Annotated in this window: 48 protein-coding genes and 1 riboswitch (2 of these 49 cut by a window edge); of the genes, 10 read left to right on the top strand and 38 right to left on the bottom strand. The window is 54.9% G+C overall.

Translation table 11 applies throughout. The features are described 5' to 3' along the window. Positions 1-576, bottom strand: the 5' portion of a protein-coding gene (locus K8I04_09670; protein ID MBZ0071978.1) for an FAD-dependent oxidoreductase. The gene continues 567 nt to the left of window position 1, outside the view; 576 of the gene's 1,143 nt are visible here — the first part of the coding sequence; the start codon lies at positions 574-576; the stop codon falls past the left edge of the window. Positions 577-793: 217 nt separating this feature from the next. Continuing rightward, a complete protein-coding gene (locus tag K8I04_09665) occupies positions 794-940 on the bottom strand; it encodes a hypothetical protein (protein MBZ0071977.1) in 147 nt (48 codons plus the stop codon). Positions 941-1,142: 202 nt separating this feature from the next. Here K8I04_09665 and K8I04_09660 point away from each other — a divergent pair, with 202 nt between their 5' ends. Beyond that, positions 1,143-1,916, top strand: a complete 774-nt coding sequence (locus K8I04_09660; GenBank protein ID MBZ0071976.1) for a DUF2189 domain-containing protein — start codon at positions 1,143-1,145, stop codon at positions 1,914-1,916. Between the two features lie 22 nt (positions 1,917-1,938). Here K8I04_09660 and K8I04_09655 read toward each other — a convergent pair whose 3' ends face one another. Continuing rightward, a complete protein-coding gene (locus tag K8I04_09655; GenBank protein ID MBZ0071975.1) occupies positions 1,939-2,661 on the bottom strand; it encodes a pirin family protein in 723 nt (240 codons plus the stop codon). Positions 2,662-2,807: 146 nt separating this feature from the next. Between K8I04_09655 and K8I04_09650 the strand changes: the two genes are divergently transcribed. Then, complete coding sequence (locus K8I04_09650; GenBank protein MBZ0071974.1) at positions 2,808-3,767, top strand: DUF5996 family protein; 960 nt, start codon at positions 2,808-2,810, stop codon at positions 3,765-3,767. A gap of 142 nt (positions 3,768-3,909) precedes the next feature. On the opposite strand, the gene K8I04_09645 is transcribed toward K8I04_09650, so the two are convergent. From K8I04_09645 to K8I04_09615, 7 genes are all read right to left on the bottom strand, one after another. Beyond that, complete coding sequence (locus tag K8I04_09645; GenBank protein ID MBZ0071973.1) at positions 3,910-5,505, bottom strand: MFS transporter; 1,596 nt, start codon at positions 5,503-5,505, stop codon at positions 3,910-3,912. Between the two features lie 271 nt (positions 5,506-5,776). Continuing rightward, a complete protein-coding gene (locus K8I04_09640; GenBank protein ID MBZ0071972.1) occupies positions 5,777-6,328 on the bottom strand; it encodes an NAD(P)H-dependent oxidoreductase in 552 nt (183 codons plus the stop codon). Between the two features lie 37 nt (positions 6,329-6,365). Then, a complete protein-coding gene (locus K8I04_09635) occupies positions 6,366-7,145 on the bottom strand; it encodes an acetoin reductase (GenBank protein ID MBZ0071971.1) in 780 nt (259 codons plus the stop codon). A 164-nt stretch (positions 7,146-7,309) separates the two neighbouring features. After that, positions 7,310-8,569 carry a cytosine deaminase gene (gene codA / locus K8I04_09630; GenBank protein ID MBZ0071970.1) on the bottom strand — a complete coding sequence of 420 codons (1,260 nt, stop codon included), beginning with the start codon at positions 8,567-8,569 and terminating at the stop codon, positions 7,310-7,312. Between the two features lie 11 nt (positions 8,570-8,580). Beyond that, positions 8,581-9,726 carry an MFS transporter gene (locus tag K8I04_09625; protein MBZ0071969.1) on the bottom strand — a complete coding sequence of 382 codons (1,146 nt, stop codon included), beginning with the start codon at positions 9,724-9,726 and terminating at the stop codon, positions 8,581-8,583. A gap of 410 nt (positions 9,727-10,136) precedes the next feature. Beyond that, entirely contained in the window at positions 10,137-10,439 is a 303-nt protein-coding gene (locus K8I04_09620; GenBank protein ID MBZ0071968.1) for a monooxygenase, read from the bottom strand. An 84-nt stretch (positions 10,440-10,523) separates the two neighbouring features. Next, positions 10,524-11,249, bottom strand: coding sequence for a DsbA family protein (locus K8I04_09615; GenBank protein ID MBZ0071967.1), 726 nt, complete (start codon positions 11,247-11,249; stop codon positions 10,524-10,526). 789 nt (positions 11,250-12,038) lie between these two features. Here K8I04_09615 and K8I04_09610 point away from each other — a divergent pair. After that, positions 12,039-13,184, top strand: a complete 1,146-nt coding sequence (locus K8I04_09610) for a cation diffusion facilitator family transporter (GenBank protein ID MBZ0071966.1) — start codon at positions 12,039-12,041, stop codon at positions 13,182-13,184. Positions 13,185-13,237: 53 nt separating this feature from the next. On the opposite strand, the gene K8I04_09605 is transcribed toward K8I04_09610, so the two are convergent. The 6 genes from K8I04_09605 to K8I04_09580 form a co-directional block, all read right to left on the bottom strand. Then, positions 13,238-14,326: an NAD(P)-dependent alcohol dehydrogenase gene (locus K8I04_09605; protein ID MBZ0071965.1), complete on the bottom strand. Its 1,089-nt coding sequence runs from the start codon at positions 14,324-14,326 to the stop codon at positions 13,238-13,240. Positions 14,327-14,400: 74 nt separating this feature from the next. Continuing rightward, positions 14,401-15,867: an aldehyde dehydrogenase family protein gene (locus K8I04_09600; protein ID MBZ0071964.1), complete on the bottom strand. Its 1,467-nt coding sequence runs from the start codon at positions 15,865-15,867 to the stop codon at positions 14,401-14,403. Positions 15,868-15,980: 113 nt separating this feature from the next. Beyond that, positions 15,981-17,552: an FAD-binding oxidoreductase gene (locus K8I04_09595; protein MBZ0071963.1), complete on the bottom strand. Its 1,572-nt coding sequence runs from the start codon at positions 17,550-17,552 to the stop codon at positions 15,981-15,983. Positions 17,553-17,565: 13 nt separating this feature from the next. Further along, positions 17,566-18,258, bottom strand: coding sequence for a hypothetical protein (locus K8I04_09590; GenBank protein MBZ0071962.1), 693 nt, complete (start codon positions 18,256-18,258; stop codon positions 17,566-17,568). Between the two features lie 10 nt (positions 18,259-18,268). Further along, entirely contained in the window at positions 18,269-18,607 is a 339-nt protein-coding gene (locus tag K8I04_09585) for a cytochrome c (protein MBZ0071961.1), read from the bottom strand. A 177-nt stretch (positions 18,608-18,784) separates the two neighbouring features. Further along, positions 18,785-20,536 (bottom strand): hypothetical protein, encoded by a 1,752-nt coding sequence (locus K8I04_09580; protein ID MBZ0071960.1) that lies wholly within the window; start codon positions 20,534-20,536, stop codon positions 18,785-18,787. Positions 20,537-21,035: 499 nt separating this feature from the next. Here K8I04_09580 and K8I04_09575 point away from each other — a divergent pair, with 499 nt between their 5' ends. Further along, the gene (locus K8I04_09575; GenBank protein MBZ0071959.1) at positions 21,036-21,824 is read left to right on the top strand and encodes a VPLPA-CTERM sorting domain-containing protein; all 789 of its coding nucleotides are present in this window, start codon (positions 21,036-21,038) and stop codon (positions 21,822-21,824) included. Between the two features lie 153 nt (positions 21,825-21,977). On the opposite strand, the gene K8I04_09570 is transcribed toward K8I04_09575, so the two are convergent. The 16 genes from K8I04_09570 to K8I04_09495 form a co-directional block, all read right to left on the bottom strand. Next, positions 21,978-22,739, bottom strand: coding sequence for a DUF3108 domain-containing protein (locus tag K8I04_09570; protein MBZ0071958.1), 762 nt, complete (start codon positions 22,737-22,739; stop codon positions 21,978-21,980). Positions 22,740-22,835: 96 nt separating this feature from the next. Beyond that, the gene (locus K8I04_09565) at positions 22,836-23,084 is read right to left on the bottom strand and encodes a MoaD/ThiS family protein (GenBank protein MBZ0071957.1); all 249 of its coding nucleotides are present in this window, start codon (positions 23,082-23,084) and stop codon (positions 22,836-22,838) included. A gap of 276 nt (positions 23,085-23,360) precedes the next feature. Next, the gene (locus tag K8I04_09560; protein ID MBZ0071956.1) at positions 23,361-23,933 is read right to left on the bottom strand and encodes a TetR/AcrR family transcriptional regulator; all 573 of its coding nucleotides are present in this window, start codon (positions 23,931-23,933) and stop codon (positions 23,361-23,363) included. 304 nt (positions 23,934-24,237) lie between these two features. Next, positions 24,238-25,251 (bottom strand): NAD(P)-dependent oxidoreductase, encoded by a 1,014-nt coding sequence (locus K8I04_09555; GenBank protein MBZ0071955.1) that lies wholly within the window; start codon positions 25,249-25,251, stop codon positions 24,238-24,240. Positions 25,252-25,366: 115 nt separating this feature from the next. Then, positions 25,367-25,543: a hypothetical protein gene (locus tag K8I04_09550; protein MBZ0071954.1), complete on the bottom strand. Its 177-nt coding sequence runs from the start codon at positions 25,541-25,543 to the stop codon at positions 25,367-25,369. 118 nt (positions 25,544-25,661) lie between these two features. After that, positions 25,662-25,891: riboswitch (cobalamin riboswitch) on the top strand. A 594-nt stretch (positions 25,892-26,485) separates the two neighbouring features. Beyond that, complete coding sequence (sbcB, locus tag K8I04_09545) at positions 26,486-27,925, bottom strand: exodeoxyribonuclease I (protein MBZ0071953.1); 1,440 nt, start codon at positions 27,923-27,925, stop codon at positions 26,486-26,488. Positions 27,926-27,941: 16 nt separating this feature from the next. Next, complete coding sequence (locus K8I04_09540; protein MBZ0071952.1) at positions 27,942-31,376, bottom strand: UvrD-helicase domain-containing protein; 3,435 nt, start codon at positions 31,374-31,376, stop codon at positions 27,942-27,944. Next, positions 31,373-34,090: a PD-(D/E)XK nuclease family protein gene (locus tag K8I04_09535; protein ID MBZ0071951.1), complete on the bottom strand. Its 2,718-nt coding sequence runs from the start codon at positions 34,088-34,090 to the stop codon at positions 31,373-31,375. Before K8I04_09535 ends, K8I04_09540 begins: the two co-directional genes overlap by 4 nt. A 176-nt stretch (positions 34,091-34,266) precedes the next feature. Further along, positions 34,267-36,231 (bottom strand): ATP-binding protein, encoded by a 1,965-nt coding sequence (locus tag K8I04_09530; protein ID MBZ0071950.1) that lies wholly within the window; start codon positions 36,229-36,231, stop codon positions 34,267-34,269. Positions 36,232-36,351: 120 nt separating this feature from the next. Continuing rightward, entirely contained in the window at positions 36,352-39,036 is a 2,685-nt protein-coding gene (locus K8I04_09525; protein ID MBZ0071949.1) for a DEAD/DEAH box helicase family protein, read from the bottom strand. Further along, complete coding sequence (locus tag K8I04_09520; protein ID MBZ0071948.1) at positions 39,033-40,727, bottom strand: site-specific DNA-methyltransferase; 1,695 nt, start codon at positions 40,725-40,727, stop codon at positions 39,033-39,035. Before K8I04_09520 ends, K8I04_09525 begins: the two co-directional genes overlap by 4 nt. 16 nt (positions 40,728-40,743) lie before the next feature. Beyond that, positions 40,744-43,098 carry an AAA family ATPase gene (locus K8I04_09515; GenBank protein MBZ0071947.1) on the bottom strand — a complete coding sequence of 785 codons (2,355 nt, stop codon included), beginning with the start codon at positions 43,096-43,098 and terminating at the stop codon, positions 40,744-40,746. Further along, positions 43,085-43,300 carry a hypothetical protein gene (locus K8I04_09510; protein MBZ0071946.1) on the bottom strand — a complete coding sequence of 72 codons (216 nt, stop codon included), beginning with the start codon at positions 43,298-43,300 and terminating at the stop codon, positions 43,085-43,087. Before K8I04_09510 ends, K8I04_09515 begins: the two co-directional genes overlap by 14 nt. Before the next feature lie 18 nt (positions 43,301-43,318). Next, a complete protein-coding gene (locus K8I04_09505; GenBank protein ID MBZ0071945.1) occupies positions 43,319-45,151 on the bottom strand; it encodes an AIPR family protein in 1,833 nt (610 codons plus the stop codon). Then, entirely contained in the window at positions 45,148-48,003 is a 2,856-nt protein-coding gene (locus K8I04_09500) for a DEAD/DEAH box helicase (protein MBZ0071944.1), read from the bottom strand. Before K8I04_09500 ends, K8I04_09505 begins: the two co-directional genes overlap by 4 nt. A gap of 6 nt (positions 48,004-48,009) precedes the next feature. Beyond that, positions 48,010-48,942: a WYL domain-containing protein gene (locus K8I04_09495; GenBank protein ID MBZ0071943.1), complete on the bottom strand. Its 933-nt coding sequence runs from the start codon at positions 48,940-48,942 to the stop codon at positions 48,010-48,012. A 186-nt stretch (positions 48,943-49,128) separates the two neighbouring features. Between K8I04_09495 and K8I04_09490 the strand changes: the two genes are divergently transcribed. From K8I04_09490 to K8I04_09475, 4 genes are all read left to right on the top strand, one after another. Continuing rightward, positions 49,129-49,302, top strand: a complete 174-nt coding sequence (locus K8I04_09490; GenBank protein ID MBZ0071942.1) for a hypothetical protein — start codon at positions 49,129-49,131, stop codon at positions 49,300-49,302. Positions 49,303-49,360: 58 nt separating this feature from the next. After that, a complete protein-coding gene (locus K8I04_09485; protein ID MBZ0071941.1) occupies positions 49,361-49,624 on the top strand; it encodes a hypothetical protein in 264 nt (87 codons plus the stop codon). A 273-nt stretch (positions 49,625-49,897) separates the two neighbouring features. Further along, positions 49,898-50,266, top strand: coding sequence for a metal-dependent hydrolase (locus K8I04_09480; GenBank protein MBZ0071940.1), 369 nt, complete (start codon positions 49,898-49,900; stop codon positions 50,264-50,266). A gap of 138 nt (positions 50,267-50,404) precedes the next feature. Further along, entirely contained in the window at positions 50,405-50,614 is a 210-nt protein-coding gene (locus K8I04_09475; protein MBZ0071939.1) for a hypothetical protein, read from the top strand. A 7-nt stretch (positions 50,615-50,621) separates the two neighbouring features. On the opposite strand, the gene K8I04_09470 is transcribed toward K8I04_09475, so the two are convergent. The 6 genes from K8I04_09470 to K8I04_09445 form a co-directional block, all read right to left on the bottom strand. Beyond that, entirely contained in the window at positions 50,622-52,187 is a 1,566-nt protein-coding gene (locus K8I04_09470) for a conjugal transfer protein TraG N-terminal domain-containing protein (protein ID MBZ0071938.1), read from the bottom strand. Beyond that, on the bottom strand, positions 52,184-52,519 hold the full coding sequence (locus K8I04_09465) for a hypothetical protein (protein MBZ0071937.1): 336 nt from the start codon (positions 52,517-52,519) through the stop codon (positions 52,184-52,186). Before K8I04_09465 ends, K8I04_09470 begins: the two co-directional genes overlap by 4 nt. Before the next feature lie 31 nt (positions 52,520-52,550). Beyond that, positions 52,551-53,912, bottom strand: coding sequence for an integrating conjugative element protein (locus K8I04_09460; protein ID MBZ0071936.1), 1,362 nt, complete (start codon positions 53,910-53,912; stop codon positions 52,551-52,553). Between the two features lie 20 nt (positions 53,913-53,932). After that, the gene (locus tag K8I04_09455; GenBank protein ID MBZ0071935.1) at positions 53,933-54,961 is read right to left on the bottom strand and encodes a TIGR03756 family integrating conjugative element protein; all 1,029 of its coding nucleotides are present in this window, start codon (positions 54,959-54,961) and stop codon (positions 53,933-53,935) included. Beyond that, positions 54,958-55,392: a TIGR03757 family integrating conjugative element protein gene (locus K8I04_09450; protein MBZ0071934.1), complete on the bottom strand. Its 435-nt coding sequence runs from the start codon at positions 55,390-55,392 to the stop codon at positions 54,958-54,960. The genes K8I04_09455 and K8I04_09450 overlap by 4 nt, the downstream gene beginning before the upstream one ends. Positions 55,393-56,523: 1,131 nt before the next feature. Then, positions 56,524-56,703: a YjzC family protein gene (locus K8I04_09445; protein ID MBZ0071933.1), complete on the bottom strand. Its 180-nt coding sequence runs from the start codon at positions 56,701-56,703 to the stop codon at positions 56,524-56,526. A 152-nt stretch (positions 56,704-56,855) separates the two neighbouring features. Between K8I04_09445 and K8I04_09440 the strand changes: the two genes are divergently transcribed. Together K8I04_09440 and K8I04_09435 are read left to right on the top strand one after the other, a co-directional pair. Next, on the top strand, positions 56,856-57,224 hold the full coding sequence (locus K8I04_09440; GenBank protein MBZ0071932.1) for a helix-turn-helix domain-containing protein: 369 nt from the start codon (positions 56,856-56,858) through the stop codon (positions 57,222-57,224). 13 nt (positions 57,225-57,237) lie between these two features. Continuing rightward, positions 57,238-57,671, top strand: partial view of an ImmA/IrrE family metallo-endopeptidase gene (locus K8I04_09435; GenBank protein ID MBZ0071931.1) — the 5' portion only. The gene runs 430 nt beyond the window's last position; the window shows 434 of its 864 coding nt (coding positions 1-434); it begins with the start codon at positions 57,238-57,240; its stop codon lies off the right edge, out of view.

Genomic DNA, 57,671 nt, shown 5'->3' with positions numbered 1-57,671 from the left:
GGCCAGCAGACGTGGCGGCAGTGTGCAGACGACCCTCGTCGCACGCAGCTGCACGCTTGGTCCCTCGTCGCCAGTGGCGACGTCCAGCTCAAGGACATCATCGACCAGGTGCAGGCCGACCACCCGATGGCCAAGCCGAATGCGGCTGGGGTCGATGTGTGACGCAAGCGCAGTGATGAGGCGCGCCATGCCGCCGTGCAGGCGCATCGAACCGGCCATTGCCGGGCTATAGGCCACACGCTCAGTCTGGTCGGGCGAGGACTCGAACAGCACAGCGCCGTCGGCCGGCTGCTCGAACACATGCAGACCCAGCTGATGAATCAGTTGTGGGAGGCGGGTCTGCAGCGCGGGCCAGTACCAGGTGGGCCCGAGGTCATAGGCGGTACTGACGGGAGGGGCCAGCCCAGGCAGAGGCTCCGACAAGATCCGGCCACCGAGCCGCGGCTGTGCCTCCACCAGCACAACGTTGACCCCGACCTGCGTCAGCCGCCAGGCGGCGTACAGTCCGGCAAGCCCGCCACCAATCACGACCACCGGGTCGCCGGCGCCGGTATCAATCTGCGTGGACGTCGACATGAGGCTTACGCTGTAGGCAGGCCGGCGGATCGGTCGATGGATGCACGTTCACAATGAATTGGTCTACTGATAGGTGGGAATGCCAGCATCAATCCATCATCATGCTGCCCTCCGCAACCCACGATGTGGATCCCTGAGTACGGGGAGCATAAACGTCCTGTTTGCTCAGGTCCAGCAGCAGTTTACCGTCAACGGCCCGTTACTCCGGCCCGCCACTTCACCGCCCGATACGTTGAAGTTCGGCGCCACCGAAACGTTGCATCCATGTCACCGTACCCGTATGGGTCATCTTTTTCCCAACGCCCGCTTTTTCGTTGAGATCCCAGGCAATGAGGCGATAGCCGATGCCCAGCACCTGAATCATGGTCCGTTGGTGGGTGCAAGAGCTCGCTGGGCGGCTGCCTGAAAATAACCGGGAAGCAATCAACCACAGTATCGTCACCTTTCTGGATTGCCTCGTCGGCTGAAGCGCGACGCATGGTTTGAACACTTTGCGTCAATTCTGGTCTATAAGTAATACTACGTACGCCAGATATGCCAATCATCAACGGACGGAGGGTGGGACGATGACATTGCTGGTCAGTAAAACGGGAATAGAAGTTGAAATTCCGAAAATTCAGCGGGTAGCGGGCGATGCGCCGTATCGCTGGTTGCGACAGGGGTGGGCGGACGTCAAGATAAACCGCCTGCTCAGCATAGGCATCGGCGTGCTTTACGTTGCCGTGGGTTACCTGGTGAGCTACGTGGGCTGGCAGGCACCCTGGGCCCTGATGACAATTGGTACCGGCTTCGTACTGGTTGCGCCGGTACTGGCGATCGGGTTTTACGGCATCAGTCGCGCCCACGAACAGAATAAGGTACCCACGTTCGCGCAAGCATGGCGTTATTGGCGCGGCAACGGCCTATCGGTGTTCTTATACGGCATGATGCTGTTGCTGGTGCTGTTCTTCTGGTCCTGGTTCAACTGGCTGACGACAGTACTGGTCATAGGCGTGGCGGATGGTATGTTCGTGCCAAGCCTTGAAGTATTGTTGTTCTCGTCGGAAGGCTGGGCACTCATCGCAATGTATGCTGGAATGGGCCTGCTGGTCGCTATAGCGGTATTCTCCGGTAGTGTTGTCACCCTGCAGATGATGATGGATCGTAACATTGATCCGGTTACCGCAGTGGTGGCAAGTGTGAGTGTAGTCAGGCAGAACAAACGCGTCATGGCGAAATGGGCCGTCATCATTTTCGGGTTGACTGCATTCGGCATCGCGACCGCTTACCTGGGGCTGATATTGATTTTCCCCTTGCTGGGGCATGCGAGCTGGCACGCCTACCGCGAGTTGGTTACCTAGCGGGAGCCCCGCCTACGAAACCTCATGGCATTTGCGGCACTTCCTGCGGACGCAGGTCGAACACCAGTACCTCGGCATCCTTGCCGGCGGTCAGCTGCAGCGTCTGCGGGTTGCGCAGGCGCACACCGTCACCGGCCTCCAGCTTCACGCCGTCGAGTTCGATGCTGCCACGGGCGACATGCACATAGGCGTGGCGGTTCCTGTCCAGCGTCAGTGTGGCACTTTCATCGCCATCAAACAGACCAGCGTAGACGTTGGTATCCTGCTGGATACGCAGCGAGCCGTCGCGACCATCGGGCGAGATGATCAGGTGCAGACGCCCACGCTTGTCCACGTCGCTGAAGTGCTGTTGCTGATAGACCGGCGCGCCACCGGTGTGCTCCGGCACGATCCAGATCTGCAGAAAATGTACCGGCTCATCCTCGGAGCCGTTGAACTCGCTGTGGGTGACGCCGCTGCCGGCGCTCATCAGCTGCACGTCGCCGGGCTTGATCTGCGAGCCGGTACCCATACTGTCGCTGTGCGCCAGGGTACCTTCCAGCACGTACGAAAAGATCTCCATGTCGCGGTGCGGATGTGTGCCAAAGCCCTGACCCGGTGCCACGCGATCTTCGTTGATCACGCGCAGATCGGAGAAGCCGATCTGATCGGGGTCCCGGTAGTCGGCGAACGAAAAGGTGTGGCGCGAGCTCAGCCAGCCGTGCTCGGCCACGCCGCGGTCAGCAGCCTTGCGTACTTGCATCATGGTGTTTCTCCTCGTTGCTGAGTTGTCGGGGAGCCATGCTCCCCGTGGGGTTTCAAACGTGAGGCAGAACGAAGCTGTGGGAAACGTGCGATGATTCAGTTTTCTACCGCCGGAGACAGCCGACAACGTTACAGAGGAGCATTGCCATGACCGACATCGTGAGCTCAAACCTCTGGCCTGAACTGCCCGTTCTGGCCGCTTGGCAGGAGACCGCCGATACCGTGCATATGTGGGCGCAGGTCGTGGGTAAGATACGTCTGGAACTCGGCCCCTGGATCAATCATTCCTGGGGTAATGCCCTGTATGTGACGCCCCGCGGGCTGACGACGTCATCCATTCCTTACCAGCGTCGAAGCTTCGCAATCGACTTTGACTTCGTGAATCACGCACTCGCAGTGTACACCTCGGATGGCGGCGAACGCACGTTCGCGCTACGCCCTATGACGGTGGCCGCGTTTTATCATCAGCTTATGGACGCCTTGGGTGAACTGAGCATCCACGTCAATATTTTTACGCGCCCGGTCGAGGTCGAAGTCGCCACGCCGTTTGAAAGCAATACGTCGGATGCGAGCTACGATGCCGACGCCATGCACCGCTTCTGGCAGGCACTGGTGCAGGCCGATCGCGTATTGAACGCGTTTCGTGCCGGCTATCTCGGCAAGGTCAGTCCGGTTCATTTTTTCTGGGGGGCGTTCGATCTGGCCGTGACGCGTTTTTCCGGCCGTCCCGCGCCAACCCATCCCGGCGGTGTGCCCAACTGCGCCGACTGGGTTATGCAGGAAGCCTATTCGCACGAGCTCTCCAGCGCCGGATTCTGGCCGGGGGCCGGCCTCGGCGAGGCGGCCTTTTACGCGTATGCCTACCCGACGCCTGATGGCTTCGCCGGGTATCCGGTCCAGCCGGCGGCGGCCTATTATCACGAGGGCCTGGGCGAGTTCATTTTGCCTTATGCGGCCGTGCGCACGGCCGCTGCACCGGACGACACGCTGCTGGCTTTTCTGCAGAGCACCTACGACGCCGCGGTCGAGACTGGCGGCTGGGATCATGCTGTACTGGACTATCCGGACTATCCTGGCGGCCGGACCAGCAACCCGCGCGTGGTCTGAGCGAGCCGAGCAGTATTGCCGGGTGAGCCGCTGGTATCGTGAAAAATACCAGCGCATGACCTTCCGCAGCGTATCCGCATCGTCTCGTACCCAATGGCGCTTCAGCTCGCAGCCGAACGCGATAGCGTGAATGGAATCACGGTCATGTGGGCGTGACCAGATGCGTGATCTTCGGTGCGGTGATCAGGAAGCCGTGAACGCACTCCTCCACCGCATGATCGGCCCGGGTCACACGCTCGTGCAGGCGCAGGTGCTCGAGCCAGGATTCGACCAAATAGGTTTCAATGAATCTGCCGCGCTCTGCGGCGTCTTCGAATACACCCCAAGCGTAAGCCCCATCACGCCGCCGCTGAGCCGACAGACGGTAGAGCGCAGCGAGAAACGGTTCGCGCTGGTTCGGATGCACGGTGTATTCGATGGTAACCAACACAGGGCCGGCATCGTCATCGATCTGACCCGCGACTACCGGCACCGGCCAATGCATCGAAGGTGCAAGGTCCATTGCGCGGGACCCCTGCAGCTTCCAGCGCCGTGTCAGCGGTATTGCGAGCAGCGTGCATGCCGCTGCAACAAAATGTGTCATCGACAGACCGATGATGCTGGCCAACCCTCCCCAAAGCGCGCTGCCGATCGCCAGTGCACCGGAAAAGATGGTGACATAGATTGCGAGCCCGCGCCCACGCACCCAATCGGGCAGTGTAAACTGTGCCGAAACATTCAGACTCGAGACCGCGGTGATCCAACAGCTGCCGGCCAGCAGACTCGCGATAAGCGCGGTCCACGGCTCGCGTGCAACGCCGAATATCACGAGCGCAAAGGCGGTACCCACTGCCGCACCTGCGACCAGTGCATTCGAACTGAACATCGCCCGGAGCCTGGGCAAAATCATGGCACCGACGATGGCGCCGCCGCCAATCGCGCTCAGCAAGAGCCCATAAAGCGTAGGGCCGCCACCGATCTGCGTGCGGGCAACGAGCGGCAACAAGGCCCAATAGGCGCTTGCAAACAGAAAGAATCCGATCGAGCGAAACAGTGTTGCGCGCAAGGGTAGATGATTGCGTGCATAACGGACACCTGTCCGGATCGCGGCAACAAAGCGTTCCGCCGGCAGCCGACTGCTTGGCTTCTTCGGGGGACGCCACCACAGCAACCCGCCGATGCTCCCAATGTTGGCAATCGCATTGACCCAGAACGGTGCGGCGATGCCGACACCGACGGTCAGCACACCCACTAACGCCGGGCCAATGGCCCGACTGATGTTCATGCCAACGCTATTGAGTGCTACAGCCGCAGGAAGTTCGTCTTTACTCCGGATCAGCAGCGGGACGATTGACTGCAACGGGGGTGTGACGATCGCAGCGCCTGCGCCGAGCAGAAAGGTGAAGATCAATAGTGTGACCGGTGTGATGCGGTCATGCCACACAAGCACCGCCAAGGTCGCCGCAATAATGGAAATACCGCACTCGGCCCAAATCAGCAGGCGCCGCTTGTCGACGATATCCGCCAGAGCGCCGGCCGGTAGCGCCAGCAGAAACATCGGCAGGCTCGACAAGGCCTGCACCAGCGAGACCATCAAGGGATTGATGCTGAGGTCCGTCATCAGCCAGGCTGCGGCAGCGGTATACATCCACCAACCGATGTTGGTGACGACCGTTGCCGTCCACAGTACCGCGTAGGGCGGATGGCGTAACGGGCTCAAGGCCTCGGCCAACACCGAGACGTCTTTTAAAGGCTTCATACGGCGCATCCTGGGACGGCGAAGAAATGACTGCTGATCCACTAACTATGAGTGCTGGCGGACATCGCGGCTAACGTGCTCGTCAAAGGAATCACTCTACAAGACAGTGGCGAAGTGCTTCGCTGCCCCGTTCGAAATCAACAGATGCGCCGTTACGATACGCAGGACGGCCAGCACCTGCGGGCGCCACGTCTATAATAATGTACCGTCAATCTCCATAGCATGCTCCTTTTTCGTAACGTGCGTTTTCTAAAGTGGTTGTACTCCGTCATCAGCCGGCATGCTTTTTTACCCACACGACGTAGCGGTCCATCCAGTCCTGCAGGAACTTTCTGCTATCCGCACCAATGTTGCCTGACGGGTCGAACAATCCCTCCCTGACGTGGATGAACGCTTCGGGCTGCCCCAGCGTCGGCACGTCCAGATACGCGAGGCTGTTGCGCAGATGCTGCTGCGCCACCGCCGTGCCGATGGCGCCAATCGAGGCACCCAGCACGCCGGCCGGTTTGCCCGCCCAGACGCTTTCACCGTACGGGCGCGAGGCATGGTCGATCGCGTTCTTGAGCACGCCTGGAATGGAACGGTTGTATTCGGCTGTGACAAATAGCAGCCCACGAGCGGCCGTGATTTCACCTTTCAAGCGCTTGACGGCCTCGGCCTGGTTTTCATCATCGTCCTGGTTGTAGAGTGGCAGATCGCCGATCTCGACTTGCTTGAACGAGAACTCTGGTGGGGCAAGTTTCGCGATCGCAGTCGCGAGTTTGCGGTTGAACGAATCACGGCGAAGGCTGCCGATCAGTACAGCGATGGGATATTGGCTCATGTTGATCTCCTGAAGTAATTGACTTATTGCAATCGGACTATCGGTACACCAGTCCGCCGTCTATGAGAGGGGCCTGCCCTGTCATGTAATCCGAATCGGGGCCCGCCAGGAACGACACGAACGCGGCAACGTCCTCCGGCGTCTGCGCCCGGCCCAGCGCGATGCCCTCGACATACTTCTTGTAGGTCGCGCCCACCGCCGCGCCTGTAAGCTCGGCAAACCGCTGGTCGATCTCTACCCACATATCGGTGCCGACGATGCCGGGGCAGTAGGCGTTGACCGTGATCCCGGCACTCGCATACTCCTGCGCCGCCACCTGTGTCAGCGCCCGCACCGCAAACTTGGTCGCGGAGTAGACGCCAAGCATGGCAAAGCCGTCATGCCCGGCGATGGATGAAGCGCTGATGATCTTGCCCTTCTGCTTGCGCTGCTGGAACTTCTTGGCTGCAGCCTGGATGCCCCATAACACGCCCTGCACATTGACCTTCAGTATCTTGTCCACTTCCTCGGGCGTGACGTCGGCGAGCGGCTGAACCTGCGCGATACCGGCGTTGTTGATCATGACGTCAAAACCACCGAGCGCCTTCTCGGTATGCTCGATCGCGGCATAGACATCGTCACGGTTGGTAACATCGGCCTTGAAGGTCGTCGCCTTGCGGCCCAATTTGCTTACCTCCTCCGCGACCGCACTCGTGTTTGCATCATTGATATCCACGACCGCGATGTGCGCGCCGTCCTTTGCCAGCCTGAGCGCGATAGCGCGGCCGATGCCCTGGCCCGCGCCGGTTATGAGAACTACTTTTCCGTCGATACTCATGCTTATTCTCCTTTCAATGCGTCGGCGATGCGGCGATCTTATTCCGCTTCGCTACGCCCCTTCAGTAAATGAAGCGCTATCACATCATTCCTGATCTCATCCACAGATCTGAGTATTTGCTTTGTCCCCCAACCGATGAGTCCGAAGCCCACTTCGTATCCCTGTCACTTTGTTTTCCTGAAAACATCGGGCATGATCTCGTAGCCCGGGTCGGGGCGTTTGAACAGGTATTCGCCATGGCGGATCGATGCCAGCACATCAGCACGCTGGCGCACAGCTTCGAAGGGCGAACTGGCGTCCAGCACCAGGAAATTGGCCGGTTTGCCTGCTTCGATGCCGTACTGATCTTCCACGTTCAACGTCTTGGCGCCGTTGTAAGTGATCAGGTCAAGGCACTTATCCAGTTCCTCGAACGACATGGTCTGCGCCAGGTGAATGCCGTTGTCCAGAATATTCATCAGGTTGCCGTTGCCGACCGGGTACCACGGATCGTTGATGGAGTCCTGGCCGAAACACACATTGATGCCGCTTTCCCACAGCTCCTTCACCCGGGTCAGACCGCGCCGCTTGGGATAGGTGTCCTGCCGGCCCTGCAGATAGGCATTCTCGGTTGGCAGTGAGATGAAGTTCAGCCCCGACTGCCGAAACAGACTCATCATGCGGAACGCGTAGGCATTGTCCGCCGAGCCGAAAGAGCAGGTGTGGCTCGCAGCCGTGCGAGTACCCATACCCTCGGCCATCACCAGGGCATTGAGCAGCTCGACGAAGCGGCTCATCACGTCGTCGGTCTCGTCGCAATGCACGTCGATCAGTTTGTCGTACTTGACGGCCAGCTCAACGGTGCGGTGGATGGATTTCTCGCCGATCTCGCGGGCCCACTCGAAGTGCGGGATGGAGCCGACACAGTCCGCGCCCATCTTCAGCGCCTCCTCGATCATCTCGTCGCCACCCTTGTAAGCGTACATACCCTCCTGCGGGAATGCGACGATCTGAATGGTAACGTTGTCCTTGAGCTGCTCCCGGATCTCCAGCATCGCCTTCAGCCCGGTCAGTCTGGGATCATCCACGTCGATGTGGGTACGGATGAACTGGACACCTCTGGAAACCTCTTCCTGGATGCCCTTGAGCGCACGTTCCCTGGCATCCTCAAGCGTCTGGGTTTTCTTGACATCGTGCCAGCGGGCGATGCCTTCGAACAGCGTGCCGCTGGTATTCGTGGCGCCTTCGTTGCCGGCGGTGTACACGTAGTCCAGGTGCAGGTGGGCATCCACATAGGGCGGAACCACCAGACGACCCTGCAGGTCGATTTCCTCGTCTGCCTTGGGCAGATTCTTGCCGATCTGTTTGATGACGCCTTTATCGACCAGGATCTCGCTGGCTTCATCGTGTTGTCGGTAGATCAGTGCGTTGGTGAATTTCTTCATGTCTTTCTCCTTCACGGATTGACCACTGCCGCTGGTGAAGACCGCAGGGTGCGTTTGGACAGGAATGCGATGATGATGGCCAGAACGAAACAGACCAGTGACATGACCACGATGTGCCTGACGCCAGATGTCGGAAAATCATTCAGGAACATACCACCGACCCAGGTGGCGATCATGATCGACAAGTTGAAGACGCTGGATTGCAATGAAGTCGCGACATCCTTGCCGTTCTCGACCTGTTTGCTGACGGCGGTCTGATACATTGTCACCAGCGGGCCGAAGGCCAGGCCCCAGAGAAAAAACGCGGCATGCGAAATGACGATCGTTCCCCTGAAGGCCAGAAACATGGCCATGGAAATCGCACCAATGGCGAGCATGCTGACGACCAGAGGACGCAGATATGCGTCGATATATCTTGCGGAAACAATGACCGAGATGACCGAGCCGATTCCAAAGATCAGCAGTGCCAGGCCGATGCCGCCTGTGAAGCCGATCATCTCCACCAGCAGGGTAATGTAGGTGTAGATGCCGTAGTGGGCCGCGACTGACAGGAAGGTCAGCAGCAGCACGATCAGGATCGAGGGCATTTTCAGTACCGTCAGGGGCGAATTGCTCCTGCTGAGCTTCTCACCTTTCACCGCAGGCAAATAGAAATACGACAACACGGCAATGACTGCGACAATCACACCCAGGACCAGGAAGACGCTGCGCCAGCCGAATGTGAGGCCGATCGTCGTCATCACCGGCAGGCCGATACTGATACCCAGAGTGTTGCCCGACATAATGACCGTGATGGCCTTGCCATGCATGTGTTCGGGGACCAGCCGCGTGCCGTAAGCTGCGATCATCGGCCACATCACGCCCGCGCAAATGCCGCCGACGATGCGGAAGACGATGATGACCGTATAGGATGACGACAGACCGACGACGATATTGGAGGCCGCGAAGCCGATCAGCAGCGCCATCAGCAGCGTCTTGCGGTTGACCGCCAAAGTGGCACTGATCAGGGGAATGGCGGCAATGGCGGAAGCCAAGGCATAAACCCCGACCAGAAAGCCGACGTCGCTTTCCTCGACGCCCAGCCCCGCGGTCATCTGCGGCAAAATACCCGACGGCACCAGCTCGGACAGGATGCCTACAAAAGTGACACTGGCCATCAGGCCGAAGACAAACAATGGCAGGGTCTGCTTTCCATCCGTTGCGGAAGCTGTAGACATCTCGCTCTCCGTAGCTGTGATTCGTTCTGGTTTCATCCCTGTCGGAGCAAGGGTGCACTACTTCAACGCCTGTAGGGACACTCGGCCTACCCGGGCCCGGGCGACGTGCGCCACGTTATATCAGCCCTTCGCCGATAGACCGCCGCCCTTACACATACTGTAGTCGACTGAGCCGCCAACGTTGCACCTCTCGGCAATTCGACCCCCCAGATACTGGTCGACCTTGCGCTGTTGATCTTCGGAATCGGCTCGATAATTTCGATGATTGTTTCTGCAAAACACATCGATGCCTATTTATACCCGCTGGTCGTGCTTATGCCGGCCCTGGCGCCGTTGGACTTTGCATTTTTTCAAACGGGCCCACGATCCATCTGCGACAGCACTTCGTTCACAACAAAGATCTTTCCATTCACATGAGGGATCCCGAAGCCTTTGAGGCGCGCCGTGTGCATTGCCAGGTAGGCTTCGGCACTGGCAATATCCGTGAACAGATAGATGCCACCCGCCTCGCCAGCAGCCTCGTTTTCCGTCCATATCTTCCAGAGAAGTCCCGGCTCTTCGGCAATCGACCGTGCGAGATCCTCCATGGCTTTGGTCATGGCCTGTTCCCAAGGGCCAGCATAGGGAAAATCAACCTGAAGCAGGTAGCTCATGAGGCAACTCCTTCCCTATTCGAAAATGACGTGTACGCGGCAGCGATCACGCACCTGCGGTACTCGGGCGTGGTGAGATTCGACTCAAGTGGCGATTTTTTGCCGCAGTCGGGAGAATATTTGTTCTGCCGTGACATACCCCACGGCCAGCGGCTCTGTCTGGCCATGGTGCTCCAGCAACAGCGTCGGAAAGGAGCGCACGCCCCATTGCCGACAGCGAACGAATTCCTGTTGAACCGCCTGCAGGGCTTCTGGCGAATCGAACACAGCGCCGAATTCGTTAAAATCCAGTCCCAGGCCGGCACAAATGCTGGCATAGAAGTCCGTCACTTTGGGGTCTTGTCCGTCCACATAGAATTTGTGCTGCACTGCCGAGAAGAATTTCAATGTGGTCGAGTTCGGGAGGCGGTTCCGGGCCTGCAGCAGCTTGACGGTCGCGACGGCGCGGCAGGCGGGCTCGGTGTCATAGTCGAAATGCGGTGACTCCAGCAGTGTGAAGCCGAATGGCTGCCCGGTGGCCTGGGCGATGCGGCGCCATTCGTCGCGGAGAAAATCCTTGAATGCCGCGTTCCACGGGTCGCCGCCACCCGCTCGCAGGCCGCCCATGGTGAGCGAGAATTCAATGCCTTCCGCTGCGCAAAAGGCCTCTATTGCGTCGATGGTAGGCGCGATGCCCCAGCACCAGGAACACATCGGATCGCCAATATAGTGGAGGGCCCAACCGTGGTTCCTGGCAGGCGCGATGGAGTCGCCGGGCCTGTCCGGGTCGGGCAGCAGGCAGGCGCCTGTAATGGGATCACAGTCCATCATGGTGGGGGCTCCTTTGTTTCTTCCTCGGCACCATCAACTCATTTCCCGCACGGGCTCGATGGTAACGCCGCTTGCGGAGTCCTCACAAGCGAGGCGCCTGCCGGAAATTCTGATCAAAACACCATTAACCCGCAGAGAGCTCATTAGTGCCACCACACCAAGTGACATAGTCCAGGTCATACCCGTAAAGCCCCCGACACTGCATTGACCGGCCAGGTAGTCTTTGCACAGCGTTGTCAATAACATACTGTAGACGATCGGGCAGCTGTGGGAGCACCCCCATCGTGTTCATGTGAGGTTGATACAGTAACATGCAATCAACATAGGATAGGCCGGAGAATCGATGGCATGGTGACCAGCAAATAGTCTCTTTTTATGTGTCGGATTTAACCTCGCGTAAAGACACCGACCAAGGTCCTGCGCCAGCATCGGTGTAGTGGTCAGCTCTTTCTGGCCACTGCCATCTTCCAGCGCATGTTGGCCTTGATTCGTGACCCATACATGCTGATGCGTCTACCCGTTAAGCGTATGCAAGGTCTGTGGCAACCACATGACGAGCAGACGGTCAATAACTTTTTAAGTATGGCAATGATTGTCAGCACAAAACCATTGAGCAAAACGTACGCATATGGTTGCAACATACCCAAGCGGATGAGCTGAATTTTACCTGTGATCTGTATGAGTACAGAGATCGTTTGCATTTATTTGATATTGTTACCGGGTTGAAGGGTTACATCACTGCAATCAGACAAGAACAACAGGTTAATTGAAACATTTGGAGAGTTTTCAATGGATGATCTGCAGTCTGCTCAAGCGCGTGACAAGGCGATGCGCGATACGAGTGTAGTAGGCGCTATCGTTAATCTGGCCTTGACCATCCTTAAAGTGATTTTTGGAATAATCGGTCAGTCACATGCCTTGATCGCCGACGGGGTGCATTCTTTAGCGGACTTAAGCACTGATCTGATGGTGTGGTTCGCGGCCAAATACAGTAATCGGCCCGCTGACAAAGAGCACCCTTACGGGCATGCCCGGGTTGAGACTGCCTTCACTGTTGGGCTGGGTGTGGTGTTAATCATTACGGCGATCGGTATCGTGGTTGATTCGGCGCAGCGTTTGCTCAACCCGGAAACCTTGCTGCAACCAACCCAAATTGTATTATGGATTGCCGCCCTCTCGATTTTCGCCAATGAAGGCCTCTATCATTACACCATACGTGTCGCGCGCGCATGTAATTCAAGTTTACTGAAGGCCAATGCGTGGCATCACCGTTCCGATGCAATCTCTTCGATTATCGTGCTGGTTGGTGTGGCCGGAAGCTTACTTGGGCTGCCTTACCTGGATGCCTTCGCTGCCGTAGGGGTGGCCTTGATGATCGGTAAGATTGGTTGGGACCAGGCCTGGTCGTCTATCCAGGAATTGATCGATACGGGTATGGAACCAAAAACCACTGCGGCACTGAAGCGTATCATCGAGACGATTGACGGTGTGCGGGGTGTTCACATGCTACGCAGCCGACGCATGGGCGGTGTGTATTTGATTGATGTACATATCGTCGTGAACGAGCGTTTAAGTGTATCCGAGGGTCACAAAATTGCAGAGTATGTGCGCTTGAAGTTGATTGACGCACATAAGGATGTCAGCGATGCCCTGGTGCATATCGATCCTGAAGATGATTCAATCGCGATATCGTGTGCTGACTTGCCGTTACGACGTGAAGTGCTGGGGGACTTACGTAAAGTTTGGACTGAGGACATTGATTCATTCGAGTTGGATGAGGTGACATTGCACTATCTGAATGGCAAAGTGCATGTAGATCTTGTGCGTAGTAGCCACGCTGCCATTGTAAATGCTGAGCAATTAAGCCGGCGTTTACACGAGCAGGCCAGAGTGCTGGATTATATTGGTGATGTGCAGGTGTATAGCCGGTGTTGAGCACTCACTGTCGCCTGTAAGGCGGCAAGCTCCTTCCTTCTCCCCGGATATCGTCAACTTATTTTCAGTACCGGCTTGATGGTGATGCCGTTTGCTGAGTCCTCAAACGCCTGGTTGATCTGTCCAAATTCATAGAATTTGATCAGTTTGTCGAATGGGAACTGGCCCGCTTTGTAGTACGCGATCAACTGTGGAATGAATACGCGGGGGATAGAGTCTCCTTCAATAACACCGATCATGCTTTTTCCTTCGGCCATCAGATCATTGTGAATATCAAGATTCACCTCGGGTGTGATACCAACAATCGCAACGGTGCCCAACGGCCTCAAGGCATTCAATGACTGCTTGACAACCTGAGGCACCCCTGTGGTTTCAACGGCATAATGACTGCCGCCCGCGGTGAATTTCTTGACTTCCGCCACCACATCCACGTCTTTACCGTTGAAGACGTGGGTTGCGCCAAGCTCTTTTGCCAGAGTCAGACGACTCTCATGCACATCAACGGCAATGATGTACTGACAACCTATAATTCTGGCAGCCATAACCGCACTGAGACCTACAGCGCCGGCACCGTAGACCACCACACTGGAACCAAATTCCGGTTTGAGACGATTCAGAATGGTGCCTGCCCCGGTCTGGATACCACACCCCAGCGGTCCCAACAGCGCCAGATCAACGTCCGGATCGACCTTTACCGCATTCCTGGACTTGGCAATGGCGTAGGTGGAAAATGACGATTGGCCGAAAAAAGTCGCCAGCGACTTTTCGCCCTGAGCTAGCCGACGGCTCCCATCGTCCATAGCACCGCCGAAGTTAAGATCGTTGAATGTATCGCAAACGGTTGGGTGGCCGGTCAGGCAATGCCCGCAATTACCACAGTGCGCAAATGACAGCACCACATGATCACCGGCTTGCAGATCAGACACACCTGCACCAACGGCGTCCACAACGCCGGACCCCTCATGACCCAGTACGATCGGGAATGGTGCTATGCCGAGATCCCGCGCAACGACATCCGTATGGCAGACTCCGGCTGCGACAATCCTGACCCGTATCTCGTCAAACTCAGGGTCTGCGAGCTGCACGGGCTCCAGTTCGAACGCCTTGCCCTGGCTATGGGTTACCGCTGCTGTAATGTCCATCAAGTCGACCTCTTCAATCAAGTAACCCGGATGTTTCCTGTCAAAACCCGGACTCTTTCAATTCACGAGCGCGATCAGAACGGATACTGTCTCGGAACCCGCTGCACGCTCACCCACTGCACGGTGGAAAACTCTTCGATGGTCCAGTCGCCGTTGAAACGGCCCAGCCCGGAATTTTTCTCACCGCCAAACGGCAGGTGTGCCTCATCATTCACCGGCATATCGTTAACATGCGTCATGCCGGCCCTGATCTTGCGGGCAAATCTCAGGCCTCTGTCCAGATCACCGGAGAATACGGCGCTGGAGAGACCAAACTCCGTACCATTGGCCAGCTCCAGGGCGTGTTGTTCGTCCCGGGCTTTCTGAATACCCACCAGCGGGCCGAAGATTTCCTCGCGGCTGATTTCCATATCGGGCGTTACGTCGCCAAAGACGTGTGGCGGTACCATCTGCCCGTGAATCTCGCCATCCAGGAGTACTTTTGCGCCCTGCTCTCTGGCTTTGGCAATTTTCTGCTGCAGACCTTCGAGCTGGGCTTTATTGATGATCGGGCCGATGACAGTTTCCACCGCCGAGGGGTCGCCGACCTTCAGCTTGCTGGCGTGAGTGATAAACCCTGCAACAAAACGGTCATACAGGCCTTGATCGACAATAATCCGGTTGATGGCCATACAGATCTGCCCCTGATGCAAAAACGCGCCAAACACCGCCGCTTTCACAGCCTGTTCGACATCCGCATCATCAAGCACCACAAACGCGCTGTTGCCACCCAGTTCCAGCGCGACTTTTTTGAGGTGACGACCACTTGTGGCGATCTTGCCGATGTTCTTGCCGACCGGCGTTGAGCCGGTAAAAGAAATCATGGAGGGTATGGAATGCGCTACGAAATCATCACCGATGGCCGATCCCGGACCGATCACCACACTCAGCACACCCGCTGGCAGGCCCGCTTCCTCAAACATGCGGCCCAGCAACAAGCCACCGGTGATCGGCGTATCGCTTGCCGGCTTGATCACCACCGCATTACCCAGGGCAAGCGCCGGCGCCACGGAACGTTGCGAGAGATGCAGTGGGAAGTTCCAGGGGCTGATCACACCCACAACGCCTAATGGCCGGCGATAGACCGCGTTTTCTTTCCCTGGAATGTCACTGCTCATGGTAGCGCCTTGGACTCTGGAAGGCATACTTGCCGCTTCCAGGGTGATCGTGCGGGCGAGATCCCATTCGATGGTGGCTTTTAGCCGCGTGCTGCCGGCCTCGCGGACCAGCCAAGCAATGATTTCTTCTTTACGCACGTCGAAGATCGACACCACACGCAGCATCAGTGCAGCCCGCTCCGCCGCCGGCGTATCTGCCCAGGCCACCTGCGCCACTGCGGCCTTTTGGTACGTCGCATCCAGGTCGTCGGAGGTAGCTGCGCGGATTGAAGTCAACGTCTCGCCGGAATATGGGTTTACCACAGGATGGGATTCTTCGCCGCTGCCTTCGCGCCACTCTCCCGCCAGCAGTTGCAGATGAAAATTCCGGTAGTTCTCACTCATGGGTCCGACCTCGCTTTACATCTATTGTGTACGTTTGTTGCCAGTGTATTCGTTGATGGGAAACGTACTATGGAGCTGGCCTGGGAACTTCACTATGTATATAGACGGAACGATCAGGCCTTTTTATAGGTGTCCAGATCGATGCCCGAGCGGCCCGGCGCCAGAATGTTGTTCGGGTCCAGTGCACGCTTGATGGCGTGTTCCACATCCCGCTTGACCGGGCCGTAGCTCTGCGCCACACGCTCCTGAAAACGTGTATTCACACGGTACACCGCATAGCCCTGCTTCTCGAACTCATCCAGCAGCTCGTTGAAGCAGGCATCGGCACGACTGGTTTCCTCGTCATTGGTGCGGTCGTAGAGGACATCGATGACGTGGTGCATATCGCGTGGAGCGACGATGAACTCGCCTACATAATCCAGGCCGTACTGGTGCAGGATGCGCTTGGCCAATGCCGCCTGCTTCCGGCACTCACTGCCACGAGCCTCGCTGACCGGTGCGAACCACATGGAGCCACCGCCCCCGCGCCAGTTGTACAGACCAAACTCCTGCAGGTTTGGCACGCCGGACATCAGTTCGGCACGGTATTTGAAAGGCTGGGTATCGCCAGCCTCTTCCTGGGTGACAATGCGCCCCTTGCCGTGCTTTTTGAACACATCGGAGACGATCTTCCAGTTCACGTCGACCTGCTCCTGAGTGCCGTACAGTGCAGCGTACAGATTCCAGGCACCCATGCCGGTATCCTCCTGTATTTTTTCCAGGATACGGTCGGGGGTGTGTCCGGGCTCGCTGGTATAGGCTGAGCGGCGCACATTGCCACTACTTGCTTCCCACAGAATGTTGGCGATGACCACTGAGTTGGGAATGGTCCCGGACATCCGCAGTGGACGTAACAGATCGACGATCTCGACGATATCCTCTTCGTTTTCGAAGATGACCTCGAACGGCTTGTATACCGGTGGCTTGGGCATCAGCCAGAAACCCATTTTGGTAGTGATACCGTAGTTGGCCTGGGTAAACATACCATCCAGCGTCGGACCATAGCCCCACTTGAAGATCTGCCAGGTATTGCTGCCCTCAACACCACCCATGCCGGTGCGATAGACAGCACCGTTGGCCATGACCACTTCCATGCCGCACTGCATCATGAAGTGCTCGCCATAGGGCGTGTAGCCGACGCCGCGGTCCATGGTGTTGCCCACCGGCCCGGCAATGGCCGATGGTGCGGAGAACGACAGCATCAACGGCAGTTGATGCTCCTGGATATAGTCATACAGCTGCCCGTAGGTGACGCCGGGTTCGACCAGTGCGGTACACATGACCGGATCGATATTGATAATTTTGTTCATCTTTTTCAGATCAAGGATGACCTGGCCACGCGCCACCGGCGCGGCCGTGCCGTAACCGAAGTTACGCCCGGTGGAGATGGTCCAGATCGGGATACGATGCTCATTACAGATCTTTACCACGCCCTGAATCTGCTCGACGGTGGTCGCGGTCAGGGCGGCTGAGGGCGCATGCGCCGCATTCTTCACGGGCATCATGATCTTGTTGTAAGGTACCAGCTGGTCGGCTTTGACCAATACGTTTTCTTCGCCCAGCAAGGCGCGGAACTTCTCGATCGCCTGGTCAAATTCCTTCTGGACCACCCCTTTGGGTAGCACCGTAGTATTTTGTTCAGACATTGATCCGACTCCTTCAGACCTCGATCGAAAAAGAAACAAAGCTGCCGGTGACCGGCTTGCCCGCAGTGGGCGCCCATGGGGTGGTCAAGGCCGGGTGCGCACCCAGCGAAGCCAGCAGATAACCAATACTGGCGGCCCACTGTGCGGACTGATTGCCTCTGCGCGCTGACCCAGTCAGCTGGCGCGGCACCAGCGGACCGCCGTGATGCTCTTCGTCCAGACTGAAACCAGCGCCACAGGCATGCAGCTGGCGGCTGAACTGCCGGGAGCAGCCCACGGCAATGTCGGTAGTGAGCAGATGATGGCGGGTGAACCCGGCTTCGGCGGTGTGCTGCCCGAGCCATTGCACGCGCGCGCCGGCGCTGCGCGCCATATCCACCATCAGGGCGGCCGAGGCATCATCCAGCAAACCAATGACCCGCAGCGGCGGGCCACTGCGCAACTGGCGCTCGAAATTCAGCATGAAGCCCAGATCGCGGCCAGGCCTCTGTACCTGCAGCCGTGAACTGCTGGCCGCCATGGCGCCGTCCAGGAAAACCGACTCGGCCGCACCCTCGTTGATCAGCGCCAATATTGGCCGGCCTGCCGCATTGGCGATCGGCCTGGCGGTGGTGCCGGACAAAGCACCCACCCAACTACCCATGGTCAGACCAGCCATGCTGCCCAGGGCCATTCCCTTGAGCACGAAACGACGATTTACACTCATGACAGGCTCCTCAAGGCTGGGCTGTCGGGGCCGGTAGGGTCGACAGGTATTCGGTCACCTGAGCAATGGATTCATCGTCGATAAAGGAAGCCGGAAAGGCCGGCATGGCATTGAAACCGTTGCGTACGGTGAGTTTGACATAGACTTCAGGCAGACCGCGCCCTGCGATCACCGGACCCACACCGACCTCGGGGGCGTGGCAATGGGCGCAGACTTTGTCATACAGATTCTTGCCGCCGCCCCATTGGCTGTCATCCTGCGCCTGGGCCGATGCTGCCAGCAAAGCAAAAGGCAAGACGCTCGCCACCAGTACCCATTTCGCAGCCTTGCCGCTCACGGGATATGACATCTCTGATTCTCCACAGTAAGTAAATCGGAGTATAGGAAGTATAGGAGGAAAACGAACATGGCTGCGTGCAGGGAACATACTGCACAAGTCGCGACGGTCATCGACTGGCCGTGCTATACCTGCCATGAAGGCAGTAAGGCGCGTTTGGGTCTACGACGAGGGTGGACGGATTTCGGCTTAATCCCTGCGCCCAACTTTATTTCCCGTCACTTCATCGACTGATCCAAGCTCCACATCCGCCGTTTCCCAGGCCCGCTCGAAGTCGGCTTGCACAACGGCCGCTTCCTCCTCGCGGCCCTGCTCCCGGAGCGCCACGGCGAGGCCATGCAATGACCAGCCGTTTAGGGGGAAGTGTTGCAGATCCTCGTGGAATGCCTGCTCGGCCTGCTCATAACGACCCGCTGCCAGAAACACGGCACCGAGATCCTGACGGACGGGAACGGTCCAATCCGGTGGCTCGCCATACCGAAGCCGGTCTTCGGCGGCGACAGCCTCGCGCAGGTCGCGCTCGGCCGCATCGAATCGCCCGGCCGCCGCGTGTATCCGGCCGGCCAGTACTTTTTCGGCGATGGCCAACAGATCGGCCGATTCGTTGAACTCCATCTTCACACCCGCCAGCACGTTGCTCGCCAGGATCTTCCGCAGCTGTTCCAGTTCGACGGTCGCCGCTGCGACATCACCGGTGGCCGCAAAGGCACGCCCGCGCGCGTAGTGCGACATGGCGCTCATGTGGGGAAAAGCCGCATCGGGCTCCGGAGTGGCGAGTATCGCATCCCAGCGGGCAAAGCGGATCTGCAGCAGCAATGGCCGGCTGTACCAATGCTGCAGAAAATCCATTCCGGGGGTGCCGAGCAGCTCTGCGGGGATCAGTGCGGCCACCTTTTTCGCGGCCTCCACAGAGGCATCGCCCTGGCCGATCATCATGGTGGCGAAGGCCAGGAAATCATAGTTGTGGGGATAGTAACCGGCCGTGTACATGCCCATGGCCGGGTTCTGGTCACGAATGTAGGTTTCGTCCGCGTGAATCGCGTGCCGATTGGCCTCGACCGCGTCGAGGTAGCGCCCGACGCGGATATAGATGTGCCCCGGCATATGTACTAGGTGACCGGCACCCGGCATCAGGTTGGCCAGGCGCTCGGCACAGGGCACCGCGCGCTCCGGGTAGAGTTTTTCCACCGCGTGAATGAAGAAATGGCACGCCCCCGGGTGTTCCGGGTTTTTTGCGATCACCGCTTCGAGGCTGGCAAGCGCCTCGGCGATACCGGGTTTCGGGCTGCCGTCCGCTTCCCAGTAATCCCACGGGCGGATATCCATCAGGGACTCAGCGTAGAGGACGGCGATCTCGTGATCGTCGGGGTATGCGGCAGCCAGCCCGGCCATGGCATCCGCGTACGCCCGGTCCAGGTGCGCCCGGTCTTCGGGGGCGTCCGCTGCATAGCGAACCGCCAGTGCGTCGATCATGGCCCGCTCACGTTCGCTGGCATCGTCTCGTCGGGCGAGCGCCTGCTGCAACGCGCCATAAGCCACCCGGGCCGCGGGTTGGTCCATGGGCAGATTGATATTGGGGCCCGACGCGATCGCCTCACCCCACCAACACATGGCGCAGCGGGGGTCCAGCTGCTGCGCGGCGCGAAACGCCCGGATGGCCTCGGCGTGATTGAACGCGTAGTACAACCGCAGCCCCTGGTCAAAATAGGCCTGCACCTGCGGCACATCCGAGCTGATGGCGTAGTGATGGTCGCCGAGGTCGTCGTAGAGCGGCACCGTTGCGGCCGCTTCTCTGGCCGCCGGCTCCAACGATACCGGTGCGCTACCCGTCTTCTGCGCCTCACCGGCCGCGACCGGTGTTGCCTCCTGTTGCTCGCAGGCCACAAGCAGGCAGGTCGCCACCAGAGCCAGAATCTGTCGCCCAATCACCTTCTGCTCCATGACCGGCCCTCCTGATTCTGTTCCACTCAAGGGGGTAGGAAGTATAGACCAGGGCAGGGTTATGTGAGTCGGACGGGCATGCTGGATGGAGCTCGTATGAGCGCGTGTCGGGCGATGTAGCCCGAGCCGACAGGATGTTTGACCGCGGCTTGTGCGTACAGGCGGACGTTCATCGCCTGGCTGTAAAAGGCATCGACAATTACAGTAAGTGTAAAAAATACCGACAGCAGTCAAACTATCGACGCATTTTGATAATGCCTGTAATTTTTGCTGGTTATGTCGGATATCCCAAGAGGTACGACTGTCGATATTATTTACACAGTCGTCTGCATGGATGCCAGTAACAGGACTTTATAGAAGTATAAACCATGATAAAACAATAAGTTAACAACCGGCGCCAAATGCTGGATCAGAACTTGCTATGGGCTGTTGGGACTTTACAGGATTAATTACATGCATCTCGCAGGCGTCGAGCCGGCTTACAGGAGAAAAACCAATAATGAATCGTTTACGCAGGACGATAAAGCCACTCGCGCTGGGTTGCGCAGTGTTCGGGGTCGGTCTGGCAAATGCCGCGACCATTTCCACTACCGGCAACTTCTCGGGTAACTCCCAGGAGACGTGGTATAGCGCCACCAGTGGCACGAGTTCATACCTGGACGTAGTGCGCTCAAATATTTCCGACTTGCAACAGTTCGATCCTGCCCTGGGTACATTGACCGGAGTTACGCTTTCAACGAACTTTACGGTTACTGTTGAGGGTGAAGTCGGCGTTTATGAAAGTATCGATCCTTCTATGCCGCATAGCGCGGAATTTTATCCCTGGGACGGTTACACAGCGGGCATCACCACCGTCGTCGCTTTCTTTACCTCACCGACGACAACGGCCACGCTGGCGAGTGCCACGACCGATATCAGGCCCTCGTGCGCGGGTGAAGCTTCTGCGGAACCTTGTTTTGGTTCCACTGGTTACAGCTTTTTGTTTGCCGATGAAAGCTGGATTATCGGAAACACACTGGAAAAAATCGGGCTCGGAAATCTGCTGGGCACAGGTGTGCTGGGAGGTTTAACGGTCAGCAGTTATCACCCATCTGACAGTGCCGTCTTTGCCCTGAACAATGTATCCGAGGATGAGGTGTACGGGCTTATCTCAACAGAAATTTTTGCGGGTAGTGTGACATTGACGTATGAATACACACCCACGCCAGTGCCTGTGCCAGCCGCCGTCTGGTTGTTTGCATCGGGCATTGCCGGTCTGCTCGGATTCGCGAAAAGAAAAGCCGCCTGAGCTCAATGTGGGGGGCGGGGACCTGGCCGTGCGGTGCGTAGTGATTGCCGTTACAGTAGCGGCAATGACCGAATGCACCGTACAGCCCTTTCCCGCCCGGAAGTAATTGAGGCTATTGGGACACATTCAAGGGCTCAGACTGATCCCTTGATACTAGTACTCTGACCCTTTGATACTCGCGCAGGCCAGTTGCTTGGGGTCGAGCGTCGGTGGTTCGCGCTCCACGCGCTCCAGCGCGGCAATAATTTTCCCCACTGTCACCTTGGACTCCATGCGTACCGGGATGTGTTGCGCATCGTCGGTCAGCCAGATGTGCATGTCACTTTTGCGCTTGAAAATACCGTCGGTCTGTAGCCGTGGATGGATGACCACCAGCGGGGTGGCCTTGCCCAGCGCGGTATCGCGGACTTCCCGTCGCACCACGTCGATGACCAGATCATAACTGGTCTTCTTGTCGAATACCGGCAGCCGGTAGTCACCGTCCGCCGCCAGAGGCAGGGCGCGAGTGGCAAAAAAAGCAGTCACCATATCCAGGGTGCCCGGGGCCAGGACGAACGTGGTCGTTTCACCCTTTCGGTGATCAGTGACCGTTGCCGTTGAGTCTTCACTGAACACGATTTCGGTATCTTCTTGGCGGCGAGCTTCATTCTGCTGGAAGCGGTAGTGTGCGGAAGCCTGGTAACCATCGTTCAGGCGCGTGCGGGCCAGGATCTGGTCGCGTACCTTATAAATCAGATCCAGGGCCGGCGTGGAGCAGGAGTCGATGCGGTATTCGGCGCCACCATCTTCCTGCGGTGCGGCCTGGATCACCGCGGTGCCGGCATGCACGAACAGCCAGCTGAGACGGAAGCGTAATTGTTCGAACTCGCCATCCCATCCCGTGGCGCGGCTTTCGGGTACGGGCAGGAGCAGCATCAGGCACAGTACCGCCAGGATTGCGCGGCGGCATGGAAAGTATCGGGGGCGGGGAAGTCGCATGACTGAGATCGGTTTCTTACGATGCGGCATGGCTCAAGTCAGACCCACTGAAATAATGGCAATCTCGTCGTCATCCATAATGGCGTCATCCAGTTCCAGAAATTCCTTGTTGCCGGTTATTTTGACTTTTCTTTCCTGCAGAGCCTTGTTGCATTCTTCGCCGCGCAGGCGCAGATAGGCGAGCAGTTCGCGAGTGCTCTTGACGTTCTTGGACAAAAAGAATTCCTCTACACCGCGGCCGATGCGGTCGGGCAGGCTGCTGAAATAAAGGACTCTATCCATGGAACAGACACTAGCTGAGATTCAGAGGCGACTAGTCTGTTCGTTGCGTGGACGCGGGTCAATAGGAGGCGCGTTCAAGGGGTCAGCATTCAAGGAGCCATTCAAGGGGTCAGAGTAAACCTCCCCCAGTTTAACGGACACTCAAGAAAGGGCTACCGTGGCCCAGGAGGAGTGTTCGATGAGCGAGAGACCGTACACGAGATATTCCAAGGAATTCAAGCTGGAAGCAATTCGGCTGGCGGATGAATCTGACAAGTCGGTGACGCAGGAATATAATTACAACTCATCAATCCATTGCTTGAGGTGACTGGCCTCTTTGCGGAGAAAGGCACTATCCTCAAAGGCATTCACTATCAGGCTCACACCCTGCGTCGCAGCCAGTAGATGCAGCGCGTTGTCACGTGACACTCGACCACATCCCAGCGTTAGAAACTGCGTCTTGAGCCATTCGAAAAATACTTCGAACATCTCCGTCGAGTGCGACTGCAGCGCCAGCTGTGTCTTGCCGAGCTCCACAGTCAATGACCCCATGGGACAACCGTAGCGCAGAATATTCTGTTCTTCGTTTAGCAGGATTTGCACATAGCGTTTGAGACGCTCGCGTGGTTCAGCAATCGTCGCAGTCCATTCCGCCAACATACTGCGGATATCCTCAAGACGAGATTCCAATACTGATTCCAGGATCTCGTCCTTGGTTTTGAAGTAGTAATAGAAATTCCCACGCGACATCTCTGCCGCTTCAGCAATGTCTGAAAACGAGGTTTGATTGTAACCGCGCTGATAAAACAGCCGGTTAGCCACCTCGACGATATGCTGCCGAAATTCCTGACCTTTACGTTTAAGTGCCATACACCACGACTCGTTGGGCAATACACCTATTGTACCGCCCCGTCCAGGCCAATGGCATGCTCAGCCCATCCAATAGGTGTAAGATATTGTTACATTCCACCCCCAATTAAATTGCACTTCTCCACTCAAAAGGCAGATGTTCTGCCGGTATATTTTCCATTAAGTTCACCTGCCTCAGACGGCCTTACAACCTGATCTCTTTCGGGTGATCGGCCTCTCGCCTTCACTCAGATAGTGCAGACGCACACCATCCACTGTCGCGAGATGGCTTTTGAACAGATATTCAAAACACGCAGTCATCAGATCAGCTGACCGGCAACGCCATCGACATAGACCGTGTCTGGCGAACTGACATTTCCTGCATCTGAGTGCGTACCGCCTCACGCCAAGGATGCGTTGGGCGATAACCAAGCAATCGCTCAGCTTTAGCGTTATCCACACCAACCTCTTCCATCAGATGAATGATGCTGCGCGTCACCAATGGCTCCCAGGGCATAATGGGATCGAGCTTTTCCATCAACCAGGCGAACGGATAGGCGATGGCGAAGGGTACACTGAAATGAGGTTTCGGAAGATCGAATTCCTCATGTAGTAGGTTTATAACCTCGCGTACGGTTGGTATTTCTGGACCAACGATATTGAAGCCTTCGTAATCGTCAAGGCCCTCAGTGAGGACCGCGCGCATGAAGGCTTGGCCGATGTCACGCCCATCAATGATCGGCAGGCTGGTACGTCCACCCGACACCCAGGGCACCAGATGCGTTTTCAGGCGTGGCGCGAGGATGGGCAGCACGCCCAGAGAATAGCGGTGACCTGCAAAAATGCCCAGGCGCAGATTAGTCACCTGAAAATCTGCACTCGCAATGTTGCGTAATGCATCCTCGATCTTGATAACATTGCATAAGTGCGGCCAGAGTAGGCGCGGTATACCCTTGCTCTGAGGGTCACTGGAATCCCGGGGCGAGGCAGCGCTGGTCGTGCTGGTATTGATGAAACGTTTCACACCCGCTGAGCGGGCGACCTTGATCAAGGCCAGATTGGGCTCGAGGAACAGCCGCCGAGAATTTTCGACATTACCCCAAAGCGAGCTCCAGGCCACAGCGTTGCAGAGGACATCAATGTCTTTGACGACAGTCCCTCGATAAACTGCATCGCGTAAATCGCCTTCGCGTATCTCTCCGTTAAATTCAGGCAGTAGCTTCCGCTTATCGCGGCAGGCAGCGACAATAAGTAATGTGGGATCATTACGTTGCATGAATGCTTCGAGGATATGGCTACCAACAAACCCTGTCGCGCCCATTATCAGTACTGTTTTCATGATTGCCCCTCCGTTGGGTCGATATTTTCATCAGCACGAGGCGCCATCAAAATACGATTGAGCGCCACGCTCATGCCTCCGGGCATCAGGCTGTAACTGAGCCTGAATAAACGATTCATCCACCCTTGAGTGATACGCGAATGGCTCCCAGCGCACGCCACTGCGCCACCAGAATCAGCTGCAGGCCCGCTTCCGCCAGCTGTGCCACAAAGGCGCGACCTATGCCTGACGAGGCATCGGTCACCAGTGCGGTTGTGCCGTAGCGCTCCTTGAGTGTTGCCCGGTTTTCCATAACCGCTGCTCCTTCTGCCGAGTAAGCGTTATGGAAAGTAATACGTTTATATTAATTTTACAAGTACCGTTCGTCGGCCAGCATGCTCGACCGCCCCAAGGCGGCGGCGTAGAGTCGCGCCTGCCATTCCGCTTCAGGTGTTCCTGGGATTTTCATCCGAGGAATGAAACGGGAAGACGGTGGACCTGCGCATACATGCATTAAGGTCAATTCTGACGCTGCCCCCGCAACGGTGGGCGCGTCAAGATACATCATCAGCCATTGTGTTTAACGCAAGGGAAGTCGATGCACCTGAGAAGGATTTCTCACTCGCGAGTCCGGAGTCCGGCCAGAAGCCAACCCGATTATTGTGTCGCGTGGGGCGATCGAGCATGCGTAGCTTCGGTGAGAATGCTGCTGCAAACACTTTCAGCATCCCTCTCCCGGGTGGGGCATGATCCGCGTCCTTGCGATACTGTATTTTATACAGCCTATCGCTCAACCGCAGGATTTGAAGCCTCAGCTGTAATGCCGGTCAGGACCAGACATTACCAGCCAGTGCCGGTCACTCCCACTCTATTGTAAATAAGCCATTTTTATCTTTTATTTTCAATGACTTATTTTCCAGTTAATTGATAATACCATGAAAAATACCATGCTCAGAAATTTCTTAAAAATAATTTCGTTTCTTGCCTAATGATCCATCTAACAGGTCAAGGAACCAAGTAGATCGGGGCAAAGAACGTCCAACTCTGTGGAGATGCTCCGCCCTGCCTATTTTACAGTATCTCTACCGACGCCGCCTAAAGAGTTTGTAGTCATTCTTGGCGACTAAACCGAAATGCTCAGAGTGATTCCCGGGCAGGCCATCCATCTTGCTAATGATGCTTGAGTAACGAGGCCGCTGGATGCCACCGCTGGAACGAAATGCACTGCTCCATGCCCTTGAATAATGTAGCCCGACTAAATATTTGACGTATTCAGAATCGTCGCCCATTCATCCATTGCATCCAGTATCCGCTGTGCAGCCGCATCACCTTCACGCTCTCCCCGTAACAGCGCAATCCGCTCGTGGTATTCCGCCAGCGTAATACTGCCACCTCCATCTGCATCCTGGAGTAGATGACGGCGAAATTGCTCCCACCGTTGAGCTTCCTCGGCCGACAAAGCCTCTGGCCAATTTCGGGCACGGTAGCGGAACAATAGTTCGGGCAACCGCTGATCGTGAAAATCGAAACGTGTTTGTGCAAGTTCCTGCTTCGAGGCGTCACGCACCCTGGCCAGCAATGGACGATCCGCATCATTGAGGAAACCATCGTACAGCGCCAGATCGACATCTCCGGAGGGACTGAATTCCCTGCTGTTGTAGGCTTGTGCAATTCGCTGCATGAAGCCCTTGTCCGCATTCAATTGTTCCCAATGCCGGGCACAGGCATCCAGATTGATTGCGATACGCTTGGCAATCGATTCATCGAGCGTCTTCTTGGGCGCCAGGGCCGGACACTTGTTGATCTTCACAGATTTGACCGGTAGCCGCTCCACACCCTCCGGTAAATCCTCGGCCCGAATGAACAGGCGATCGCGCAGACCCTCTACGTCTAATGCCAAAAACGGACTCGGATCCTGGCGCAGATCGTAGACCAACACACTGTTGTTGTTGCAAGGCTCACCAACCAATGGCATAACCAGCGTAGTGCAACCCGTCTCCGACGGATACATGCGCGAGGTATGTATAACAGGCTCGTGCCCAACCAGGTCCAACTGTTCAGCCGCCTTCCGTTTGTTGCGAAGCTGGAAGAGCCAGTCATAAAGACGTGGCTGCCGGTCACGGATCAGGCGTGCCAGACCAATAGTGGCCCGCACATCAGACAGCGCATCATGGGCAGACTCATGGCCGATACCGTTGGCCGCGGCCAAATCCTCAAGCCGAAAGCTGGGCCTGCCATCGTCGTGCCTGGGCCACTCTATTCCTTCTGGCCGCAGAGCATAGGTCATACGCACCAGATCGATAAGATCCCAACGCGAATTGCCCTGCTGCCATTCGCGTGCGTAGGGATCGTAAAAATTGCGGTACAAGGTATTGCGGGTCACCTCATCGTCAAATCGCAAGGTGTTGTAACCCACACCGCAGGTACCCGGTTGCGCCAACTCAGCGTGAATGCGTGCAATGAACTCTGGCTCCAGAATACCCTGCGCTTCCGCCAGCTGCGGTGTAATACCGGTGAGTAGACAGGCCTCCGGGTGAGGCAAGACATCCCGCGCTGGTTTACAGTAGATAACCAGCGGCTCGCCCACTTCATTGAGCGCCTCGTCAGTGCGTAGCCCAGCAAACTGGGCAGGGCGATCTCGCTTGGGATCGACACCGAAAGTCTCATAGTCGTGCCAGTAAAGGGTCGTAGTCATAAATTTCGATGCATGCTTAGCTCGTAGGAAATGACCACTCTCTCCACCCTCCTAGCAGCGGAAAATACAGTCCTAGTCGAATCGGTCTTTCTTCCATCTTACTCATGATGCTTGCGTAACGTTCCAGCTGTTGACGATAGCGCTCCTGCTCTCTATCAAGAAACTCGTCAACACCACCGCCGGTGTGGGCACCTGTTTTGTAATCGATGATCCAGCGTGTGCCATGCTCGTCCACAAATGTCCGATCGATAATCATGTGGTCTATGCCGCCGTCGCGTTTGCTACTCAACGCCAGCTCACAGCTCGCTTTTTCGTGCAGTCCACTCAAAATCCACTGGCCCCGCTCATCTTCTAGCGCAGCCTGCAGAGCCGCACCTATCTCTTCAAGTGCAACTTTGAGACGTGCCTCCGGCACTCCCAGGCGTGCCAGCATTTTACGACCAACCTGCTCAAAACGGCGCAAGTCGTCTGCCTCAACATGGTCAATACCCATTGTCCCTATGTGTTGAAGCAATCGATGCACGACAGTACCAACGTGCCTCGCAGTCTCTCCTGCCCAACCGAACTCTATCAACTCGCCTACTACACTCTCCATTGTCGTGTCAGTCACCTGAATGGATTCCGGCGGGGCTGGCAGTGACCAGTCCAGCGCTAACCGGGTTCGCACAGCGGTGTGGACTACCGGTTCAATCGCATTTTCCGGTAACAGTGTTTCGACATCGCGCTCGGCAAGAAGAGACTGGAAATCATTTTCTACAACAGGCCACAGGCGCGCCAACAGTGAATCTTTAGGTGGATCCTTTAACTCAAGTCCACCGTCCTTTTCCTGAAGGCCAACATGCCCCAAAAGGTGCAGTCGTTGCTTTGCCCGGGTCGCGGCAACATACAACAAACGACCGTCTTCAAAACGTCCCTTCACTTTATCTAATCGCTGCAGGTATGCCGCCATCGGGTTCTTGTACTCGCCGTGTGCGCTAATTGGTGCAAGAAGAAGGTCACTATCGCCTGACTCACGACCACGCTCTAACCAATGCAACAACTTCTCGTCATCATGCCGTGGAATACGGCCAAGTCCGGGCATGATCACCGTATCGAACTCCAGTCCTTTGGCTTTATGAACGGTCATGAGCTGAAGGGAATCGTTCGCTTCCACATCGGGTAAAGCAAAGAGCTGTTCAACCTGTTTGTTCAGCTCATGGATATCCGGTACATCCCCTGCGCTGCCGAGTTTTTCGAGCAGTTGAAAGTACACTTCTCCATCTTCTAGATCGGTTTCGTCAGCCACACAGGCCGGGCCACCGAGCGCGGTCCACACCCCTTCCACGCTACTCCGCAGGGAACACCGCGCCTGTTCCGAGAGCGCCGTATCCAGGACAGGCAACACTCGGGCGATACGGCTTCGGCCATCTTCGCTCAGTTGTTCTATGCGCTGCTCTTTATGAAGCAAATCGATAATTGATCGACTAGAATCGTCTCCTGCCAGGGCGTATAGATCTTCGAGCGTCAACCCACAACACGGTGCACGAAGCACTGCCAACCACGCGATGCGATCACCGATATGGCTCAATGCCCGCGTCAGCGCCAGCAGATCCTGCACAACAGGCCGATGTGCTAATCGCTCGATTTCTACGGCCTGAAAACGGAGATTCGCCTTTTGGAGCTGCTCAACAATCGCCACCAGATGAGTGCGGCCTCGAACAAGAATTGCGGTCGTACCATCCGGGTGCTCTGTCTTTGCCTGCTGGACAATCGACACGACCTGGCGTGCTTCAGCGATGTCATCGCGTTTTAACGATGAAGGGACGAGCGATGGATAGATGGTAACGGCATCCGCTGTCAATTGCGGGTGAAAGGCTGTTGACGGTGCATAGGACACGGCACCACCGGTAACGTTGTCATCTGCCGGCAGTACGTCCGGAAAGCGTTGATTGATCCAGTCGACGATCCCCTGTTGCGAGCGGAAATTGACCGCGAGACGGAGAAACTCAAGCGGCACCTGACCAATCCCGTGTTCTCTTGCAGCGAGAAACAACCCCACTTCCGCTTCGCGGAAACGATAAATGGACTGCATGGGATCACCCACCACGAACAAGGTGTGACCATCCTCCGGCTGCCATCCGGCCGTCAATCGCTTGAGCAATTCGTACTGATTGAACGAAGTATCCTGAAACTCGTCCATCAATAAGTGGCGAATACGATAGTCCAGAGCCAGTGCAAGGTCCGTTGGCGCTTCGGGTTCACCCAGTGCCTGAATGGCTGCCCGGGCCAAAGCGGGAAAATCCACCTGACCTTGTTCACTGAACACGAGTTCCAGGTGAGCTGCCGCTATGCGCAACAGTTCAACCAGGGCCTGTAAGGTCTCCCATTCACCATCAGTGTATTGATGAGGTGGTAACTCTCGCAACAAAGCCAACTGTTCGCGAAATACATCCTCACCTTGCAATGACTCCAACAGCGTCCCCATACGCTGCTTCATCTCAGTAAAGCGGGCCTTGTCGTCTTTATTCTTCGTACTGCTCGGCGCTGGGAATCCCTGATTCTTCGTCAGGCTCTTCCGCCAAGTACCCTCCTTGGTCAACAACAATTCCGTAAGTCCTTCCCACTGTGCGCGATCCGTCACTTGCACACTTGGCAGGTCCTGGAGATCGGCACAAACGACAATAGGGGAATCCATGCCTTCTAAATTACTCGCAGCGAACCGGGCCAACTCAATCAGTTCCGGTCCGCAGGTCTCGGGCACATGCCTTGCCAGTTCACCCAGCGCATCAATGACCAGACGGGCCATAGCCGCTTCCAGGTTTTCCCGTTCCAGTCCTGGGTGGTCTGGGTCGGCAACGTGACGCAACCATTGATCACGTCGCGCAAGCATGGTCGAAATCAGACCCTGCAATTTATCCAGTCGGTTATCCAGATGCTGTACTAGGTGCGCGACGGCATCCGACCATTCGGCGCCAGATTCCAACTCTGCAATGGTGTTCCTGGCCGCTTCGAGATAGAGGGGTTCGGCATCTTCGGCAATAGCCGGCACCGAACCAAATCGGGAGAGGATAGGCATCTGCCTTGCCAATGTCGTGCAGAGAGAGTCGATGGTCTGGATGCGCAGGCGCGCCGGATTATCCAGCAACTGCCATCCCTGTTCTTTGTCACGTATCAGTGCTCGCTGGGCAAGCTCCCAGGTATGTCTTTCATGATCCTTCTCCGGAGGCTGATCATTCTTAGCACGTTCCAATGCCTCCAATATCCGTTGGCGCATCTCACCTGCCGCTTTACGAGTAAAGGTAATCGCGACTATCTCTTCCGGCGCGTCGACACCTGTCAGCAGTACGAGAAACCGTTGGGTAAGCAACCCCGTTTTCCCTGAACCCGCCGGCGCCTGAACAATGAACGATGTTGATGGATCGAGCGCGCGTGAGCGTGCTTCTTGATCGGCTATTCTTTTCTGTTCACTCATGACGGCTCCTCCGTTTCGGAAGACTCGCCATCCAATACGGTCAATTCGTTGATACGACACAATGGTTTGAGCTCACAGTAGGTGCAGGTGACCGGATACTGCTTCGGATCCACCGATGCTTCTCCATTGCGAAAAGTCTCACCCAGACTCTCCATCGTTGCCCGCCAATCGTGCAGCACCTCCGACCACGAGTTCGCTTCGCGTGTCTGCTTCAGGCTTTCATAGGACTTCACGCCAGGCGCAAGCCCGTCGTCTGCAGCCACCCCATTGAACGCCATACCACCCGCCTTCACTTGCGCGAATAGTACGCCGGCAATATCACCGTCAACCGCCATGCTGTAGAGCGGCAGTTGTGGCTCGTCAGGTCGTTCCCCAAACCACTGAGCGGGTTTTACCTCGCCGGTCTTGTAATCAATCACAATCTGGCGGCCATCGGCCAGTTCATCGATGCGGTCGATTTTCAACTGAACGCGGACCCCTCCGGCAGTCGCTTGGTGTTTTTCCTCCTTCTCAACAACACGAAACGGCATACGTTGTTTCTCCAACGCCAACCATTCCAGCACGTGCCGACACAGACGATCGGCTTCCATCTCCCGGAAGCGCCCAGTAAATGTTTGTGGATACCTGTTGGCTATTTCTTCTATCGCCTCGCCCACCATCGTGTTAACCAGGGCTTCGAGCTGCGCGGCATCCATGGCAACGAGCTGCGCGTGCGAGTCCAATGCGTGCCACACTTTCTCGAGAACACGGTGCATCAATGACCCTCGGGCCATGGCATCCAATCCAATGTCCGCTTGCCTTAGTGCACGCGCGCCCAACCGCAGTTCCGCGAAGGCGCGAAATGGACACGCGGCCTGGAGTTTGAAAACCGCGCTGCCGCCACTGACTTCTTCATTCTCCAGGGGCGGTGCAGGGTCTTCCTCCAACGTGGTTAACCTGGCACTAAGGTGAACGCCATCCCGCCATGTTGGCGCGATCCACAAACGTAAGGCTTCCGGATCCACGCTGGGGAGATCAGCAATAAGAGGACTAGGGCGCAGTTCCTCATCACCACTGCGCTGCGGAAAACTCACCACTACCTCGTCCGCACTGGTCAACATCCGACGGGTCATCATTCGCGACACGTGTAACTCACGCTCTTCACTAGAATGCGGCAGTCCGGCATCCCGCTGCAAAGGCAACGGTATGAACGGATTCGGTCGCGGGGGTGCTGGCCAGGTGCCGTCATGAAGACCCATAATCCAAAGACAATCAAACTGGAGCCCGCTGGCCTCGAGTATTCCCAGCACCTGTACCGGTACCGCCCCGGTTTGCGGCTGAAACGTTCGTTCCCCGGCCATGCTCCGTAGTTGAGCCACCGCAGTGGATGCGGTCATCGACTCCGCTACCGGCTCCAGTGATGCAAACGTGCCCAGGAGTTCTCGCCATGCCTCCGCGGCCTGGTACTCTTCACTGGACAATGGACGCCCACTCGCCCATCCAATGACTTTTAATAAACCCGCAAATCTCTCTGACCAGTGTCCCGGGTTATCTGTACGCGGGCAATCCCGCGCCGCCTTCACCCAGGCATCAAGATTTTCTGTAAATACAGGGCATGAATATGGCTTGTTGGTTTGTGAGGCGTGATAGCGTAGCGTCTTCAACGCCACATTAAGTTCGCCTGTTTCCCGCAATCGCCCATCCAGTAATGCACGAGCACTGGCTTCCTGTTCCCACCCTACAATGAAGGGTGAACGAAGCAAACTACCCGCGTCTTCAAGACTAATCGTCGGTGCCAATAGGCCGAGCAGCTTACACGCAGTGCTGATTATGGGATACGCACTCAGCGGCGGACCTAGCGAAATGTTATAGGGTCGTGCAACAGATTGACGCCCCGGCTGTAATGCATGCGGAACCAGAACCTCATCAAACGCATGAATCACGATATCCCGTTGCGATGCAAGTTCCGGGACAACGACGCCGATCTCCAGCTCGGGATTCTCAGCTAGCCGTTGCCTCACCCAGCGGGCGACTGTTGCGGCTTCCGCACGCACATCAACACACCCGATTTTAGCTGCCTGACTCTCCTTACTTGCGAGTTGCATCCAGCGTACATCGCAACCCGACTCGGCCAGCGTCTGTAATAACGACTGCTGCTGTGGTGTCAGCTCATCGAAACCGACCAATACCAGCTCCGTAGGCGTCGTCAATGCTCCTGTCTGAACGCTGCGCTGAAGCTCGCCTGAAAGACGAGCGAGGGGCAACCAGCCTTTCTCCGTACACCTGGCCTCGAATCTTGATGCCCATTTCCAAAATGCCGCACTGTCACTGTTGTAACGAAATGCTGCATCATTCAATGATAAGCGCCACGATTGCATCAACTGCCACGCTTCCTGTGCCCGACGCACCGTCCCAGTCACCTGCTGTAATGGCTGATCCGCTACGCTCTCTGTAATGATGTCTTCCCATACACGCTGTTCCTGCTGGGATGTGAGCAAGAGTTCAGGCGCCGGCGCGGCCCCCGAAACCATGGCCTCTTCCCAGGCCCTCTGTAACCAGGCAGTCCAGGGCAATACATCCGGTGTTGGCCAAACTTCGAGGTCTTTGTCTATCGCCGCTTGTTCAAAGGCCTGGCGAGTGACACTTGCCAAACGTTTGTTTCCGGTAACTACCGTTACACCGCAATCCAGAGCTTTGAATACCTCCGACAAAGAAATTGTCTGTTGTTCAATCACACATGCTTCCCTAATTATAAATGTTCTACCTAATGATCTATTGCAGCCAGGTCGTACTGTAGTACTACCATGAACAAAATAGGCGTTGTAGATTTTACCGTGTTAAGCTTGCCTCTCAATCTTCAGAAACCAGTTGTCTATCTGCAATTGCAGGTCTGTCAAATACTCTGAACTCGTTATTCTGTAATTCGAATACCTTCGATGTATTCCGAGTATGTCTTTTTCAAGTGCTGCATCGCTTGTTCACTGTCTATGTTGTAGTTAAGCTTGTCACGGATAAAACGTAGCCGGTGATTGTTTTCCCGTAACAACTGTGACCAAGTCTTAAGCCACACCGTAACATCCATATTTTTTGTGAAGCGGAACAGAACACCCTCCTTATTTCCTTCGGCATTAAGCTTTATGTCCGCATAGTCGTCATAATCATTTGAGATTATCCAGAAGTGCCACTTTGTATCCATACCCCGAAATCGTTCATCCTTAGCTACAGCCAATGCGTAACTTTCTATCTGATCAATTTCCTTTTTTCCTATACTGACAGATGGCCTTTTAAGCTCAACAATAAGATGTTCCAATTCGTCTTCGTGGTTACGGGGGATTTGACGAGACAACATCAAATCAATGATTCCTTTTTTTCCATCAATTCTCAAAACTGGTTCGTTGATTATCGTTTCGATCTCTTGAAGTTCAGCATGTTTCCTGAGAACTTCAGTTAAGGATTTGTCATCTACAGATAATGTAAAGGCATCCCCGAAAATCCATGTATTCTTCGCCAGCAATCGATGGAGTTGACTTCTTTCTTTCAGATGATCTTTGTAGTTATAAAGTAGTTGTTCTAGCGCTGTAACGAAATTGATGCGATCCGCAACTATTCGAGATGCATTAATTATTGATGTTAACGACGTATCTTCCAGGAGTGACGCGAGTTGCTCCCGTGCTGCCTTTGGAAGATTGAGAACTTCCGTTAGTATCTTCTGAAGATCCTCTGGACTTTTCTCAATTGCATGTTTCAGCATGCGGAATTGGAATTGCTTTGATTTTCTATCAGCTTCACTAAAATCAGGAAGGTTTTGGTTTATATTGATTGCAACAATATCAAAAACTTTTCTCTCCGCCTCTTCTACCGAAGTAACAGGTTCCCCCTGGTAAGGGTAGACCTCTTCTTGTTTCCACTCTTCGAGCTGATCCTTCGCTTCCTCCAACTGCCTCGCAATAAAATATTCCTTAATCGCCTTAACCGCCTCGTCACAGACTGGCTGAATAGTTTTTTCCAGTTCCCCAAGCGATAGGAGACCTTCATTATGAAGATCTCTGAAATAATCAGATTTAAGATATGCTGTATAACCAAAATTACCTATCCCCCGAATTTGCTTTACGTAGGGTTCTAGCGGGAATCCCCTCGCGTCACAAAACCAAATTTCACGATCGGTCAGGCTATCCCACTCAAGGATTTCTAGTTCCGCTGTTCGCGGTTCATCAGCCACATCAATCGGAGACAGAGCGAAAGACTGACGATTCCGAATCAGAGCATCGGGATCAACCCTCTCACCCGCGATTGCCAACGTCACCCCTTTATAGTTGCTTAGATAAAGTGCAAATAGCGGCGCAATCTGGTCTAGCGCCTTTTCGGGATCAATAACGTGAAACTTTTTCTCCAACTCGGATACTTCGACAGTTACCCCCGTAGTCTTGCGGGAACTTTCAGCAACATCGCTTAGAACAAATTCGTCCAGTGCATCTGCTTTGCCTTCGACTGTGTAATTGTACAACTTCCCTTCTTCGCTGTACGTGACTTTCCAATCCACAACTCTACCCAGAGCAAATGCCTTAAATCGACCTTCCCCTTCCTTGCCGTGTAGAAACCTTCCGCTTTCAGTCTTCTGCTTTGATGCCTTCCAAGACCCGCCCAATGAAATAAAAAGGTTTTCAGCCTCCTTGTAAGAAATCCCGGTACCATCATCTGACACAGTGACTCGTTCGGTACCTATTGTTCCAACTGTAAAATTGACATTGACATTCCTTGCATCAGCATCAAGCGAGTTCCAAATCAGTTCCGCAAGCGCTGTCTTCGCTGAACTTGCAGCAACCTTGGAAAGATAATCTTTCCTAACCTCAACCTTACAGCGTTTTGCTATTTTCATTAGTACCTTCTATTTACTGTTGCATTTCCTATCAACGCTTACCTCAATTACCAACCAACTGCGACGCTACCAACTATTTGCCGTGTCCGTTTCCCTTGAGCGCAGGCAACGGCTTTTATGCTATTTTCCAAACCGGTCGGCCAATCCACCAAGAGTAATGTTCTCAGCAATCTCATCATGCGGTATCAGCAGGTAGCGCCATGGCTTACCGCCATAGGTGCTCGCATGGTCCGATGCATTTACACACCATTTGATCGCCACTTCCTTTTTGGCAATAACAATCGGATCATCAAGTTCCTTGCGCATTTTTGGTTCCAACATGTAGATCGTGTCGGCAGTCTCGGCCACGAAGTCCGGTTGGTATTCCAGATGGTCAGCGCCTGACTTGTAGTAGATCTGAAACTGCCCTTTTGCCGGCTTGAACCAACGAATAGCGTCGCGTTCAAGTATCACCGCCAGCTTGCGTTCCGTGTCGGAGTCGAATTTCTGCACGGGATACAGACAACGCTGGAAATTACCGAACAGGTATTTCGCCATGTTGCTCTTGTCCGCTGGAGCAACCCTGTAATCGGCGGGCGGTTCTTGCACGGAAGAGGTAAAGGCGCTCTGCTTCAGTTCGGTGAAGCCCTTGCTGACCTTCACTTCATACCCTGCCGCTTCTTCCCAATAGTGTTCCTGCATCTGCACGTGAATAAACCGTGCGATATCCCGTTGAAAGCAGCGCAACACTTTGCGTGTATCTTCATCGGAGAGATAAGTCTGAAAATGGCGCACCGTTTGTGACGCCAGGTCATAGAGCAAGTCGGCATGCTCATCGTAGGAAATATCATCGAAATCCACGAGTCCGCCCACCACATAATCTTCTAGCCGCGCCTCCTCGATACCGCCACGCCCAAGTGCCAGTACTTCACGCTCATTGGTGCGCAGCGTCTGAATCCATAGCTCATCTGACACTGCCGGATACTTCAACGTATCCAGGTTCAGCGTAAAAGGTTTGAAGCCTGACTGCACCTCACCCCGAGGCACCACCAGGATGCGTGGGATATCGATCGTCTGTTGCGTGACCAGCTCCACGGTCCTGGCCACCACGGCGGCAATATCCGGCTTCTCGGTCACGCCTTCCAGCTCCATTTGTCCGGGCGTGCGTTGCTCCTCGACCGCTCTGACGATGGCGGCCTGAATCTCCGGCTTCTTCAAGTGTTCGACCGTCGGCAATGACTGCGGCTGATTTTCATATTGCTTGATAACCTCGTAGGCAATCTGCGCGACTTTTTGTTCTTCTGGCTTACTGAATGCAGGCGCCTCATCCTGCCCGGCCACGGTCGTACTGCTCGTCACCTGTGCAGGCTTGAATCCCAGTCGGGTGGCCAGCTGTGATTGCGACACCACCGTGACTGTTTTCTGTCCCAGCTCATCTGCATCCAGCACTACCGCCTGCAGGCGAATAGTAGAATCCGGTTTATTGGCCTCCTCGATGATCTCCTGGAACTTGTCGTGGGCGACGATGTTCAACCGGTCCACGGCGGTCACGCCGGTACGTTTACCGTAAGGCAAACGCAGACCACGTCCGATGGATTGCTCGATAAGGATGCGGGCATTGGCGGCACGCAGCGGCACAATGGTGTAAAGATTGGTTACGTCCCAGCCTTCCTTGAGCATGTTGACGTGAATGACAATCTCCGTCGGCTCCTCGGTATGCTCGACCTTGAGCAGGCGCTCCACCATCTCATCCTCCTTCGCGCCGGTCTGGCTGGAATCCACCTGGATAACTTTATCCTTGTAGCGTCCCTCGAAAAATCCGTCCGATTGAATCAAGGACAACAACTGACCCGCATGAGTGGTATCCCGCGCAATCACCAGCAGGAAGGGCTTGACGATGGCATTGCCACTTTCGCGAGCATAGGTTTCCAGCTCCACCTTGACACTTTCGTGCAGGCGCAAGCCGTCTTCGAGCTTCAAGCGCTCAATCTCTTCCGTCGACATCCCAGCCGGGTTGAAGTCCTTGCGCGTGACCACCGCCGGCTCTTTCACAAAGCCGTCGGCCATGGCCCTGCCCAGCGGGTAATCGTAAATGACGTTCTTGAACGCCACTGCGCCGCGAGCAGATTCCACGAACGGCGTCGCCGTCAGCTCCAGCCCCAGAATCGGTTTGAGTTCATTGATCGCCCTGATCCCGGCGCTCGCACGATAGCGGTGCGATTCATCCATCAACATCACCAGATCAGGCAACCCGGCCAAATAATCGAAGTAACTCTCACCGATGTATTCCGACAACCGCTTGATGCGGGGCGATTTGCCGCCTCGAACTTCGGAGTTGATCTTGGAGATATTGAAGATGTTGACCCGCACACCACCAAACAACGAGCCACTCGCCGGGTCACGCTGGTCATAGTTGTCGCCGGTAATAATGGCAGGCGCATTGGTCGCAAACTCAGCAATGCCCTTGAACACATACTTCGGTGTGTTTGGCGTAAAGTCTGCAATCAGCTTGTTGTAAATGGTAAGATTCGGCGCCAACACGAAGAAGTTATTGATGCCATGGGCCAGATGCAAGTAGCTTATGAACGCACCCATCAGCCTTGTCTTGCCTACGCCGGTGGCCAGGGCGAAACACAGCGAAGGAAATTCACGCTCAAAATCGGTAACCGTCGGAAACTCGCTGCGGATAATCTCAAGCACAGCATTGATATCCGCTTCTTTCCCCGGTGGCGCAATCTCTGTAATGCGATCGAGAATCTCCAGAGAGCGACGCTGCGGTGGGCGCAGGCTCAGACGGCCGGCAATGGAATTTACATGTCGGTTCATTGCCCGGCCTCCTCGTCAAAAAGGCCCTGTTGGCCGAGATTTTCTTTTTGCCCTTTCCTACTGAAAGAGGGTTCAGGAGTGAGGTCAGGCGGCGCCTCCGGCAGGTTCTCCACCTTAAGGCTGTAATCATCGTGCCCCCACTCGCAGCGCTTGAGTACCGCATGGGGGAGCTTCTTCACTGTCAGGTTTGGCCAGCGGTCCGCCTTACCCCGGAAGGCGGAGCACAACACCAACAGGCTACGCTCCGTGCCCACGTCCTCGCTCAAGGCATTAAGCTGGTCGGCGGTCAGACTTTGCGTGGTGACATAGATGAAGTCCCGCTCGGTGGAATGGCCGTGCTGCCAATACACTGCATCCGACGGCGCATAGGTGAAGCCCTCCAGCTTGCAGGCCGCTTCCGCCAGCATGGTGGCGTTGAATTCCTTGCTGATGACCCAATTGCCCCACTTGTCCTTTTCAAGCAGCGAGGGCGCGAGCCGGTAGTAGCGGAAACCGCCGCCGCCTTTCCAATCGACAGCCTTACTAATACCACTCTGGTCCTCACCATCGATGACTTTTTGCAGACGCGGGATGATGTGGGTATGACAGTGGTCGCCGAGCTCTACCATGATCCAACGGCGACCCATCTTGTGGGCTACCGCGCCCGTGGTGCCGGAACCGGCGAAGGAGTCGAGGACGAGATCGCCCGGATTTGTCGCTAATTCGATAGCACGTTGCAGTAATGCTTCCGGCTTTGGTGTTCCAAACGCCGTTTCATCTGGAAATAACTTCTTTGCCTCAGCCTTCGATGTTCTATTACTGCCAACTTCAGCATGGAACCAAATTGTTTCAGGCGGTCTGCCTGCATGCTTACCAGCAAAAATACGATAGTAAGGTGTCCATCCATTCCTTCCATTTACCCATTCTACTTTATCCAAATCCTTCTCAAATCTATCAGCACCCCATCTCCAACGACCATCGCTACCATCCTGTTTTTTCGGGAATACATCTGTACCATCGGGTGCAGTGAGTTTAAAATACATAGACGGCCTATCTTCTCTACGATCTTCGTGCCCCATGGCTCTCAGAGGTTTCAAGTAATATTTGTTTCCGTCATCATCAATTTTATCATAGTGAGCTGGAATATCAGCCGCACTTTCCGGCATTTTGTTTAGCCTCAGCTCTGAAATGTTTTTTGAAAAAACTAATATGTGATCATGCCTAGTTGAAAAGAATTGCGCGTCCATCCTTGGGCTGTCAGATTTCTCCCAAATCGCATTCGTAACAAAATTGGCTCGCCCAAACACATCATCGCACAACACTTTAAGATAATGCGCCTCGTTGTCATCTATTGTGATCCACAGTGAACCATCCTCCGATAACAACCGCCGTATGATCTCAAGTCTATCGCGCATCAGCGAAAGCCAAATTGAGTGCTCCACCCCATCATCGTAATGTTGGAACGCACTACCTGTGTTATAGGGCGGGTCGATGAACACGCATTTCACCTTCCCAGAAAACTCCGCCTCCAACGCCTTCAGCGCCAACAAGTTGTCCCCGAAGATCAGCCGATTGTCGAAGATATCGTTCTCCGTCACCCGATGTTTGGCGTGGTGGGACTTCTCCGGGTCTTCTAGCAGAATCCGCGGCTCCAGCTTGGACCTGTTCTCCTTACCTATCCAGGTGAGTTCTAGTTTCTGTTTTCTAGTCATACGTGAATTTCTACTTCTATAGTTGTATTGGCTGCATCCGTACCTCGAAAGGTGCGGTGCAACTACATTGAAAATAAGCCGCCGTCTTCTTGCCCGGTATCTGGCCACATGTTTCACAGCTTAACGCTTCTGCAAACTTGACCGTCATGTCGGCAAATAGCTGGATGTCCGCATCTGAAATCGCAGCACCAGCCGTATTGAAATGTGCACCTACCTGATTCCGTAAAAAGTTCAGGCTACGGATTTGGCCAGTTATTCCATCAACTTTGCTCGCAACATATTGGGCGGGATTCTTGGATTGCCCTAAAGTATCAAGATCAGGGCGGTGGATTTCCAGTTTCTTAAACAAACTTTCGGTACCGTCCAGCAATTCGCCCAGTGTGTAACTGCCATCATGGGTACGGGCAACACGGCAACGGTATTGTAGTGCTAGCCAATCAAGAACTGCTTCAAGCAGTATTCCAGCCCTGGAGGCAGTTACTTGTCTATCGAATGGTGCTGCTGCAATAGAGGCGATGAGGTCATCAACAGCGAGTCTTGTCTTGTAATTGGAGATACCTTTAGAGAGGCTCCAGCGCTGCAACTCAATCATCTGAGTCAGCTTGCCGGCACCATGCTGATAACGATAAATATCCCGCCATAGCCGCTGATGGGTAGTCGCGATAACCTGTGCAAAATTCTTGCTTTCATCGGTAATGAGTTGCGATATCCGGTTGATGTGCTGTGCGTCCACCGACGTAAAGACGTCGTCGAGCACAACGACCACATCTGCATTTGGGCTCTCACGTTTAACTAATGCCAGCCAAAAGCAGAATCCCAAGGTGTCCAGATGTGATTCGCTAAAATAAGCCTGTGGCGGAACATTGTCATGCCCCTCGAATGTGGCGGCCTGACTCAGCGAGGCCCGTTTGCCCTGGTCGAGCGCAAGCCTGGATATTGCGATCGGTTCATTAGGATGAATGAGAGCATAGAGCCGGTTGCACTCGGTTGCGATGTCATCGAGTATCTTTTGTGTAAATTCGATCCGCGTAAGCCGTGCCGTATCGTAAGCATCCTGAAGCGCTGCTTGCAGTTGGGCCAACTCTTCCGAAACCGAGGTACTTTCTTGCACCTGCTCGAACTGGACGCGAATCGAGTTGATCATGCCGGATTTTTTCGACGTTGCCGTCTCACTGTCTGCCAGTGCTTGCTTAAGGCCCGAGAGCTCGCCAACCAGTTGTTCGGCCTGTTTAATGGTAATCGCCGCATCACCCCCATCCTGCTTAGCAAATTCTACATAGTCTGCTTGGTTGATTTTGGCAGCAGTAATGATGGCTATATCGCCCGCCTGAACGATGTCGACCAAGGCACGGGCGGCTGTGAGTAATGCCCCTTGTTTGTTCTCAATGGCCTGCTTCGCAAGCTGGGTATTGCGGTTTGCGGTATCACGTTTTGATCGCAACTGATCATACTGTTGTAGATCCACAAGCCGCGTTTGGATATCCGCCTTTAGTTCATCTAGTGGAATTCCCTGCCGACATACGGGACATTCATCCGGGTATGTCCCAAGCTGGAGGTGTTGACTAACCTGCCTCAAAACACCTGCCAGACTAATTGCCTGTTGCGCATCGACTCCAGGCAACTTAGCTACCTCTTCATCGATCTCCTTTGTTTCCGCTAACCTTTGGTCAGCTGTTGCTCTGGCCTGTTGCCACTCCATCAAACAAGTTTCGGCTCGCGTAATGGTGGATTGAACCAAACGCAATCGTTCAATTTCCTGATCAAGCTTTACGGTATCGTGCTCTGCAATGGTTTTTGCCCATTCAAGCGCATTTGTTCCAGGTTTCCCTTCCGCTTCCCATACCGTTTGCAGTTGCGTCTCTGCGTCGAACCGTCTTTTTACAGCCGCATTGAATTCCGTCTTAGCCCCTGATGCTGCATCACGGAGCGCATTCTCGGCACGTTCTACTTTACCGACATCAATAAAGTGACGCAGCGCCTCATAGCGTTGGGCGGGTTGCGCTTCTATCAGCTTTTGAAGGTGGCTGCGTCTCAGGACATGGATTTTCGGTCGAGGCTCCGGGTTTGTAGAAAGGTTGTCTCCCGCCAGTGTCGCGTTCCAGGTGTTCGCCCCAGAGATCAGCGTAATAAGAATGTCAGCCGGTTTTTTTCCGATCGTTGGCAAGTGATCACGTGCTCGTGTTGAACTCTTGTCTTCAAGAGACCCTTTCGAGCAGTTACCGACAGCGTCAAGAGCATCGACAATTGTGGTCTTCCCTGTTCCGTTTTCGCCAAATACCAAAGCAACCGGCTTACCCCCATCGAAATCCAATTGAAGCCGAGTAGCAGCTCCCCGATAATTTTCGACAATAAGCTGTTCAATCCTGGGCATCTTCGTCACCTCCCTGTTTCTTAGATGTCGCAAGATCGACCCACAGTTTCCAATCTTCACTCGTCGCAGTACCGGCGCTCAATTTGTTGGCAATTTCTTCCGACTTGCCATCGGGAACAAATCCTTTCTCTCCGAGCTTGGCTACTACCAAGTCGGCTAATGATTCATTAGGATTCTTTTCAATTGGAACTTTTGTTGTCATTTTCCACCCTTCCCCATTTCAAGTTGCCTGGGTGCCTGGCACTGGTGTCAGTGCACCAGTACCTGCCTCGGCCTGCGCAAGCCGTGTAAGTAATGCATTGCGCAATACCTGGCAGTCACCTGCCGCGCTAAAGATCGAGCGAAAATGCCGTGCCTGCTCATAAGGTTCCATCCCACTGGCCGTATTGACCCGCCGCGTGACAAATCCGGTCGCCTCACAGGTTTCAAGTAATGCCTCAGCATACTCTACTGTTGCTTGTGTCACGCTCGCTGCTTCTGCTTCGGTAAGCCTTAAAGCTTCACCTTGTTCTGGATGAAGTTTTAGGAAAATCACATTGAGCACCAGCCATCGTGCGTTTTCAAAGAACGCCTTGCGAATGCCTGTGCTCGCCCGGCCATTATCCTGCATAGTCTTGACTACCAGCCGTTGGGTCTGGACAGCCCGCCAGATGGTGCGTGCTGAACGGTCAGGCCTGAATACACGCGAATAACGTGACCGAAGCAGTTCTTCAGGTGGATATATTTCTTCCATTGACCAAAGTGACTGGCGATTTGATAATACTCGTACGCAGAATTCACAATCTGCTAGCTGTGCAAGGCATGCACATGCGCTAGTTGCCTCTTCCAGACTAAAGTTGGCCTCATCCGGGGATGGTGCTTCGACATCTGACTTGTAGTGATAGCTGATGCCAGAAAGCGTGAGTTGATTTGCAATGGTCTCCTGCTGATTATCCAGCGCCACGAAATCTCTCAATCCAATCTGGTTCTGGAAATTGGTGCTTCGCGTGATTCTATCCGCAAACTCCCGGTCATCCGCGCACCGTTCCAGAGAGACAATCTTCAAAAACACGAAACCTTCTGGTGCCCGAGCAGGTTCCGTAGTGATTACTTGTGCTACCGAACCAAGAGTTTGCGCACCATTTACAATGGACAGCCCATAACCCTTTATGCGCTTCTGTTCAGCATTGGCACGGTCAAGGTTGCTGACCTCGAGCCGTTCGCAATATGCAGTCAGACCGTTGTTGAGATAAAAAAAATGGTCTGGCTCTTCACGAACGGTGTTGGCAATCTGTTCATTGACCGCAGTGTTGCCTTTATAGGCGCGGATGTTGGCAGCTATAAGACGGCGACCATGCCTAGCATAAAGATTCGCGAGCTCCGCTAATGGCAGCAGTCCATATACTGTCTCATACGGAGATCTCACCCAACCGGGCTTTAATAGTGTTAACTCAACTTCTGGAACACCGGGACCTTGGTCCGCACCAGTTATCCAATCATGCACTGTTGTGAGGTTACAAAAACGAGTATCGATGTACTCGGAATCTGGTGAGAAACGCAGTTTTAAATCCTCAAACAGCCTCCGCCGATCTTCGGAGACAAGGTTAATTCCGGAATAAACAAGAACTGCGCGCACTTGAAGTGCGCCATCACCGAAAACTGACTCAAGTTGAGGAATCAGCTCTCTCCATGCGGCATTTTCTCTAAAAGCGCCAAAATTCCCCTGAAGCAAATTCTCTATACCTGTCTTGAACTTCGTGACATCTCCCAAATCTGGCTCACCGCGACCATTCGCCATGAATTTCGATTGCACGACCCATAATATGTGAGTATTCGCAGCATGAAAGATTGCATCTATACCACCATCACCACCTCCGTCAACAATCGAGCCGACGGCCTCATCGATAGAAGCACCACCTAGCTTATGAATGGCATAGGCAGCCAAAGCCCGCGATTGGAAATTCTTCTCACGCTCATCCGGCGTCCCGGAAGCGGCTTCCGGAACCATTCCTGTAAAGAGGGTCCGTAGGCTCTGTGGTAAATGAAGCATTTCGATGGGGATCTCCGCTGTCATCTGATACTCCATCGAATTGTAAAAAGCTGGCGCAATTCAGTTTGCTGTTGTAGCTTCCCCTCAATTTGCGCAATCAACTCCTCTCGCTGTTTGTCCACCTGATCTTGCGCATCGAACAAGGTGCGCCGTTTCTGATTGCGCTGCACTTCAATGGTCTTGATCTGTTTTTGGCCCGCGAGCTTTTCTTCCAGCGTGAGTGCAATGGTGGCAGCCCGTCGTGCTTCCTTGATCTGTCGATCGAGTTCCTTGATCTCCCGTTCCAATCCGACTTTCAAATCATCTGCCCAACCATCGAGCTTGTCAGCCTCGGCCTCGAAAAAATGGGCATTGCGCTCGGAGATGTCACGTTGAATTGAGGCTTTTCGGTTTTGAATAATGACTTCCAGTTGCGAGGTATTCATATTCGGTGGCGCTTGTCCGATAACTGTTCCAGGTAGCGTCAAAAGCCGCGCCGCTATTTCTTCATCTAAAATATGCCCTTCATCCGTCATCGCGGCGAGGATGAGGTGATCTTCCGCTTGATCAAGAGACTCGACAGTAAACAGGGTGCTAACAAGCCAACCGGATTTTCCAATGAACGGTTCCAGCAAGGTAACCTTGCCTTCATGAAGCTCATAGTCGAAGTGAATCTCCGCAGGCGATAAATCGCGCGCTTTCGCCTGTGCCATCAGCGTCTCGGCGAGTGGATGGTTAAGGCGATAAAGGTGAGCTTCTCCGGTACGGCGGGGAAGCTCGTATAAACCCAGCGGAATGGCTGCCGCATACCCAGAAAAGGGCTGTGTTTTCAGTCGGAATGAGGCATCACTCAGAAATTCAGCATGGCCATCCAGCTCATGTCGGGTGAGTTGTATCAGTAAGCGCTCATAGCGGTTGAGGTAGGCTTTCGAGGCTTCGTCGCGGACCTTGAGCTTTTCGCGCACTTCATCGTCGAAGTGCTCCAGCAGCTTGCGGCGCGTCTGGGTCATCGACTCGTTGATTTCCAGGCTCAGTTCGAGCTGGAGTTGATCGAAGGCCGCCTGGATATCACCCGGTTTGCGTGACTGCTGGTAAATGGCGGCAATGCGCTTTTCGAAATCCACGCCGGATTCGAGGGCGCCGAGGACTTCGTCGCTGGCGCCGAAAACGCCTTCGAATAGCTGGAATTTTTCTGATAGCAGTTCAAACACACGCTGATCAGCGGCGTTCTTACGGTTGAGAAAATTGACCACAACGACATCGTGCTTCTGACCATAACGGTGGCAGCGACCAATGCGTTGTTCGATGCGTTGCGGGTTCCAGGGCAGATCGTAATTAACCACAAGTGAACAGAATTGAAGATTGATACCCTCAGCACCGGCTTCAGTGGCAATCATGATACGGCCCTGCTCGCGAAAGTAATCGACCAGTGCCGATCGCATATCGCCGGTACGGGAACCTGTTACCCTGTCGGTTCCTTGATGTTGCTCAAGCCATTGGCTATAGATCTGCCTGGATCGTTCGTCCGTATTTGAGCCGTTGAACAGGACGATTCCCTCCGCAAAAGGACTGTCCGATAACAAACGTAACAGGTAATCCTGAGTGCGGCGTGATTCTGTGAAAATGATGGCTTTTTGCGCTGCACCGATCTCATGGGCTTTGGCGAAGGCGATATCCAGTGCTTTGAGCAGCGCCAGACCTTTTGCATTGTGATCGATGGAGGTGGCGAGCGTGGCAAATGCATCAAGATCGGCGATTTCCTGCTCAAGCGCGTTTCGATCTTCCTCGCTGAGTAATTCGGCGGGTTCGTCGTCTGTCCATTCCTCGGCGGTTTCGTCCAGCGCTTCGTAGTCCTGATCCAGCGCATCCTCTAGCGATTCTGCTGGTTCTTGTTTGCCCAACTTGGCTTTGAGGCGATTAGAAATGGTAGTGAGTGCGCCGGCGATGGCAAAGGTGGATGAGGCCAGCAACTTGCGCAACACCAAGGTCATCAGGGATCGTTGTCCTGAAGGCAAGGCTTGCAAATTATCCCGTTGCAGGTATTCGGAGACGAGGTGGTAAAGCCGGTCTTCGCTTTCCTCCGGTGTAAACTCTTCCACCAAAGGCAAACGTTTGGTGTAAGGAATGTACGCCGTGACCTGCCGACGCAGGGTACGATGGCAGACAGGCTTGAGTCTTGCCTTAAGGGTATGAAACACCTGCTCTTGATTCAGGTTTGCGAATTGCTCACGGAAGCTTTTGAGGTCACCGAAGGTATGTTCATCGATAAAGCTCACCAGACCGAACAGCTCCAGTAGTGAGTTCTGCAACGGTGTTGCTGTAAGCAACAGCTTATCCTTGCCAGCAAGCGCAGTCTTAAGTGTATTGGCAATGACATTTTTCGGCTTATAGACGTTACGCAGTCGATGCGCTTCGTCGATAACCACTAGATCCCATGGCACCACTTGCACGTCATCCGCCTTGTTTTTGGCAAACTGGTATGAGCAAATGATGATTTCCGCTCCCTCGAATGGCCTGAACTGACCCTGCTTAATCGCTGCGTTGTATGATTTTGATTCCAGCAGCCTGCAAGGCAGGAAGAACTTCTCGGTCAACTCCTGATGCCACTGTTTGCGTAGATTTGAGGGCGTAATTACCAGGATACGTCGTTTGTGTTCCGCCCACTTCTGTGACAATACAAGGCCGGCTTCAATGGTTTTACCAAGCCCTACTTCATCAGCTAACAGCGCACCCTTGGAGAGCGGCGACTTGAAGGCGAACAGGGCCGCGTCGACCTGGTGGGGATTCAGATCAACCTGCGCACTGGCTACGGCTCCTGCAAGCTTTTCAATGCTGTCCGATGAACAACGCTTGGTCAGCTCGTGAGCAAAGTATTTGGCGTGGTAGTCGGTAATCATCGTCCCTTAGCGTTTCCCCAATACTTGTTCTTTCTTATCGTCAGAGGCTATTTCCGTTGTATAACCCGGCGCCAACATCAGATTATGAACACCGTATAGCGCCTGCCTGTTCCGAAGCCACAGGTGATACTCTGCCCCTTTCTGACTATTATCTTCAGTATCTTTTAGGCTGTGATCTTCCGTACAGTCCACGTTCCATCGTCTAAGTACATAACCCGCCACGGCCGCACGCACATTGACCTTTAGTACACCCTCCTGCATGGCGTAATCCATTTCAATAGTTTCCGGGTGTGGCAACTTCGGGTGCGCCACCAGCTCCATCTCAACGATGCGATTCCATTGGATGTCCGCTTCACGTGTTTCATGTTCTTGTGGTTTACCATCAGTGATTACTGGATCTGCGATACGGGTAATGACGAAGTCAGTAAATAACTGGCGTTTGCGGTCATAAGCCCGCACGTGCCAACGCAGACCATTGTCAACCAACGCAAAGGGGGCTATTTCACGACGGCTTAATCCTGATCCGATTGAACGATACTGAATGCGAACCACCTTCTTGTGGTGGATAGCACGCGTGAGAACAGCGAGTACCGGTAACAGGGGGCTATTCAGCTCGGCCGGTGTTTCGCAGGGAATCATCGGCTTGTGGCTACCAACAAAATCCTCACCAAAGCCTTGAGAGAGTGCTGCCAGTACCTGGGCAGGTGAATAATCAAAAAGGGGCTTGAACGCCTCGGACATTACATAAGATTTGGCCTTGGTGTCGTATTCGAGATTTTTGGGCGCCAGCTCTCTATAGAGGGTGATATCGCGTGTCGCAGCCGCCTCCCCTATACCAAACCGGGACACAAGATCACTTCGACCAATCTCCCCCAGGAAATAGGCCCTGAAATCAATGTGGGATAACCGCTCTGTTTGTGCCTGGCTTATTTCTGACAGATGCACCGTAAATTTTCTCCCCTGGTCCAAGTAGTCAGATATTCTGCCCTAAAATGACGCTTTATGGTAATCTTTTTTCTTATTGCGCTCTTTTTGGTCTATTGACATCATCATTTTGATGATTATAGAATATCCGCAGGGTAGAGATGGTCTCTACCTGCTCTTTAACTTGCACAGGAGACCAACATGGCCACCAATCCTCCCAAAGGCGACGGACACCGAAATGGCGCTGTCAAACAGCGCTCACAGACCAGGACCCCTGCTGGCAACTGGGTTAAACGCGATGCCGAGACCGGGCAATTTATGGATGTCAAAACATCCAGCAAAACCCCTTTCAAAGGCGTAACAAAAGAGAAGTAGTGAACTGCCCCCTTGCTGTATGGGGGCTCATTCAATAGTTGATATCGGAGGATTCCCGATGACCAAGATCCAAGGCGCGGTGATTAAGGAACAGGGTGTGACTTTTGCGATTACTGTGGTGAAAAACCATATCTTGAACTCACAGATACAGTGCCAGCAGGCAGCGCAATCTTTCCAGCCCCTGTTCCCAGGCATGCCGGTCGTGCTGATGGGACAGGATGCACACGGCACTCCTACCTACTGGGGTCGAAAAGATATTGTGAGTTTCTTGCGGAACATCCATCCGAGTCGGATCCCCTGGAAAGAATATACGTTCAATTGAGGGCAACGAAATGATCGACATCTCTTTTGAAATAAACGGCAGGAAGGTGTCTCCACGAAACGTGGGGGATGCACTTGAGTCTGCCATGCTTCAATCAGTACAGGACTCGATATCCAAAACTGTCGGATCGGCACGCTGCCCTGAACATGGCCAGAAACCCAGAATCAAAGTGAAAGGCCGTAATCTTGATTCACTGACATTCGAGGTGTCTGGGTGCTGTGACAACTTGATTAATGAAGTGAAGAGAAAACTGAAATAACTGAAGGAGAACCCATGAACGGTCCTACCCACCAATTCGCGGGCGCTATTGCTGCGCTTGTCATGACCCAAAACGATACGCCAGAGAAATCTTGCGCCCTGCACCATCCTGCTGCTGCCATACCCGTTGGCGCATTCTTGGGAAGACTACCGGACATGATCGAACCTGCCTTAGGAAACCCAAACCATCGACAGTTCTTCCATAGCGTCGTGGTGCTTGGTTTATTGGCTGCAGGAATGCGTAAGGTCTACCATTGGGAACCGCAGGATGAAGTCGAGAAAATAATACGAGGAGTCTTATTGGTTGGCGGCGCCGCTTATCTGAGCCACTTGGCGCTGGATGCGCTAACCAGCCGGTCACTGCCGTTCGTTGGCCGAGTCTAAAATATCAGTGTAGGCCAAGGCCCCATTTTCATCGGCTATCATTCATTGATGAAGTGGTGTGATGATTCATCAGTGATCTTCACTTTGGCGCTCTGATGACCGTGACCATTCGCATCCCAGAACAGAAAGGAATAATCGATGAACGTCATAAAACGGATTCTCTCGCTTATTAAGGCTGGTGTTGTCTTTTTGGCTACGCTTGTCGGAGTGCTTGCATCGACCGATAAACCGGAAGCCAATGATCGCCCGCAGGGTGATGGTTCGGACCTATTCGGTGAACACAATTTTCGTACCGGACGAGCTGATTCAGGTGCTGATCCGGACGGCTGGTATGAAGATGACATGTAGTCACGGTTTACCTCTTTATCCCTTTTGAGATTGCCGCCTTACCGATACTCCCTCCCTGCCTTCCTGCATCATCAGCCGGTCGCGCCAATGGTGAAGTTGCCGCTGTAATAGAGCGTCCGATATTTACCCCCGCCCACGCCATCATCCCGCTCCACAGCAACGGCAGGCCCAGGTACAGACTAGTTGTGATCATGTTGAGCAGCATGCGTTTAATGTCATGTTCGCCGGGGTTGGCGAAGATCTGCAGGAAGATGTTGACGTCCGGATACATGGACATGATGAGATTCTGATCCACCCACAGCGCCAGGTACCAGAGCACGCTCCAGAACTTGACGGTGAAAATGGCCATGGCGCCGATCACCATCATGGAGATGGAGTAACGCGACAGCACCACCACCATGGGCAGCAAGGCATAGATGCCGAGCAGGAGCACGGCCTGCACCATGGGCAGTGCCTGCAGGACCGCGGTCATGGTCACCGAGAACATGGCCGATGCCGCGACCACGCCGCCTGAGGCCAACCCGCCTTTCACGATGTTCTCCGCATTGCTCACCAACCCAGTGCTGCCGGAGTTGTTTGCCACGAGGTCATTGTTCGACCAGCTCGGCGGGGAGTTGGTGAGTACGATGCGGGCGACGGCGTCATTCTGCTTCTCACTGGCCAGTGCCGGTGCCACGGCGACAACGAGGCCTGAAAATCCGGCGGATGTTGCATCGGCCTCGTTAATCAGCTTTTCTCTTAGACCAATCGAGCCGTCTTCCCACCATTGTTTGCAGTAGGGCTTGCCCCAGGTGGGTGGAGCGGCCAGATCGTATTCCGTGTCGCGCGCCGCATTGTAGGTCCAGCCTGAGACCTGCATGGCTGGTCGTAGGGTGTCGTAATAACCTGGTGTGTCGCGATAGACATGTGATCCCATCCAGTCGGGATCGTCCGGCCCGTAGGTACCCAACAGAGCGTTGACCGCAGCCGTTGCCGGCCGCTCGGCCTGGTATTTCGAGCGCGCCGGGATGTAACACTGACTGAAAAAATCACTGACTTCCTGTCGCAGACGCGGATCCGCAATGGTGGCCAGACGGGCCTGTTGTTCATAGGTACGCATGTCCGCTGCAGAGGGCAGCCCTTCGACTACCGCATGGTTCAGACCTGATGTCATGGCCAGCACCGCATACCACCACACTGGGATGTTCACCGTTGCCGGCGAACCCGTAAACCCGGTTGTGCCGTAGGTACTCTGAGAGGCGGCGACGGTCGCCGTGGTGGGTGTGGGGTCGATCAAGGTCGGCGGCGGTATGTAACTGAGCGTGCCGGCGTTCAACGGCGTTAGCGCGGCCGGCTGCCCGGCCAGAACAACGACCAACAACGCGATGAAAATTTCCATCTCCATACGGCGCAGCGACAACCCGGTGACGGTGCCGAACTCGCCGCCTTCGGCCGGCTCCCGCCAGTTGTCGATGAGGATACCGAGAAAGGGCAGGAACACGATGCCCGTTCCCACCAGCACATCCCAAAGAATGCCGTAGAAGGCCCAGCCGAACAAAGTAGTAAACAGTTCCAGATAGCTGTCGACGGTCATGCACCGGCTCCCTGCAATGCAGCCATAAATCGGCCCAGAAGATTCTGTCCAAGCATCAGTTCGATTACGACCAGCCAGGTTACGATCCGCCAACGCAGCGACAGCAAGCGTGCCGCCCCCGCTTCATCAACACGGCCCCATCGATGGAGGCCTTGGATCAACGCTGGCCATGACAGTGCCACCATGCCGATCAGCAGAAATCGGATCGTGGTCAACACGGGCTTCAACACGTCGATCCGGGTCTGGATTACACCGACGGACGAGGTTTGCACCGAGTGCCAAAGAAAGGCACCAATGCCCAACGCCAACCCGAATGCCAACAATGTCAGCATTACGAACCAGCGTCTGCGCATCGCTAACCGGTTACGGGACGCGGCCATTGGTCAAAGGCCTGGGATCGATCGTCGGTACGGTAGGTGTGTTCAAGGACGACTGGCGTCGTGCCGCTGCGCGCTTGAGCAACATGCTCACGGTGTCGGAGACCACTTCCTTGCGCACCCGGGTCTCGAACAGAAGGTTCTCGATTTCCTTGTCCAGTTCAGCGATGGAGGTGTCGGCATGCTCGCGGGCCACCTCGGTGGCATAGACCTCCGGCACCTGCCGGCCCGTGAGTAAGAGCCGGCGGGCGAACAGGGCCTTTTCCACCGTGCGCGCGGTACTGATCTCCGAGACCAGCCGGCCCATGATCAGGCCCTGCTCGGAGGCTGGCATCTCCCGAATTGCTTCGATGACCTGGCGCGTGATGGCCACCCCAGGCGCGGTGATGTTCTCCAGGTTTGCCAGCGTCGGCGGCGTCGCACCACTGACCAGGTTCTGAATCTCCACCGTCACCGTGCTCGACTCTTGATAGAGTTTTGGCAACAGACCGGTGCCGGGAATACTGTCCTTGCGGCAGGTGTCACAGGTGGTGACGATGTTCTCGCCGACTACGTCCACCACCCAGTCTCTGGCATCGGCGGGTGTGGCCCAGACCTCGGACAGCCGGGTTGCCGATGCCGGCGGCACCGGTCCCACCGCCGTGACGGGCCGGTTCATGTTGAGGTTGTAACCGGCCTTGACGATATCGCCGGTGAACTCCAGAAGCGGCTGACCTGAACCACCAGCCTGGCCACCGATCCATGGCACACCGTTGTCACCATTCGATGTCTCAACCGCATCCTTTGCGGTCACGGCATCATTGCCACCGACGCCCATCTGTAGTTTCCAGTCGTTGCCTTTGGATAAGGTGATGAGATCGGCATAGGGATTCTTGCCCTGGGCGATCTCGGCCTCCATCTGTTCGCAGGACTTGGTGGCAAGCTGCATGGTCTCTTCGGCCTTGAGCAGCGCATTCTGGAACATGTCATAGAGTCCGGGGTTGGCCCGTTGCAGGATGAGCGCCGGTAGGGACGCGATAGCGGCACTCGCCGCGGCGGTCATGGCGTTCAGCATATTGTCGACACCGGAACTGATGTCATTCAGCGTATTGGTGACCGCCGCCACGGGATCGAACTTGCCGCAACTGTAACCGAGTCCGAGCTGCGCCGAGCCACCCAGGGTGACCGAGACCACCGAGGGATTGGCCGGCACCGATACCGGCTCCGCGCCACCGATCTCGTAATACCACAGGCTGTCTTCCGTCGGCGCCTTGGCGGCGTAGACGCTGTTCCATACAGACAGGACGATCAGCAGTGACGCACATGCCTTGCGTGAAATGATCCGTGTGGATCGATGGGTCGTGGCCATTGGGTATCCTTGCTTGTGTCTCATGGCGGGTAGGAAATCCAGTCGATATCGAACAGGAACCACTGGCCGCGCCGCTGACAGCATTTGTAGGGACGCCAGAGATTCCAGACATAGTCGCCCTCGCTATCGACCTTGCCACCACCCCAGCCCGTCAGGGTCGCCAGGTCATTGGTACCGAACACATCACAGCTCGTCTCGGTACGCGGCACCAGCATCTGCCAGGTGCCGGTGCGGCGGTCTTTCTCCATCAGCGGGCCGGGCGACCACACCCGCTGGCTCGATGACGACGAGGCGGTGACCGAAACGTACACATGCGGTTGCCCCGTGCGGGTCACGATGTCCCCCGCCCGCTGCGCGTTGATCGCCGCGGCCTTGGGCTCTTCGGCCTGCGTGGTCCAGCCGGTACGCGGATACACCCCACCCCAGGTCTGCAACGGCCAGGTGCCAATCTCACGCAGCCCCGGAATGAAACTCGCAGGGTAGAAAATCTCTGGCACTTCCTGACGCCAGGACAGGGCATCAAGGCCGGACTGGAAATACGGCATGAAGGACGTCGTCTCCGTCTCGCACAACATGCCCACACCGGCGACGATACCGGAGAGAGAACTGAGCGGATGGCCGATGGCATCCGTCTCGCGGAAGATCATGTTCTTGTGATCGCGATTACCGGATGTCCCTTCGGTGCGGTTGCCGGCGCTGTCGATGGGAACTGGCAGCAGCGAACCGAGCAATCCCGTGGCCGCCGTCTTCTGGGCGAGACCCAGGGTCGCTCGAATCTCTGTCCAGGGGTTGCCACCCAATTCGTTGTAGCTACTAACAACCAGATCCGAGTTGTAATGCCCGACCTTGAGAGAGGTTCTGACACTGCAACCAAACGGTGTACACCGCAGCCAGAAACAGGTGCCGATGGGCATCCACTGCATGCACGACAATGCCGCGGCCGTGGTCTTGGCCACGATCTCTGGCGTAGTGATAGAACCCGCCCTGCCGGCAACTGGCATCAACAGTAACGCGGCCAAGCCAAGCGACAGAAACCGCTGCCCCCTCATTGCTTCCGACCTGCCTGCCACTGCTGATACCAATGCAATGCTTCACCGATGTCGGTCACACCATAGATCGCAACCTCCCCCCCGAACACGATAGCGGGATAGCGATCGACGCCGTATTGAAGCGCCTTCGCCAAGCCCATCGCGGCGCGTTGCATCCGCGCGCGATCATCCTCATGCAGCTGCTGGAAGCGTTGTAGTACGACGCGTTTGGATTGCTCTGGATCGGCCGTAAGGTCTTTAGACAGCTTCGCCTCGATGCTTTGGATACCGTCCAGCTCGTAGATTTGCAGTTCGGACGTCGGGCGACCTGGAACCGGGCTTATGACAGCCCCACCAGTGATGGGCAGATCGGATGAGGTGAACACTTCAATGACTTGGGGAGTCACCGCCTCAATCCGGGCTGCCTGTACGACATTGCCAGCGAGGATCACGAGAACAAGTGACACCCAACTGGCGAAACAAATTGAACGTGTATTCCCTGTCATTTCCACGAATAGCCCACTGACAATACGATGGGCTATCGTGGCTCACCTGGTGGGGATCACGGAACCGAAAACTCATTCAAGGTGCGGGGTGCTTTTTGTTTTCTCTAGGCGGCGTTAGGAAGCAAACTGCGTGGAAGAGTGTTAGCAGGAAAATGGCCTTACTATTACTTCAACAAATCGTTGACTGCTGGCGGTTCTGACTGCCCACGAACAGACCGCACAACAGCATCAGGCGGCTCCCGTAGTCCGCCGGCAAACTCAATGATAAAGTTGACTGCATCCGCTAGGCGATTCCTCAAGAAATCTTTTTCTCGACAGCATTCCCCATATAACTTATAGGACCGACCACATCCGCAATACTCATCTTCTTTTAGCTCTAAGATTCTTTCGTACGGATGAAGAACTGCCTGTTGACCAGGCCAGCGACCGAAAACTTCCAAATAAAGATGTCGCAATGCCCAGAGGGTATATAGGTCCAAAAGCTCTACGATAGGATCGCCGAAATTCCATGTTCCATCTGTTGGATGAAACGCACATATCGAACCGTCAGGGAAATTCGTATGACGAGATCCAATCCACGTTAACCCGCCAAGGGAACATCTCCAGAAACCCCAGGCACGTACGATGTTCCTCTCGTAGGAAATCCCAACAAGAAAAATGGCTGCCTTCTGAAGTCCTGGTAACAATGAACTCTCAGTCAGCAGCCATAATCCGTCTGCCTGTTCCCACACTTTTGTCCCCGGATAAGCCCGGTGAATCGCATCTAGCTCGCCTTCATAGCGGACTTGAACACTTGTGCAGACGAACGGTGTGGCTTGACGGGGCGACCATGATCTTCCGGCCGTCCTTTCCCCTCCGGGGGGCCCTTTCCGTGGTTTGGTTGCGGATCTTCTCTGTCTTTCATGATGTTTCTCCTCGCCCAAGGTTGAAGGTACGGTAAGCTCGCTGGGCGTTACGAACCCGCCGTTTTTGACTCTCGGAAATATTCGTTGATCGAGCTGGGAGCCGATTTTCCGTAATGCATTTTCTATCGCCACGTCCACGACTCTCTCCCAGATTCCTTACTCAATCACCTGATCACTTGTGTTTAGTCGGGTCGACCAATCGATATTTGGAACCGGGTGTTGGCGTCGGCGGTAGAGGCTCCCCCCTAGTTACGGTTCGTTCTGCTCCCTTTCCGCCACGAGGTCCGATAATCTCGTACTGCCCCGACTTCGGAGCTTTTTGCCCCGGCTTGTATTCACTACGTTTACCCATGAGTAATCCTCCACAGTATGTTGTCTGCCCAGACAACAGTCCTGCCATTTAAAACCCACGTTCCGTACCAATGGAAACGCGGGTCTGTTGTCCAGTCAGACAACAATGTATACTACCCATTCATTAAATACAAGCCCCTATCGGGAGAAGAAATGAAATTAGCCGAATATCTCACACAAGCCCGGGAACGAAGAGGGCTGACCCTACGACAGTTGCAAGATAAAGCGGAGAACCTAGACCACGCCTATATTTCACGCTTGGAAAAAGGCGATAAAGATAAGCCCTCGGAATCCACAATTAAGAAGCTCTCGAAAGCATTGCGATTGAATGAGCGTGAACGCCAAATCTTTGCATTATTGGCAGATAGGGAAATCGACGATGCCCTATACAGCATCATGGTGTCTCGCCCGGATATTGAATGGTCGTACCTGGAACCCGTGGCAACGATGAGTTTTCGAGGTGAGCGGCCTAAGTCAGAAGATGATTGGCTCAAAATGATCAAGCTTATCCAAGAACTTTAGCGGATGCTCCCTGATGGATGATGTCATTGCAATCTCAAAAGCGCGCGGTCTCCTGAAGGATCTCCGCATAAATCAATATCCCGTCGATGTTAACGCCATCGCCGCCCAGCTAGGATTCCATATCAAAAGCAGCGATCAACTAGGTCCCAACGAAGCTGGACACGTCGTAAAGCTACCTGATAGACACATCATTGTCGTCAACAGCAACGATCTGCCTCATCGACAACGCTTTACGATCATGCATGAAGTCGCACACGAAGCGCTTCAATTACCATCTAATCATGGAAATAAGATTTCTTCTAATCAACTCGAGTCGTACACTTCCCGGCCTCGTGAAGAAGTACTTTGCGATGTATTTGCTGCTGAATGCCTAGTCCCGTGGCATTTGATATTGCCATTAACGGAAGAACTGCCATATGAAATTTCCACTATCAATAAACTTTCGGA

The organism is Gammaproteobacteria bacterium (assembly GCA_019911805.1).
Taxonomy (GTDB): Bacteria; Pseudomonadota; Gammaproteobacteria; order Thiohalobacterales; family Thiohalobacteraceae; genus JAHJQQ01.
The sequence above is the reverse complement of the archived record's forward strand: the minus strand, read 5'-3'. Positions and strand labels throughout refer to the sequence as shown.

What these genes read in the sequence shown, in the direction of transcription:
- K8I04_09490 (MBZ0071942.1), top strand. Translation starts at nt 49,129, where the DNA reads ATGGCCACCAATCCTCCCAAAGGCGACGGACACCGAAATGGCGCTGTC.
- sbcB (MBZ0071953.1), bottom strand. Translation starts at nt 27,925, where the DNA reads ATGACTACGACCCTTTACTGGCACGACTATGAGACTTTCGGTGTCGAT.
- K8I04_09475 (MBZ0071939.1), top strand. Translation starts at nt 50,405, where the DNA reads ATGAACGTCATAAAACGGATTCTCTCGCTTATTAAGGCTGGTGTTGTC.
- K8I04_09645 (MBZ0071973.1), bottom strand. Translation starts at nt 5,505, where the DNA reads ATGAAGCCTTTAAAAGACGTCTCGGTGTTGGCCGAGGCCTTGAGCCCG.
- K8I04_09625 (MBZ0071969.1), bottom strand. Translation starts at nt 9,726, where the DNA reads ATGGCCAGTGTCACTTTTGTAGGCATCCTGTCCGAGCTGGTGCCGTCG.
- K8I04_09585 (MBZ0071961.1), bottom strand. Translation starts at nt 18,607, where the DNA reads ATGTCATATCCCGTGAGCGGCAAGGCTGCGAAATGGGTACTGGTGGCG.
- K8I04_09595 (MBZ0071963.1), bottom strand. Translation starts at nt 17,552, where the DNA reads ATGTCTGAACAAAATACTACGGTGCTACCCAAAGGGGTGGTCCAGAAG.
- K8I04_09520 (MBZ0071948.1), bottom strand. Translation starts at nt 40,727, where the DNA reads ATGACTAGAAAACAGAAACTAGAACTCACCTGGATAGGTAAGGAGAAC.
- K8I04_09590 (MBZ0071962.1), bottom strand. Translation starts at nt 18,258, where the DNA reads ATGAGTGTAAATCGTCGTTTCGTGCTCAAGGGAATGGCCCTGGGCAGC.
- K8I04_09665 (MBZ0071977.1), bottom strand. Translation starts at nt 940, where the DNA reads ATGATTCAGGTGCTGGGCATCGGCTATCGCCTCATTGCCTGGGATCTC.
- K8I04_09445 (MBZ0071933.1), bottom strand. Translation starts at nt 56,703, where the DNA reads ATGGGTAAACGTAGTGAATACAAGCCGGGGCAAAAAGCTCCGAAGTCG.
- K8I04_09660 (MBZ0071976.1), top strand. Translation starts at nt 1,143, where the DNA reads ATGACATTGCTGGTCAGTAAAACGGGAATAGAAGTTGAAATTCCGAAA.
- K8I04_09570 (MBZ0071958.1), bottom strand. Translation starts at nt 22,739, where the DNA reads ATGCTGCTCCTGCCCGTACCCGAAAGCCGCGCCACGGGATGGGATGGC.
- K8I04_09455 (MBZ0071935.1), bottom strand. Translation starts at nt 54,961, where the DNA reads ATGAGGGGGCAGCGGTTTCTGTCGCTTGGCTTGGCCGCGTTACTGTTG.
- K8I04_09485 (MBZ0071941.1), top strand. Translation starts at nt 49,361, where the DNA reads ATGACCAAGATCCAAGGCGCGGTGATTAAGGAACAGGGTGTGACTTTT.
- K8I04_09440 (MBZ0071932.1), top strand. Translation starts at nt 56,856, where the DNA reads ATGAAATTAGCCGAATATCTCACACAAGCCCGGGAACGAAGAGGGCTG.
- K8I04_09530 (MBZ0071950.1), bottom strand. Translation starts at nt 36,231, where the DNA reads ATGAAAATAGCAAAACGCTGTAAGGTTGAGGTTAGGAAAGATTATCTT.
- K8I04_09460 (MBZ0071936.1), bottom strand. Translation starts at nt 53,912, where the DNA reads ATGGCCACGACCCATCGATCCACACGGATCATTTCACGCAAGGCATGT.
- K8I04_09635 (MBZ0071971.1), bottom strand. Translation starts at nt 7,145, where the DNA reads ATGAGTATCGACGGAAAAGTAGTTCTCATAACCGGCGCGGGCCAGGGC.
- K8I04_09470 (MBZ0071938.1), bottom strand. Translation starts at nt 52,187, where the DNA reads ATGACCGTCGACAGCTATCTGGAACTGTTTACTACTTTGTTCGGCTGG.
- K8I04_09600 (MBZ0071964.1), bottom strand. Translation starts at nt 15,867, where the DNA reads ATGAGTGAGAACTACCGGAATTTTCATCTGCAACTGCTGGCGGGAGAG.
- K8I04_09555 (MBZ0071955.1), bottom strand. Translation starts at nt 25,251, where the DNA reads ATGAAAACAGTACTGATAATGGGCGCGACAGGGTTTGTTGGTAGCCAT.
- K8I04_09500 (MBZ0071944.1), bottom strand. Translation starts at nt 48,003, where the DNA reads ATGATTACCGACTACCACGCCAAATACTTTGCTCACGAGCTGACCAAG.
- K8I04_09620 (MBZ0071968.1), bottom strand. Translation starts at nt 10,439, where the DNA reads ATGAGCTACCTGCTTCAGGTTGATTTTCCCTATGCTGGCCCTTGGGAA.
- K8I04_09565 (MBZ0071957.1), bottom strand. Translation starts at nt 23,084, where the DNA reads ATGGATAGAGTCCTTTATTTCAGCAGCCTGCCCGACCGCATCGGCCGC.
- K8I04_09465 (MBZ0071937.1), bottom strand. Translation starts at nt 52,519, where the DNA reads ATGCTGACATTGTTGGCATTCGGGTTGGCGTTGGGCATTGGTGCCTTT.
- codA (MBZ0071970.1), bottom strand. Translation starts at nt 8,569, where the DNA reads ATGAAGAAATTCACCAACGCACTGATCTACCGACAACACGATGAAGCC.
- K8I04_09655 (MBZ0071975.1), bottom strand. Translation starts at nt 2,661, where the DNA reads ATGATGCAAGTACGCAAGGCTGCTGACCGCGGCGTGGCCGAGCACGGC.
- K8I04_09605 (MBZ0071965.1), bottom strand. Translation starts at nt 14,326, where the DNA reads ATGGACATTACAGCAGCGGTAACCCATAGCCAGGGCAAGGCGTTCGAA.
- K8I04_09580 (MBZ0071960.1), bottom strand. Translation starts at nt 20,536, where the DNA reads ATGGAGCAGAAGGTGATTGGGCGACAGATTCTGGCTCTGGTGGCGACC.
- K8I04_09525 (MBZ0071949.1), bottom strand. Translation starts at nt 39,036, where the DNA reads ATGAACCGACATGTAAATTCCATTGCCGGCCGTCTGAGCCTGCGCCCA.
- K8I04_09515 (MBZ0071947.1), bottom strand. Translation starts at nt 43,098, where the DNA reads ATGCCCAGGATTGAACAGCTTATTGTCGAAAATTATCGGGGAGCTGCT.
- K8I04_09560 (MBZ0071956.1), bottom strand. Translation starts at nt 23,933, where the DNA reads ATGGCACTTAAACGTAAAGGTCAGGAATTTCGGCAGCATATCGTCGAG.
- K8I04_09610 (MBZ0071966.1), top strand. Translation starts at nt 12,039, where the DNA reads ATGGATGATCTGCAGTCTGCTCAAGCGCGTGACAAGGCGATGCGCGAT.
- K8I04_09615 (MBZ0071967.1), bottom strand. Translation starts at nt 11,249, where the DNA reads ATGATGGACTGTGATCCCATTACAGGCGCCTGCCTGCTGCCCGACCCG.
- K8I04_09550 (MBZ0071954.1), bottom strand. Translation starts at nt 25,543, where the DNA reads ATGGAAAACCGGGCAACACTCAAGGAGCGCTACGGCACAACCGCACTG.
- K8I04_09505 (MBZ0071945.1), bottom strand. Translation starts at nt 45,151, where the DNA reads ATGACAGCGGAGATCCCCATCGAAATGCTTCATTTACCACAGAGCCTA.
- K8I04_09575 (MBZ0071959.1), top strand. Translation starts at nt 21,036, where the DNA reads ATGAATCGTTTACGCAGGACGATAAAGCCACTCGCGCTGGGTTGCGCA.
- K8I04_09480 (MBZ0071940.1), top strand. Translation starts at nt 49,898, where the DNA reads ATGAACGGTCCTACCCACCAATTCGCGGGCGCTATTGCTGCGCTTGTC.
- K8I04_09650 (MBZ0071974.1), top strand. Translation starts at nt 2,808, where the DNA reads ATGACCGACATCGTGAGCTCAAACCTCTGGCCTGAACTGCCCGTTCTG.
- K8I04_09540 (MBZ0071952.1), bottom strand. Translation starts at nt 31,376, where the DNA reads ATGAGTGAACAGAAAAGAATAGCCGATCAAGAAGCACGCTCACGCGCG.
- K8I04_09510 (MBZ0071946.1), bottom strand. Translation starts at nt 43,300, where the DNA reads ATGACAACAAAAGTTCCAATTGAAAAGAATCCTAATGAATCATTAGCC.
- K8I04_09640 (MBZ0071972.1), bottom strand. Translation starts at nt 6,328, where the DNA reads ATGAGCCAATATCCCATCGCTGTACTGATCGGCAGCCTTCGCCGTGAT.